The sequence below is a fragment of the Comamonas sp. MYb396 genome (genome assembly GCF_037479555.1).
Classification (GTDB): Bacteria; Pseudomonadota; Gammaproteobacteria; order Burkholderiales; family Burkholderiaceae_C; genus Comamonas.
In genome coordinates, this window is record NZ_JBBGYU010000005.1 from 359,993 (window position 1) to 408,826 (window position 48,834).

The 48,834-nt window shown below is 64.7% G+C and carries 38 protein-coding genes and 1 tRNA gene (1 of these 39 running past the window's edge); 18 read left to right on the top strand and 21 right to left on the bottom strand.

The window, feature by feature from the left end; genetic code table 11:
• Window positions 1–497: the 3' portion of a riboflavin synthase subunit alpha gene (locus WH265_RS14215; protein WP_339520462.1), read on the top strand. It extends 211 nt beyond the left edge of the window; 497 of the gene's 708 nt are visible here — the last part of the coding sequence; the start codon falls outside the window, past its left edge; it ends in the stop codon at window positions 495–497.
• Window positions 498–512: 15 nt separating this feature from the next.
• Here the strand turns inward: WH265_RS14215 and tam are convergent, their stop codons facing one another.
• A complete protein-coding gene (gene tam, locus WH265_RS14220) occupies window positions 513–1,274 on the bottom strand; it encodes a trans-aconitate 2-methyltransferase (RefSeq protein ID WP_339558693.1) in 762 nt (253 codons plus the stop codon).
• A 99-nt stretch (window positions 1,275–1,373) separates the two neighbouring features.
• On the opposite strand from tam, the gene WH265_RS14225 reads away from it, so the two are divergent.
• From WH265_RS14225 to WH265_RS14240, 4 genes are all read left to right on the top strand, one after another.
• Window positions 1,374–2,303, top strand: coding sequence for a LysR family transcriptional regulator (locus tag WH265_RS14225; protein ID WP_339537601.1), 930 nt, complete (start codon window positions 1,374–1,376; stop codon window positions 2,301–2,303).
• Window position 2,304: 1 nt separating this feature from the next.
• Window positions 2,305–3,210 (top strand): LysR substrate-binding domain-containing protein, encoded by a 906-nt coding sequence (locus WH265_RS14230; RefSeq protein WP_339537602.1) that lies wholly within the window; start codon window positions 2,305–2,307, stop codon window positions 3,208–3,210.
• 97 nt (window positions 3,211–3,307) lie between these two features.
• Window positions 3,308–4,495, top strand: coding sequence for an alpha-hydroxy acid oxidase (locus WH265_RS14235; protein ID WP_339558694.1), 1,188 nt, complete (start codon window positions 3,308–3,310; stop codon window positions 4,493–4,495).
• Window positions 4,496–4,530: 35 nt separating this feature from the next.
• The gene (locus tag WH265_RS14240; RefSeq protein ID WP_339558695.1) at window positions 4,531–5,514 is read left to right on the top strand and encodes a Bug family tripartite tricarboxylate transporter substrate binding protein; all 984 of its coding nucleotides are present in this window, start codon (window positions 4,531–4,533) and stop codon (window positions 5,512–5,514) included.
• Between the two features lie 13 nt (window positions 5,515–5,527).
• Here WH265_RS14240 and WH265_RS14245 read toward each other — a convergent pair whose 3' ends face one another.
• The 3 genes from WH265_RS14245 to WH265_RS14255 all read right to left on the bottom strand — a co-directional run bounded on the left by WH265_RS14245 (window position 5,528) and on the right by WH265_RS14255 (window position 9,286).
• A complete protein-coding gene (locus WH265_RS14245; protein ID WP_021026304.1) occupies window positions 5,528–6,811 on the bottom strand; it encodes an MFS transporter in 1,284 nt (427 codons plus the stop codon).
• Between the two features lie 140 nt (window positions 6,812–6,951).
• Window positions 6,952–8,223: a PQQ-dependent sugar dehydrogenase gene (locus WH265_RS14250; RefSeq protein WP_339558696.1), complete on the bottom strand. Its 1,272-nt coding sequence runs from the start codon at window positions 8,221–8,223 to the stop codon at window positions 6,952–6,954.
• Window positions 8,204–9,286 (bottom strand): tartrate dehydrogenase, encoded by a 1,083-nt coding sequence (locus WH265_RS14255; RefSeq protein ID WP_339558697.1) that lies wholly within the window; start codon window positions 9,284–9,286, stop codon window positions 8,204–8,206. The genes WH265_RS14250 and WH265_RS14255 overlap by 20 nt, the downstream gene beginning before the upstream one ends.
• Window positions 9,287–9,498: 212 nt before the next feature.
• Here WH265_RS14255 and WH265_RS14260 point away from each other — a divergent pair, with 212 nt between their 5' ends.
• The gene (locus WH265_RS14260) at window positions 9,499–10,410 is read left to right on the top strand and encodes a DMT family transporter (protein ID WP_339558698.1); all 912 of its coding nucleotides are present in this window, start codon (window positions 9,499–9,501) and stop codon (window positions 10,408–10,410) included.
• Window positions 10,411–10,433: 23 nt separating this feature from the next.
• On the opposite strand, the gene WH265_RS14265 is transcribed toward WH265_RS14260, so the two are convergent.
• The 3 genes from WH265_RS14265 to WH265_RS14275 all read right to left on the bottom strand — a co-directional run bounded on the left by WH265_RS14265 (window position 10,434) and on the right by WH265_RS14275 (window position 14,419).
• Window positions 10,434–11,981, bottom strand: a complete 1,548-nt coding sequence (locus tag WH265_RS14265; RefSeq protein ID WP_339558699.1) for a hypothetical protein — start codon at window positions 11,979–11,981, stop codon at window positions 10,434–10,436.
• Window positions 11,982–12,181: 200 nt separating this feature from the next.
• Window positions 12,182–12,916: an SIMPL domain-containing protein gene (locus tag WH265_RS14270; protein ID WP_339558700.1), complete on the bottom strand. Its 735-nt coding sequence runs from the start codon at window positions 12,914–12,916 to the stop codon at window positions 12,182–12,184.
• 273 nt (window positions 12,917–13,189) lie between these two features.
• Window positions 13,190–14,419: a CaiB/BaiF CoA transferase family protein gene (locus tag WH265_RS14275; protein ID WP_339558701.1), complete on the bottom strand. Its 1,230-nt coding sequence runs from the start codon at window positions 14,417–14,419 to the stop codon at window positions 13,190–13,192.
• A 618-nt stretch (window positions 14,420–15,037) separates the two neighbouring features.
• Here WH265_RS14275 and WH265_RS14280 point away from each other — a divergent pair.
• Window positions 15,038–18,289 (top strand): hypothetical protein, encoded by a 3,252-nt coding sequence (locus tag WH265_RS14280; protein ID WP_339558702.1) that lies wholly within the window; start codon window positions 15,038–15,040, stop codon window positions 18,287–18,289.
• A gap of 104 nt (window positions 18,290–18,393) precedes the next feature.
• Here WH265_RS14280 and WH265_RS14285 read toward each other — a convergent pair whose 3' ends face one another.
• The 4 genes from WH265_RS14285 to WH265_RS14300 form a co-directional block, all read right to left on the bottom strand.
• Window positions 18,394–18,840 carry a GatB/YqeY domain-containing protein gene (locus WH265_RS14285; protein ID WP_021027649.1) on the bottom strand — a complete coding sequence of 149 codons (447 nt, stop codon included), beginning with the start codon at window positions 18,838–18,840 and terminating at the stop codon, window positions 18,394–18,396.
• A 151-nt stretch (window positions 18,841–18,991) separates the two neighbouring features.
• Complete coding sequence (gene rpsU, locus WH265_RS14290) at window positions 18,992–19,204, bottom strand: 30S ribosomal protein S21 (protein ID WP_007833691.1); 213 nt, start codon at window positions 19,202–19,204, stop codon at window positions 18,992–18,994.
• Window positions 19,205–19,435: 231 nt separating this feature from the next.
• Window positions 19,436–20,683 (bottom strand): NAD(P)/FAD-dependent oxidoreductase, encoded by a 1,248-nt coding sequence (locus WH265_RS14295; protein ID WP_339558703.1) that lies wholly within the window; start codon window positions 20,681–20,683, stop codon window positions 19,436–19,438.
• 76 nt (window positions 20,684–20,759) lie between these two features.
• Window positions 20,760–21,653: a DUF3626 domain-containing protein gene (locus WH265_RS14300; RefSeq protein WP_339558704.1), complete on the bottom strand. Its 894-nt coding sequence runs from the start codon at window positions 21,651–21,653 to the stop codon at window positions 20,760–20,762.
• A 161-nt stretch (window positions 21,654–21,814) separates the two neighbouring features.
• Here WH265_RS14300 and tenA point away from each other — a divergent pair, with 161 nt between their 5' ends.
• The 6 genes from tenA (at window position 21,815) to WH265_RS14330 (ending at window position 33,111) form a co-directional block, all read left to right on the top strand.
• Entirely contained in the window at window positions 21,815–22,480 is a 666-nt protein-coding gene (tenA, locus tag WH265_RS14305) for a thiaminase II (RefSeq protein ID WP_339558705.1), read from the top strand.
• Between the two features lie 228 nt (window positions 22,481–22,708).
• Window positions 22,709–22,942, top strand: coding sequence for a hypothetical protein (locus WH265_RS14310; RefSeq protein ID WP_021027653.1), 234 nt, complete (start codon window positions 22,709–22,711; stop codon window positions 22,940–22,942).
• A 728-nt stretch (window positions 22,943–23,670) separates the two neighbouring features.
• Window positions 23,671–25,350: an MdtA/MuxA family multidrug efflux RND transporter periplasmic adaptor subunit gene (locus tag WH265_RS14315; RefSeq protein WP_339558706.1), complete on the top strand. Its 1,680-nt coding sequence runs from the start codon at window positions 23,671–23,673 to the stop codon at window positions 25,348–25,350.
• Window positions 25,351–25,363: 13 nt separating this feature from the next.
• Window positions 25,364–28,474, top strand: coding sequence for an efflux RND transporter permease subunit (locus tag WH265_RS14320; RefSeq protein WP_339558707.1), 3,111 nt, complete (start codon window positions 25,364–25,366; stop codon window positions 28,472–28,474).
• Window positions 28,471–31,662, top strand: coding sequence for an efflux RND transporter permease subunit (locus tag WH265_RS14325; protein ID WP_339558708.1), 3,192 nt, complete (start codon window positions 28,471–28,473; stop codon window positions 31,660–31,662). The genes WH265_RS14320 and WH265_RS14325 overlap by 4 nt, the downstream gene beginning before the upstream one ends.
• 6 nt (window positions 31,663–31,668) lie before the next feature.
• Window positions 31,669–33,111: an efflux transporter outer membrane subunit gene (locus tag WH265_RS14330; protein ID WP_339558709.1), complete on the top strand. Its 1,443-nt coding sequence runs from the start codon at window positions 31,669–31,671 to the stop codon at window positions 33,109–33,111.
• A gap of 16 nt (window positions 33,112–33,127) precedes the next feature.
• Here WH265_RS14330 and WH265_RS14335 read toward each other — a convergent pair whose 3' ends face one another.
• A complete protein-coding gene (locus tag WH265_RS14335; protein ID WP_021025764.1) occupies window positions 33,128–34,207 on the bottom strand; it encodes a DNA/RNA non-specific endonuclease in 1,080 nt (359 codons plus the stop codon).
• Between the two features lie 614 nt (window positions 34,208–34,821).
• On the opposite strand from WH265_RS14335, the gene WH265_RS14340 reads away from it, so the two are divergent.
• Together WH265_RS14340 and WH265_RS14345 are read left to right on the top strand one after the other, a co-directional pair.
• On the top strand, window positions 34,822–35,019 hold the full coding sequence (locus tag WH265_RS14340) for a hypothetical protein (RefSeq protein WP_148293073.1): 198 nt from the start codon (window positions 34,822–34,824) through the stop codon (window positions 35,017–35,019).
• 384 nt (window positions 35,020–35,403) lie between these two features.
• Window positions 35,404–37,047 carry a DUF11 domain-containing protein gene (locus WH265_RS14345; RefSeq protein WP_339558710.1) on the top strand — a complete coding sequence of 548 codons (1,644 nt, stop codon included), beginning with the start codon at window positions 35,404–35,406 and terminating at the stop codon, window positions 37,045–37,047.
• A 437-nt stretch (window positions 37,048–37,484) separates the two neighbouring features.
• Here the strand turns inward: WH265_RS14345 and WH265_RS14350 are convergent.
• A tRNA-Leu gene (locus WH265_RS14350) sits at window positions 37,485–37,569 on the bottom strand.
• 37 nt (window positions 37,570–37,606) lie between these two features.
• Here WH265_RS14350 and cysM point away from each other — a divergent pair.
• The 3 genes from cysM to WH265_RS14365 are packed head-to-tail and all read left to right on the top strand — an operon-like array spanning window position 37,607 to window position 39,449.
• Window positions 37,607–38,518 carry a cysteine synthase CysM gene (gene cysM / locus WH265_RS14355; RefSeq protein ID WP_260719907.1) on the top strand — a complete coding sequence of 304 codons (912 nt, stop codon included), beginning with the start codon at window positions 37,607–37,609 and terminating at the stop codon, window positions 38,516–38,518.
• A gap of 47 nt (window positions 38,519–38,565) precedes the next feature.
• On the top strand, window positions 38,566–39,189 hold the full coding sequence (locus WH265_RS14360) for an NUDIX hydrolase (protein ID WP_339558711.1): 624 nt from the start codon (window positions 38,566–38,568) through the stop codon (window positions 39,187–39,189).
• 32 nt (window positions 39,190–39,221) lie between these two features.
• The gene (locus WH265_RS14365) at window positions 39,222–39,449 is read left to right on the top strand and encodes a sulfurtransferase TusA family protein (protein WP_027010629.1); all 228 of its coding nucleotides are present in this window, start codon (window positions 39,222–39,224) and stop codon (window positions 39,447–39,449) included.
• A 74-nt stretch (window positions 39,450–39,523) separates the two neighbouring features.
• Here WH265_RS14365 and galU read toward each other — a convergent pair whose 3' ends face one another.
• The 8 genes from galU to WH265_RS14405 form a co-directional block, all read right to left on the bottom strand.
• Entirely contained in the window at window positions 39,524–40,411 is an 888-nt protein-coding gene (galU, locus tag WH265_RS14370) for a UTP--glucose-1-phosphate uridylyltransferase GalU (protein WP_021025769.1), read from the bottom strand.
• Window positions 40,412–40,519: 108 nt separating this feature from the next.
• Window positions 40,520–43,423, bottom strand: coding sequence for a valine--tRNA ligase (locus WH265_RS14375; protein ID WP_339558712.1), 2,904 nt, complete (start codon window positions 43,421–43,423; stop codon window positions 40,520–40,522).
• A 231-nt stretch (window positions 43,424–43,654) separates the two neighbouring features.
• The gene (locus WH265_RS14380; protein WP_312986944.1) at window positions 43,655–44,230 is read right to left on the bottom strand and encodes a YceI family protein; all 576 of its coding nucleotides are present in this window, start codon (window positions 44,228–44,230) and stop codon (window positions 43,655–43,657) included.
• Between the two features lie 53 nt (window positions 44,231–44,283).
• A complete protein-coding gene (locus tag WH265_RS14385; RefSeq protein WP_021027208.1) occupies window positions 44,284–44,859 on the bottom strand; it encodes a YceI family protein in 576 nt (191 codons plus the stop codon).
• A gap of 42 nt (window positions 44,860–44,901) precedes the next feature.
• A complete protein-coding gene (locus tag WH265_RS14390; protein WP_312986945.1) occupies window positions 44,902–45,465 on the bottom strand; it encodes a cytochrome b in 564 nt (187 codons plus the stop codon).
• Between the two features lie 294 nt (window positions 45,466–45,759).
• The gene (locus WH265_RS14395) at window positions 45,760–47,046 is read right to left on the bottom strand and encodes a heme biosynthesis HemY N-terminal domain-containing protein (protein ID WP_339520416.1); all 1,287 of its coding nucleotides are present in this window, start codon (window positions 47,044–47,046) and stop codon (window positions 45,760–45,762) included.
• A gap of 3 nt (window positions 47,047–47,049) precedes the next feature.
• Window positions 47,050–48,189, bottom strand: coding sequence for a uroporphyrinogen-III C-methyltransferase (locus WH265_RS14400; protein WP_339558713.1), 1,140 nt, complete (start codon window positions 48,187–48,189; stop codon window positions 47,050–47,052).
• A partial coding sequence (locus WH265_RS14405; RefSeq protein WP_339558714.1) for a uroporphyrinogen-III synthase occupies window positions 48,186–48,834 on the bottom strand: 649 nt, incomplete at its 5' end. The genes WH265_RS14405 and WH265_RS14400, both read right to left, overlap by 4 nt.

Sequence of the window (48,834 nt, forward strand, 5' to 3'; positions counted from 1 at the left end):
TCACCACCTTGGGCGCGCTGGAGCTGGGCTCGCCAGTGAATGTGGAGCGCGCTGCCAAGGATGGCGCCGAGATTGGCGGCCACCCGCTGTCGGGCCATGTGGACTTTACCGGCACCCTGGCGCAGGTGCGCCAGTTCGACAACAACCATGTGATGCGCGTGGCGGTACCCGAGGCCTTTCGCCGCTATGTGTTTGCCAAGGGCTATATCGCCATCAATGGCGCCAGCCTGACCGTCGCCGAGGTGAACCGCCAGGAAGGCTGGTTCGAGGTCTGGCTGATTCCCGAGACCTTGCGCATGACCGTCTTTGGCGACAAGCGCGCCGGCGACCGCCTGAACATCGAGATCGAGCGCAGCACCCAGGTCGTCGTCGACACCGTGCGCGAAGCGGTGGATGAGAGCCTGGGCCAACTCAAGCCCCTGCTCGAAGCGCTGCTGCGCGAGAAGGGCTTGAGCCTGGATGACCTGGTCACGCCGCCGCAGTTGCCCAAGGCTTGATGCCCAAGGTCTAGATCAACGAGTGGCCACGATAAAGATCCGGGGGAAGGGCAGCAATACTGTGCCGCTGGGCAGCGCCGGGTAGGACTGGCGGATGGCGGCCAGGTAGTCGGCCAGGAACTGCGTCTTCTCCTGTGCATCGAGCTGCGCCAAAAATGGCCGCAGTGCCGAGCCCTTGAACCATTCGACCACCGCCTCGTGGTTGGCCAGCGGGTGCATATAGGTGGTGCGCCAGGCATCGACCCGGCTGCACAGCGGCTGCAACAGTGCGTAGTACCAGTCCAGATTGTGGCGGTCCGGGTGGCGCACCGCGCCGATGCGCGAGGCCCAGGGGCCTTGTGCGGCCACTTCGCGCGCCAGCACATGGGCGGGTTCTTGCAGGTTGTCGGGCGTCTGCACCGCCAGGCTGCCGCCGACGCGCAGTTGCTGCAGCAATTGCGGGTAGAGGCGGGCATGGTCGGGCAGCCACTGTAGGCTGGCATTGGCCAGGATCACATCCACAGCCGGCGCTGCTTGCCAGTTGCCAATGTCGGCCAGCGCAAACGGCGTCTGCGGCAGGCGCTCGCGCGCGGCGCGCAGCATGTCCTCGTCATTGTCCAGGCCGGTCACAGTGGCACAGGGGTAGCGGGCTTGCAGCACCTCGGTGGAGTTGCCGGGGCCGCAGCCCAGGTCGATTGCGATCTGCACCTCGGTGTTCGGAATGGCGGCCACCAGATCGCGCACGGGACGGGTGCGTTCGGCTTCAAACTGGCTGTATTGCTGGGCGGACCAGGTCATGGGGTTTCTCCTTGTGTGGTGCTGGGCACTGTAGTGCGCTTTACCCATGCTGACAAATGCGCTATAAAAACCTTATCCATACTTTTGAGGTATTGCTGGATGGAGCTGAGACATTTGAAGGCCCTGGTCTGCATTGCCGAATGTGGCAACCTGACCCGGGCTGCGCAGCAGCTGGGCATGCAGCAGCCGCCGCTGACACGCTTGCTGCAGCAGCTGGAGGCGGAGATGGGCACACCGTTGATGGAGCGGCTGCCCCGAGGCATGCGGCCCACCGCGGCTGGCCTGGCGCTGGTGCAGGAGGCGCGCATGGTGCTGGCCCGGGTGGAGGCCATGGCCGGCCTGGTTCAGGATGCCGCCCAGGGCGGACGCGGCCATGTGGCCATTGGCTTTACCAGCTCGGCAGCGCTCCACCCCTTGGTGGCGCAGGTGCTGCGGGCCTTTCGGGCCCAGTGGCCGCGCGTGAAGGTCACCCTGGAGGAGGCGGGCTCGGGCGAGCTGCTCGAGGCCCTGCTGGCGCAGCGCCTGCATGCCGCGCTGGTGCGTTCGGCCTGGGAGGCGCAGCCCAGCCTCAGCAGCCGCCTTTTGCTCAGTGAGCCGATGGTGGTGGCCGGGCCGGCCGGGCATGCGCTGATGCAGTCCAAACGCGCCTTGCCGCTGGCGCAGTTGCGGGGCCAGCCGCTGGTGCTGTACAAGCGGCCTGCGGGCCCGGGCCTGCACGATGGCATTGTGGCCGCCTGTGTGGGTGCGGGCTTTCATCCGCAGGTGGTGCAAGAGGCCCCGCGCCTGACTGCGACCCTGAGCCTGGTGGCCGCAGGCCTGGGCCTGAGCATTGTGCCGGCCTCGCTGCAGCAGCTGCGCGGCGACGGGCTGGCCTATCGGCGGCTGAGTGCTGCGCCCGGTCTGGTGGCGCCGCTGATTCTGGTCAGCCAGCGCCGCCCAGAAGCCCAGGCCCGTGTGCTGCTCCAGCACCTGGGCAGCATTCTGGACCAGCAACTGGCCCAGCAGCGTGCACGCAAGGGAGTGGCCTGATATGCAAAAACGCGTCATGCCGTCGATGATGGCGCTGCAGTGCTTTGAGGCCGTGGCCCGCCACATGAGCTTTACCTTGGCGGCCCAGGATTTGTGTCTGACCCAGAGCGCGATCAGCAAGCAGATTGCGCAACTGGAAGCCACCGTCTGCCAGGCGCTGTTCCACCGCTCGGCGCGCGGGCTGGCGCTGACCCCTGCCGGCCGCATGTACCTGGGCGAGGTGCGCAGCATCTTGAACCAGGTCGATGCCTCGGCCCGCTATGTGATGGGCTATGGCGAGGCGGACGAAACCCTGACGATTGCCGTGCAGCCCACCTTTGGCATCACCTGGCTGATTCCGCGCCTGCGGCAATTCATGCAGGCCTACCCGCATATCCAGGTCGTCACCAAGGGCGATGCCCGCCCTTTTGACCTGATGCAGGCGCGCATCGACATCTCGCTGTTCTATGGCGAAGGCAGCCTGCCGGGTGCGGACTGCCACCGCCTGTTCGAGGCCGATGTGGCAGTCGTTTGTGCGCCAGAGATTCTGCCGGTTAATGGCCTGGCGTCGCTCGCTGAGCTGGAGCAGTTGCCGCTGGTCCAGTGCTCCTTTCGGCCCGAGATCTGGCGCGACTGGTTTGGTAGCCAGGGCTTTGTGCCGGTCGATGCCTACCGGGGCCCGCGCTTTGACACCTTCTCGATGTGCCTGCAGGCCGCGCAAGAAGGCATTGGCTTGGCCATCATGCCGCGCATGTTTGCCGAGCAGGCGCTGGCCCGGGGCAGCCTGGTGCAGCCCTGGCCCTTTGTGCAGCCCAGCGACGGCGCCTACTACGTAGCGCACGCCAGCCACTGCGCGGCCTTGCCCAAGATCCGCCATTTTGTCGACTGGGTGCTGGCGCAGGCGCATGCCAGCGCGCCCACTGCATGAAATTTTGGAATAGCCCGATCATTTAATTTCGTTTGCCCAGCAGCGCGGCCTTGCGAACAATGCGTAGTTCAACAAGAACAACGACGGAGACTGCGCCATGGCCGCGCTGCACCATTACCTCTCGATTGCCGATCTGGAACGCGCTGCCCGCCGGCGCTTGCCCGCCTGTGTACGCGGCTATGTCTGCGGCGGCACGGAAGACGGCGTATCGCTGCAGCAAAGCCTGCAGGCCTTCTCGCGCCTGGGCTTTGTGCCGCGTGGCCTGCGCCATGTGGCCCGGCGCAGCACGGCCACCACCTTGTGGGGCCAGACCTATTCGCTGCCGATGGGCTTTGCGCCCACCGGCTTTGCTGCCATTGTGATGAAGGACTGCGATGCGGCGCTGGCCAAGGTGGCGCAGGCGCAGGCACTGCCCTTCATCATCAGCGGCGCATCGACCGTGCCCTTGGAGCAGCTGCAAAGCGCCCATGGCCAGCGCTGCTGGTACCAGGCCTACCTGCCGGGCAATATGGCGCGCATCCTGCCGCTGCTGCAGCGCCTCGAAAAAGCCCAGATCCCCGTGCTGGTGGTCACCATCGACACCTGCGTGGGCGCCAACCGCGAGAACCTGCAGCGCCTGCGCTTTACCGTGCCGTTTCGCCCCAGCTGGACCTTGTTGCTCGACGGACTGCGCCACCCGCGCTGGAGCTGCGATGTGTTCCTGCGCACGGTCCTGAGCCAGGGCGTGCCCCGCTTTGCCAACCTGGCCCATGAGGCGGGGCCGGCCATCACCGCCGACCCGCCCAACGGCTTTCGGGGCGAGCGCGACCAGCTCGACTGGGACTGCATAGACCAGATACGCGCTGCCTGGAAGGGCAAGCTGGTGCTCAAGGGTGTCATGCACCCGGAGGACGCCAGGCTCGCCGTGGCCCATGGCGCCGATGCGGTCATCGTCTCGACCCATGGTGGGCGCCAGCTCGATGCCTGCATCTCCCCCTTGCAGGCGCTGCCCGAGATTCGGCAGGCCGTGCCTGCCGGCTATCCGGTCTTCATCGACGGCGGCTTTCGCCGGGGCAGCGATGTGCTCAAGGCCATCGCGCTGGGCGCTGACCTGGTCTTTACCGGCCGGCCCCAGCTGTTTGGTGCGGCAGTCGCTGGCGAGGCGGGTATTGCGCACGCGGTGCAGCTGTTCCGCCAGGAGCTGATGACCAACCTGGCGCTGCTGGGCGTCAACCACCCGCAGGAGCTGACAGCGGACTATTTGCGCATCCAGGGCGATTTTTCGCTGCCCCCCAGTCAGTGCTAACAGCGCTGCACCCATTTGCCATCAAGGAGACAAAAATGAAGAAACCAAGCAAGGCCGTACTGGCCCTGGCCGCTGCATGGGCCGTGGTGCCTGCAGCACATGCACAAACTGCTGGCTACCCCAGCAAGCCCGTCAAACTGGTCGTAGGTTATGCGCCCGGCGGCGCCACCGATATTGGCGCGCGGCTGATGGCTGACGCGCTGGGCAAGGACCTGGGCCAGTCCTTTATCGTCGAAAACCGCCCGGGCGCCAACAGCAATATCGGTGCCGAATATGTGGTGCGCGCGCCAGCCGATGGCTATACCTTGTTTGTGGGCTCCATCTCAACGGCGATCAACCAGGGCCTCTACACCAAGCTGGGCTTTGATGCCGGCAAGGACCTGGTGCCCGTGGCCCAGCTCAATGTGGTGCCCAATATTCTGGCCGTCAGCGCCAAGCTGCCGGTCAACTCGGTGGCCGAGTACATCGCCTATGGCAAGCAGCACCCGGACAAGCTGACCTGCGCGTCGCCCGGCAGCGGCTCGTCGGCCCATCTGGGCTGCGAGCTGTTCAAGCTCAAGACGGGGACCAGCATCCTGCATGTGCCCTACCGGGGCAGCGGCCCGGCCGTGTCGGACTTGCTGGGCGGGCAGGTGGATTCGATGATGGACAACCTGCCGCCGCTGCTGGCACAGATCCGCGCCGGCAAGCTCAAGGGCCTGGCGGTGACGACCGCTGAGCGCGTCGATTTCGCCTCGGATATCCCGACCGTCGCCGAGTCCGGTGTGCCCGGCTTTGAGGTTGCCGCCTGGTTTGGCGTGTTTGCGCCCGCCGGTACACCGGCCCAGGTGGTGGAGACCGTCAACAAGGCCATCAACCGCGCACTGAACGCCAACCCCGATGTGCGGGCCAAGTACCAGAGCAATGGCTTTATGCTGCCGCCCGCGCCCAATTCACCGGCCAGCTTTCAGCGCTTCTTCCACAGCGAGATCAAGCGCTGGGGTGACGTGGCGCAGGCCACCAAGCTGAAGATCGACTGAGGCCGATACAGCCCTAACGCGCGTTGGCTGCCAGCCGCGTGGGCAGCAGCAGCGACACGCCAGCGGCCAGCACCAGCAGCGCAGCAGCTGCGCCAAAGGCAATCCAGTGGGTGCCGAACTGCTCATAGGCCCAGCCGCCCAGCCAGCTGCTGATCATCGCGCCAATCTGGTGGCCCAGGTAGGCGCAGCCGTAGAGCATGCCCACCAGCTTGATGCCGTAGAGATCGCCCAGAATGGCCGAAGACGCGGCAATCGAGCCGGCCCAGACAATGCCGCCCAGCGCGGCCACGGCATAGAGCTGCCAGTGGTGGATGACGGCCACCAAGCCGACAAAGCCCAGGCCCCGCACCAGGTAGATGACGGCCAGGATATAGCGGCGCGGCACCATGTCCGACAGCTTGCCCAGGCCCAGGGTGCTGAAGATGGCGACCAGGCCAATGAGGCCAATGCCGCCGGCACTGCTGCCGGCATCAAAGCCATGGTCCATCAGCATGGGCACGCCATGCGTGCCCAGCAGGTTCATGCTGAAGCCGCAGGCAAACAGGCCCAGAAAGATCTGCCAGAAAGGTGCGGTGGCCACGGCCTGCGCAAAGCCCAAGGTGGGTGCGGCGGGCTGGCCGGCCATCGCGCGCAGGCGCTCCTGGCGTGCTGCCTGCTCGGCCGGGGTCAGGTCGGTGTGCTCGGGCGCGTCATCGCGCACAATCCATAGCGCCATCGCGCTGACGATCAGCGCAAACACCAGCGCAAAGCCCAGCAGGGTGTGCTGCCAGCCCCAGCGCGCAATCGTGAAGGTGAAGACCGGCGTCATCACCGCAATACCAGCCATCGAGCCGGTGGACAGAAAGAACAGCGCCATGCCGCGCTGGCGCGTGAACCAGCTGCTGATCATCGGTGTGACTGCGACCGGGCTGGTGAAGGCCAGGCCCAGCGACAGCGCCACGCCGTAGGACCAGAAGAACAGCCAGGGCGTGCGGGCGTTGACCGCCCAGATGCAGGACAGCACCACGATGACGGTGCCCAGCAGCAGCACCCGCCGCGTGCCCTGGCGCGCCACGAGCCAGCCGGCCAGTGGCATGCCCAGGCCGTAGCACAGCATGCCAAAGGCGACGATGGACGACAGCAGGCTGCGGCTGAACCCCAGGTCCTGCGACAGCGGCACGATAAAGGGGCCGATCCCCATGCGCATGCCCACGGTGAGCAAGGTGAGGATGGTGGAGGCTGCGACGATCACCCAGCCGAAATAGAGGCCGGACGGTGGGGTGGGGCCTGGAGGCAGGGAGGTATTGAGCGCTGTCATGTCGCGGGGGCCGCGAGGCGCTCGTCAAAAGGCCTGCGCAACAAGGATGTAGTAGGGCCGATGATAGGCCGGGGCGCAGGAGAGGCAAGCGGGGCGTGCGGCTGGATGTCGCGCTGGCGGCAGGCGGGCCAGCGCGCGGGTCAGCGCTGTGCGGCGGGGGCGCCTGCCGTATCGGGCAGCAGCATCAGCAAAGTGCGGTTGTAGTCTTCCACCACCATCAGCTGGCCGGCATGGTTCAGTGCCAGGCCCGTGGGGCGGCCCAGTGGCCGGGTCTTGCTATCGGCCGTCCAGGGGCCCAGCCATTCGATCGGCTTGCCGCTGGGTTTACCGTCCTTCTGGCGCGCAAAGCCCACGACGCGGTGGCCTTGCGGCCCATGCCAGGCGGCCAGCAACTGGCCTTGGAAGGGGCTGGCCTGCGTGGTGGCCAGCAGGTGCAGCGGGGCGGTATGGGCGGGCCAGCGCATATGTGGCGCCTGGGTGGCGGTGCAGCGCGCGCGTTGCTCGTAGCCGCGCGCCGGGCGCTGAGCGCCTATGCAGTAAGGCCAGCCATAGTCGGCGCCTTCCAGCAGCTCGTTGAGCTCTTCGGGCGGCTCGTTCCTGTCGCGGTAGTCGATATTGTTCTCAGCCTGCCAGAGGCTGCCTTGGGCGGGGCCATCGGGCAAGGTGGCCAGGGCCACGGAATTGCGCAGGCCCAGCGCAAAGGGGGCGAACTGCTGCACAGGCGCTTGTCCTGGCAGCGCAGGGCTGCGCAATACCGCACGCCATACCGCGCCCCGAAACTGCATCGCCCCGCGCTCGGGGCAGGGATGGGGCAGGGTGCCTTGCGCATCCTGGCAGCGGTCTGTGAGCGAGCCGATATTGACGTAAAGGCTGCCATCGGGCCCGAACGTGATTTCCTTGAGCGGGTGGGCGCCGTCATCGGGCAGCTGGTCCAGCACCGTTTGCGCCTGGATTGGTTGGCCGGCGGCCGGCACCGGCGTGCGCCAGATGCGGCCGGCCTCGCCGATATAGATCTGGGCATCGGGCCCGCGTACCAAGGCCAGGGGCCGGTCCAGCTTGTCGGCGAGGACCTGAACCTGGGGGCGCTGGGTGGCGGCGGCCGAAGGCGCAGGCAGGCGCAGCTCCAGCAGCCGGCCCTGGCGCGGCATCCAGCTGCCCATGTCGATGATCCACAGGCGCCCGGGGCTGATCTCCAGCACCCGGCGGGGCGCACGCAGGCCGTCGCGCTCATCAGCAACCAAGGCTACGCAGGTGCCCGCCGGGCTGCTGATGCTGACTTTTTCATAGCCGCCGCAGCGGCCCTGGGGTGTGTAGCCCCGGGCATGCGCCAGCGGCGCCCAGGCCAGCAGGGCGCTGGCCAGCGCAGCGAGCGCCGCCTGGGGTGCCCGGCGTTCAGGCCAGCACTTGTGCAATCGCCTTGCCCACGTCCGGGGTCTTGGCCTGGCCGCCCAGGTCGGGCGTGCGCGGGCCGCTCAGAATGGTCTGGCTGATGGCATCGACGATGGCGTCATGCGCGCTGCGCCAGGCACCCTGGCCGTTGCCCAGGAAGTCGAGCATCAGTGCCACCGACCAGATCATCGCAATGGGGTTGGCAATGTTCTGGCCGTAGATGTCGGGCGCCGAGCCATGCACCGGCTCGAACAGCGAGGGGAAGTTGCGCTCGGGGTTCAGGTTGGCCGACGGTGCCAGGCCGATGGTGCCGGTGGTGGCCGGGCCCAGGTCGCTCAGGATGTCGCCAAACAGGTTGGTGGCGGCGACCACATCGAAGCGGCCGGGCTGCAGCACAAAGCGGGCGGTCAGGATGTCGATGTGCTGCTTGTCCAGCACCACGTCAGGGTAGTTTTTGGCCATGGCTTCGGCACATTTGTCCCACCAGGGCATGCTGATTGCAATGCCGTTGGACTTGGTGGCCAGGGTCACATGCTTTTTGCTGCGGCTTTGGGCCAGGTCAAAGGCGAACTTGAGCAGGCGGTCAGCGCCCTTGCGGGTGAACACGGCCTCTTGCAGCACCATTTCGCGGTCCGTGCCTTCGAACATGATGCCGCCCAGCGCGGTGTACTCGCCCTCGGTGTTTTCGCGCACCACGTAGTAGTCGATATCGCCCGGCTTGCGGCCGGCCAGCGGGCAGGGCACGCCGTCAAACAGGCGCACCGGGCGCAGGTTGATGTACTGGTCGAACTCGCGGCGGAACTTGAGCAGCGAGCCCCAGAGCGAGACATGGTCGGGCACGGTGGCGGGCCAGCCGACAGCGCCGAACAGGATCGCGTCAAAGCCTTGCAGCTGCGCTTTCCAGTCATCGGGCATCATCTGGCCGTGGGCGGTAAAGTAGTCGCAATGCGCCCAGTCAAAATGCTGCATCTCCAGCGGCAGGTCAAAGCGCTTGGCGGCGGCCTCCAGCACGCGGATGCCTTCGGGCATCACTTCCTTGCCAATGCCGTCGCCCGCCAATACCGCGATACGTAGTTTCTTGCTCATGCTGGTCCTGAATGTCTGGTCAAAAGGTGGTGGTGGCCGCCCGGGCGACTGGCCGCGCTCGCAAAGGCCATTGCTGGGCTCTACAATCGCTCGTCCTTGCACCTGGGTGCCGGGGCTGGGGTGTCTGGATGGGCATCCTAGCGCTGTTGGAGCAGCTGCGCAGCATGGTGCGAGACAGCTTGCACCGCCGGCGCCCCATTTTGCCGCCTGCCGTGTCGCCTTTTCCTTTTCCCCCTGAATCCCTGGCCGTCCTGGCCGCCGCCTGCTGGGCGCTGGCCGCGCTGTTCTCCGCCCCGGTGGCGCGCAAGATGGGCGCCTTTGCCTTTACCCGATGGCGCATGGTGTTCGCCACCGTGATGCTGGGCGGCTGGGCCACCTTGGCGGGCACCTGGGGCAGCCTGAACCTGGCACTGGTGAGCGTGCTGGTGCTGTCGGGCTTTATCGGTATCTTCATTGGCGACACGGTGCTGTTTGCCTGCATGAACCGGCTGGGCCCGCGCCGATCGGGCATTTTGTTTGCCACCCATTCGATGATGTCGGCCGTGCTGGCGGCGCTCTTTTTAGGCGAGCGCATGGGCGCAGTGGCCATGCTGGGCTGCGCACTGGTGCTGAGTGGCGTGATGTGCGCCATTGCCTTTGGCAAGCGCGCGGGCAGCGAATCGAGCCTGGAGGCCACACGCGGCCGGCTGGCCGTGGGCGTGGGTCTGGGGCTGGTAGCCGCCTTGGGCCAGGCGCTGGGCACCTTGGTGGTCAAGCCGGTGATGGGCCCCGATGTGGACCCGGTGGCTGCATCGGCCGTGCGCATGGCGGCCGGCTTTGGCTTTCATGCGCTGCTGCTGCTGGTGGGCTGGAAGCCGGCGCGCCTGACCGCCGTGATGGCGCCGCGCGATTGGCAATTGCTGGCGGGCAGCGCCTTTTTGTCGATGGCCATGGGCATGACCTTGATCCTCGCCGCCCTCAAGTACGGCAGCGCCGGGCTGGTGGGCATGCTGTCCTCTGTCTCGCCCATCCTGCTGCTGCCGCTATTGTGGTGGAAGACCAGGGTGCCGCCCACCTTGGGCGCCATGGCCGGCGCGCTGCTGACCGTGGCCGGCGTGGTGCTGATCCTGGCGCGGCTGCACTGACCAAGGCGCCACGCGCGCCCGCGTTAGAAGGACGCACCCAGACCCAGCTTCATGCCCCGGCGGTCCATCGTGCGCAGCGCCAGCAAGGAGTTTTTCTGCGTGCTGCTGTCATCGGGCAGCACATCGCTGCGCGCCAGCTCACCGGCCTGCAAGGCCTTGCCCGATCCCGTATCGGTCTGCAGCACAAAGCGGTAGTCCTTGAGGTAGACACTGCCCCGGCCGGAGATCGTGAAGGTTTCCACACAGCGCACCTGGGCAGTGGCAGGGTTCAGAAAACTGCAGCGCACGCCGCCGCCAGCGGTGGTGGCGGCAGTGCCATCGACCTGGGTCAGCGCCACATGGGCGGTTTCCTTGTTCGTCGTGTCGTGGAAAGTCCAGTTGCCCAGCAGGCTGGCAGGGTCTGGCGCGACCGGCGCGAACTGGAAGCGCTCGATGGCCACCGCTCCTTCGCCCGGAAAGCGGATATGGCCGCGTGTGGGCGAGCTGAAATCCAGAAACACATCCCCGGCCGTGGAGGCCTCCGTGCCACTGAGCGCGCCGCTGCCAAAGTAGCGGCCGCCCTGGTAGCTCTTGAGCGAGGCGCTGGCCTGGCCGCTGGCAAAGGCGCCGACACCCAGGTGAAAGGTGGCACTGCCATCCGCCTGGTAGTTGTAGACCTGCATGACCAGGGTGCCGGTTTGCACATCGATGGCCATGCCACGCCCGGGCTGGCCATTTTTCTCGCCCGTCACGATCCAGGTGCCGCTGGCGGGGACGGGCGTGGTTTCGCTGAACACCAGCGAGTCATAGCCATCCGGGCTGAGCATGCGCTGGCCCACCAACTGGAAGCTGCTGCCGTTCAGCTGCGCCGTGCCGCTCAGCTGCTGCAGCGCCGTCTGGAACTGCAACCTGACGCTGGGCGTGGCACTGCCATTGCTGCAGTTAAAGCCTTGCAAGGTGGCGCTGTAGCTGCAGGAGATCGGGAGCTGGGTGCCATTGGGCAGCGCCATCACCATCGCGGGGCCGGTGCTGGTGTCTACGCCGCTGAGTGCAATGGCCGAGTACACCGCCTTGCCGCTGCTGTCTTGCATGGACATGAGCCAGTATGCGGAGGGCAGCGCAGAAGCCGGGGTGTTGTCAAACCGAAAGCGCTGTATGGCTACCGTGGGCTCGCCGGGAAAGCGCAGCTGCGCCTGCGTGGCGCTGGTGAATTCGATGCGCACTTCGCCCGCATCGCCATCCTCCACGCCCGACAGCGGCCCGCTGCCGAAATAGCGCCCGCCCCGGTAGCTTTTGAGCGGGGCTGCGACCTGGTTGCCATCGATATTGCCGACGGCCAGGTGGAAGGTGGCCGTGCCATTGGCCCGGTAGTTGTAGACCTGCATGACCAGCACGCCATCTTGCACATCGATGGCCATGCCCCGGCCGGGCCTTCCATCTTGCTCGGCGCTGACGATCCAGGTGCCCGGTAGTGGCGTGAAATCGCTGGCAGCCTGCGCTGGCGGGTTGGCCGCCAAGGCGATCGTGCCGGCCAGCACCGCAGATCGAAACAGGGGGCTGCGCTGCAGCCAAGGGCGAACAGTACGGGACATGCTTCACTCCTGCTAGCCGGGATGGCTATGGCGCCCATATTGCTACAAATGTTTACGCCTGGTGGGAGAGGTTGATGGTGGTAAGTGGTTAATCACTTTTTGTGAGGGGATGCAAAAAAGCCAGGTGATGCGCGGCATTACCTGGCTCCGGGGGGGCTAAGCGCTGATGGGCGGGCCCCACCAAGCTCAGCCAGCGCGGCTTACTTGATCAAACGCACCGCACCCGACATGCTGACCGACACCGTGGTGTAGCCTGGCTCCAGGCCCACGGGGGCGCTGCTGTCTTCCATCTTGCTCATCATGGCCACACCCCGGCCCATGCGAGGCATCGGCTGGCTGGTGCCACTTTGGTTCAGGTGGATGGTGTCGTACTCGTACTGCGCATAGCCCATGGCATTGGCGGTGACCTTGGCCTTGGCGTTGAAGTTCTTGACCGCCTCGGCGATCAGCTGGTCCTGCGCCTTGTTGCGTGCAGCATCGGACAGGCGAAAGCCCGAGCCGGTCAGGCGGGCCTTGTCCATCAGCGCAGCCATCGTCTGGCCCAGCACGGCCGTGTCGGTGGACTCGAGCTGCACATTGAACTGGGTGCGCCAGCTGGTGACCTTGCCATCCTTGTTGTAGACGGGGCTGGTGAACAGGTTCTCGGTCGTGACCTGCAAGACCTGGGACTTCTTGGCGGTGGCCAGCACATCGGCCAGCGCGGTCTTGCCCAGCTGCTGGGCCTGGGCCTGGTCCTTGGATTCCTTCTCGACGCTGAACTGGGCCCAGGCCGTGTCTTCCGGCACGCGGGTGGTCGCTTCGGCATCCAGGTTCAGGCTGGGGCGTTTGTCTGCGTTGGCAGCGGCGGGAGCGGGGTTCTGGGCCATGGCGGTGGAAGCTACAAAAGGGGTGGCGGCGATCAAGGCGGCGGTTGCCAGCATGCGCATTTTTTTCATCGGATTCTCCTTCTTCAAAACAGTCGCGGAGGACATGCCGCCAATAAGGCGGGGGCCCAGGTCACCGGGCTTGGAGTGCGAGCTGGACTGCAAGTTTCAACAGCGCCCACAAGCCGCATCGGATGGCCTAGCTTATCCCCAAGTGCCCCAGGTGCCCCGAGTGCCGCGACAAAGAGCCACAGCGTAGGCGGCGGCAGGCCAGAGCCTTGTAGGACAGGCTGCCGCAATCGTCCGGGTTCATCGATATTCACATTTGGCGGGAGGCGCTGGCGCCTAGCCGGCAATCGCCTGGCTGTCCCGCAACGCGGCAATGCTGTCATCGCCATAGCCCAGGCTGCGCAGCAGCTCCTGCGTGTGCTGGCCCAGCTGCGGCGGGTCCATGCGCACGCCCAGGCGCTCACCGGCCATGCGCAGCGGCAGCAAGGTGGTGGGGGCCGTCTGCCCCGCGCGTTCGCCATCGCTCAGGCGCAGGGGGGCGAGGCCGCCGCTGGCCAGCAGGTGTGGGTCGTCCAGCAGCTCTTCGGGCTTGCTGATCGGGGCATAGGGCAGGCCGTTGGCCTCGAAGACCTGGCCAATGTGCGCGGCGCTCATTGCGGCAAAGCGCTGGCGCAGCTCGGGCAGCAGCTGGGGGCGCAGGCGCACCCGGTCGTTATTGCTGCAGTAGCTGGGGTTGGCCAGCAGATCGCCCCAGCCAAAGGCACTGCACATGGTGGTCCACTGCGCATCGCTCACGGCGGCCAGAAAGATCTGGGCGCCATCCTGCACGGTGAACACGTCATACACCGACCAGGCCGAGATGCGGTTGGGCATGGGCTCGGCCGCCTCGCCCGTCACGGCAAACTGCATCATGTGCTGGCCGACCAGGAACACATTGTTCTCGAACAGCGCCGAGTCGATCTCCTGGCCCTGGCCTGTTTGTGCGCGCTGCATCAGCGCGGCTATCGCGCCAATGGCTCCGAACATGCCGCCCATGATGTCGTTGACGCTGGTGCCCGCGCGCAGCGGGTCGCCGGGGCGCCCGGTCATATAGGCCAGGCCGCCCATCATCTGCACCACCTCGTCGAGCGCGGTGCGGTGCTCGTAGGGCCCGGGCAGAAAGCCGCTGTGGTTCACATAGATGAGGCGCGGGTTGAGTTGCGACAGCGCGCGGTAATCAAGCCCATACTTGCGCATCACGCCGGGCTTGAAGTTCTGCACCACGATGTCGGCCGTGCTGGCCAGGCGGATTGCGGCCTCCAGCCCCGAGGCCTGGCGCAGGTCGATGGCCACGCTTTTCTTGTTGCGGTTGAACATCGGGAAAAAGCCCGCTCCCGCGCCCAGCAGGTGGCGGGTGCGGTCCCCCTCGACCGGCTCCACCTTGATGACCTCGGCCCCCAGATCGGCGAGCACCAGGCCACAGGTCGGGCCCATCACCATATGGCTGAACTCGACCACACGCAGGCCGGCAAGTGGCAAGGGGGTGGGGGAGGTCGGCGTGTCGGGGGGGGCGTCGGTGTGGTGCATGGCTCAGGAAACAGAAAGCGTTGGCAGGCTGGGCGGGCGCAGGGCTTGGCGCAAATCGCAGCGGGTGCCGCGCTGGCTGCCAGCCGGGTAGGTCAAACAGAACTACGCCGTATGTACCACATCCGCTTAGCTGCATGCGCCATTGGCTGTCCCTGCGGTGCATGCAGGGGTGACAAAGCCGCTGCGAGTGGGTCGCCAAAGATGCGCAAAAAACGGCGCGGTATGCCTGCCCGATAGACGCTATATACCGGCCTTCGGGTAAGAAATTTCTGTAATGTTAAGATACAAATATAACGAATTGAAATTTCTTGATGTGTATCAAGATCTGGCGTGGGCCCTTTTTCAGTCTTTGTTAACCAAAGTGAATACATGGAATCGAAGGCTAGGTTTTGATAATTGATTAAGTTAATATATTTTTCTCAATTTCAACTGATGGACACAGGCCCTGATGCTGCACAGGCTTCAGGGTCTTGGCATTTCGGTGCCGGTGTTTTCAACAAGAACGGTCAAGGTGTGATGGGTTCAGTGATGAGGTGGGCGCTGGGTGCGCGAGGGCTGCGTAGCCTGCTGGGGCTTTGCTTGGTGGCGGGGCAGGGCTTGGCGCATGCGGCTGACAATGTGACTGCCGTCTGGGGCAGCTTCAACGGCAACAGCTGGACAGCCAATACCAGCAATGCCGCCACAGCGCCTGCAGCCAATGGGAACAACGATCTGCTGGCGTTCACGGCCGGTGGCGTGCGCTACTCGACCGGGGTCAATGACGCGGTGCTGACCGGGGCTTTTCAGCCGGCAGTCTTCCAGGCCTTTACGCCCAATCCCAGCTCGCTGCCCGCTGCGGGTGGCCTCAATGCGATTGCCCAAAGCGCCAGCTACGACATCTCCAAGACCCGGGCCTCCTACCTGTCGGATGGCGGGCATGGGCTCGATCTCAGCACGGCCTTGTTCAATATCCCGGCGAGCTCGCTGCGCTTCAGTGCAAGTGTAGGCAATCCCGAGTCCACGACGGATGCGGTGCCCGATGTGCTGGTGACCCAGGTGGGCCAGCCATCGAGCAAGACCGACACCTTTTATTTCATCGACGACACGGGTGCGGTCGTGGGGAACAGCATCAGCATCGCGCTCAGCAGCGTGCCGGTCGTCGCCCGGCAGAACTGGCAGTTCTGGAACCCCAACCACACCAAGTCCACGGTGGGCGATGGCAGCCGTGACCTGCGCATACGTGCTTACTATTTCGCCGACTTTGGCATCACGCCGCAGAACATGGGCCGGGTGGCTGGCTTTGTGCAGGCCTTGAGCGGCGACTCCGACATTGCCTTTGTCGCCTACAACCAGGAGGCCGTGAGCACCCCGGCGGCCTTGAGCGTGCAAAAGACCAATGAGGCCGCTGCCGTGACCGCAGGCGGCCGCACGGTCTACACCGTGACGATCAGCAACACCGGCGGCTCGCTGGCCAGCGATGTCTCCTGGCAGGATCTGCCCCAAGGCCTGCGCGTGCTGGGGATTGAGGCCGGTGTCGTGGGCGCGGGCAGCGATGCCGGTGTCTGCAATAGCAGCGGCTGCACGGGCCTGCGCCTGGCGCCCGGTGCATCGATCGCTTACCGGGTGGAGGCGGAGGTGACCGGCTTGGTGGGCGCGATGGCATCGAACACCGCCGTTGTGAACGGCGCCAACTGCAGCAGCGGCAGCCCCGCCAGTTGCAGCAGCAGCGATGCGGATCTGATCGTGGCAGCCGACTCGGTCAGTGTGGTCAAGACCAATGGGGTGGACCGCCTGACCGTGGGCGCCGAGACCACCTACAGCGTGACCCTGAGCAACAGCGCAGCGACCGCGTTCTCGGGCCTGAGCTGGAGCGATGTGCCCAGCGGCCTGGCGGTCAGTGGCATCCGCGCGGGCAGCGTGGGGGGCGGTAGTGTGGCGGGCACCTGCAGCACCACGGGCTGCACCGGCATCACCTTGGCAGCGGGCCAATCCATCGTCTACATCGTCAGCGCAAAAGTGAATGCTGCCGTAGCGGCAGGCGCATCGGTCAGCAACAAGGCCGTGGTGCAAGGCGGCACCTGCACCAGCGAGCGGGTGAGCGGCTGCGCCAGCACCGATACCGACCTGGTGGTGACGGCGGCCAATATGGGCATCAGCAAGAGCAATGGCGTGGATGTACTGGCCCAGGGTGCCAGCACGGTCTACCAGGTGGTGGTGCGCAACACCGGCGGCAGTGCAGCTGCGGGCCTGCGTTGGGCAGAGAGCCCGGTGGGCCTCAATATTGAGCGCATCAGCGCCACGACGGTTGGCGCCAACAGCGAGGCGGGCTTGTGCACTGTCAGCGGCTGCTCGGATATCGCCGTCGCAGCTGGTGAATCGATTGTCTATGCGGTGCAGGCGACCGTCACCGGCGAGGTGGGCGTGGACAGCGCCCGCAACGTGGTGACCTTGAATGGCACGACCTGCAGCAGCGGCAACAGCTGCAGTGCCGAGGACCGCGATGCCATCGTGCTGCCCGCCACTGTCAGCATCCGCAAGAGCAATGGTGTCGATACGCTGACCGAGGGTGCCGGCAGCAGCTATACCGTCACCATTACCAACAGCGGCGGCATGCCCGCTGCCGGCCTCGCCTGGCTGGACAGCCCCCAGGGCATGGAGATCGAGGCCATCACGCCGCTGGCGGCCGCAGCGCCCAGTGATGCCGGCAGCTGCAGCCTGCAGGCACCGATGGGCTGCAGCGGCATCACGGTTGCCGCCAACGCCAGCGTCAGCTACCAGGTGCGGGCGCGGGTCACGGCGCTGGTGGAGGGCCGTGCCGATGCCACGGTCAGCAATACGGCCACGCTGACGGGGGCGAACTGCACGGCAGCATCCCCCTGCACCGTGACGGATACCGACGCGCTGCGCAGCCCCGTGCATCTGACGCTGAGCAAGACGGCTGCGGCAACGGTGGAAGCGGGCCAGGCGCTGGACTACCAGTTCCGCATTGGCAACAGCGGCCAGACAGCCGTTGCCGCCGGGCAAACGCTGGTGGTCGCTGAGGCCCTGCCCGATGGCATGCGCCTGACGGGTGCCTCGCCCGGTGCCGGTGTGACATCGGTGGTCTGCAGTGGCGAGCCGCTGGTGTGCGAGGTGGTGCTGGATGCCGCGCTGGAGCAAGGCGGCCATGCTGCCTTTGGCTTGCATGCCATCGCGCCAGCACAGGCCGGCAGCATCACCAACCATGCCGCCATCGATCCGCTGGGGGGCAGTGAGCCGCCGGTGCCGGGCGCTGCCTGCCTGCCTGCCGACAGCTGTGCCCAGGCGCGCACTGATGTGCTGGCCCCCGCCCATATCACCGTGCTCAAAAGCAATGGCGTGAGCCAGGTGCTGGAAGGCAGCAGCACCCGCTATGTGGTGACGCTGAGCAATGAAGGCGGCATGCCCGTAGAGCTGCAGTGGGACGATGTGCCCAGCGGCATGGTGGTGACCGAGATTGTTGCGACCGAGGTCGGGGCCCACAGCGCCGCTGGTGTCTGCAGCCCGTCGGGTTGCAGCGGCGTGACGCTGGCAGGTGGCGAAACCGTGCGCTATGCGGTACAGGCCCGGATCACGGCCGCCGCACCTGCACATGTTCGCAATCTGGCCCGGGTGAGCGATGCGGCCCAGTGCAGCAGCAGCGCGCCTTGCAGCAGTGAGGACGAGGATGCGGTCTACAGCAACACCATCGATGTGGACCCACCTGCGCCCGATCCCACACCTGACCCGACTCCGGATCCAGACCCGACACTCTTGCCCGCGCCAGTAGCGGTACCCACGGTATCGCTGGCGGGGCAGCTGCTGATGTCGCTGCTGCTGGGCGGGGCCGCTGCGCTGGGCCTGCGCCGCATGCGCCAGCGCGGCCGCCACTGAGCGGCAAAGCGCCCACAAAAAAACCACTGCCGCTCGGTGCTGCAGTGGTTTTTTTGATGTTTGGCTTCCGGGCAGCCCTGTGCCCGGGGCGTGCCTCCCGGCGATCAGGGAGCCAGTGCGGCCTTCACGGCGGCAGAGACCTGGCCCATGTCCGCCTTGCCAGCCAGCTGGGTCTTGACGGCGCCCATGACCTTGCCCATGTCGCCAGGGCCCGAGGCACCCAGTTCCGCCACGATGGCCTGGACCGCAGCGGTCACTTCTTCGGCGGACATGCGCTCTGGCAGGTAGGCCTTGATGACCTCGATTTCCGACTTTTCCTTGTCGGCCAGGTCCTGGCGGCCGGCAGTTTCAAACGCGGCGATGCTGTCCTTGCGCTGCTTGATCATCTTGTCGACGATGGCGATCACCATCGCGTCATCGAGCTCGACGCGCTCATCGACTTCCTTCTGCTTCATCGCAGCTTGCAGCAAGCGGATGGTGCCCAGGCGTTCCGTGTCCTTGGCGCGCATCGCGTTCTTCATGTCTTCGGTGATTTGTGCTTTCAAGCTCATAACAGGCTCCTGTTGGCAGGCCGTCGACGCAAGCAGCGGTCTGCCTGAAAAATCTGGCGATGGCCAGAAAACAAAAAACCCGCGCCTGGCGTCCCGAGCGCGGGTGGTGTCACAGCCTGGGCAAATTGCGTCAGGCCTGTGAGAGCTGCGATCAGTACAGCTTCTTGGGCAGTTGCATGCTGCGAACGCGCTTGTAGTGGCGCTTGACGGCAGCAGCCTTCTTGCGCTTGCGCTCAGCGGTTGGCTTTTCGTAGAACTCGCGAGCGCGCAGGTCGGTCAGCAGGCCCAGCTTTTCGATGGTGCGCTTGAAGCGGCGCAGCGCAACGTCAAAGGGTTCGTTTTCTTTTACACGGATAGTCGTCATTAGCTAATGTTTCCATTGGTGCCAACAGCGGGTTTTGGGGAAGATCGCGCCCCAAAGCCTTGAATGGCGGTTTTGCCCTGTCATATTGACTAGTATTGGCAGACAGGGCTTTGCCAGCAAAGAGGGGCGATTATATCCGGCTTTTGATAGGAAAGCAAGAGGGTCGCGGTTTGCACGCGGGGAGCCAGACCTGCGCTGTTGCTCTCCTGCATCTCGCCCAGCGTCCTGCTGCTATTGGCTTTCTGCCATGCCCGCTGCGCAGGCAGCGGCACTCGCCCAGGCCCATTGAAAGTTGTAGCCGCCCAGCCAGCCGGTGATATCCACCACCTCGCCAATGCAGTAGAGGCCCGGCACCTTCTTGGCCTCCATTGTTTGCTGCGACAGCTCGCGCGTGTCCACACCGCCCACGGTGACCTCGGCCTTTTTATAGCCTTCGGTGCCGGTGGGGGTCAGCTCCCAGCGCGTCAGGCGCTCGGCCAGGCGCAGCAGCGCCTTGTCGCTGGCCTCGGCAATCGGGCGCTGCCAATCGGCATCCTGCGCCACCCAGGCATCGGCCAGGCGCGCGGGCACCAGGCTGGCCAGCTCATTGGCAATCAGCTTGCGCGAGCGTTGCTTGGCCTGCAGCAGCTGCTCGGCCACATCCACCTCGGGCACCAGGTTGATGTCGATGGAGGTGCCCGGTGTCCAGTAGCTCGAGATCTGCAGGATGGCCGGCCCCGACAGGCCCCGGTGCGTGAACAGCAGGTCCTCGTTGAACGTCATGCGGGTTTTCTTGCTGCCGGTGCCGATCACCACCGGCAGGGCCAGGCCCGCCAGCTGTGCATAGGGCGCCCAGGCGCTGCCATCAAAGGTCATCGGCACCAGGCCCGGTACGCGCGGCACGAGTGCCAGCCCAAACTGCTGGGCCAGGCGGTAGCCCAGGTCGGTGGCGCCAATCTTGGGGATGGACAGGCCGCCGGTGGCGATCACCAGGTGGCGGCAGTGCACCATGCCCTGGGCGGTATTGACCTGAAAGCGCTGGCCTTGCGCATCGGCATCCAGCGCCGCAACGGCGCTGACAGGGCAGGGCTGCCAGTGGGTCACCTGGCCTGCGCGGCACTCGGCCAGCAGCATCGCGATGATGTCTTCGGCCGAATGGTCGGCAAACAGCTGGCCCTTGTGCTTTTCGTGGTGGGCAATGCCGTGCTTGTCGACCAGCGCGACAAAATCGGCCGGACCAAAGCGCGACAGTGCCGAGCGGCAGAACTGCGGGTTCTGGCCGACAAAGTGCCTATGGGGCTGGCGCACATCCAGATCGCGGTTGGTGAAGTTGCTGCGCCCGCCGCCCGAGATGCGGATCTTCTCTGCGACCTTGGCCGCATGGTCAATCAGCAGCACCTTGAGCCCGCGCTGGCCCGCCTGCGCCGCACAAAACAGGCCGGCAGCGCCTGCGCCAATGATGACGGTATCAAACAGGTGGGTGGGAGCGGGAGAAGACATGCGGATCCGGAAGATGGCCAGGCCTCTGCATGGAGTGCCCGCGCCGACAAAAGCAGCGATTATCGGTGATGCGGCCCTAACCCGACTGCCTGCCCAGGTGGGCGATGCAATGCCAGGCTTTTTTCAGCAGCGGCGCCGGGTAGCGATGGCGGGCCTGGGCCTGGCCCAGATCGGCTGGGGTGAGTCCACCCGGCGCATGCTGCAGCAGTTCGGCCAGCACCTCGGCCACGTCGGCGCCCCGGTACTGGCTGGCTTGCGCCAGCTGCCCGGCCTGCAGCCGGTAACCGGGGTGAAAGCGCAAGGGCAGACCGGATGTCTGCACGGCCTGCGCCAGCGGCGTATCGCGGTAGCAGGGGTCGAGCCAGATGGCGGCCACATCGCGCGCCAGAACCAGGCCGCCATGCAGCTGGGCTTCGACATAGTGGTCCAGCGGGTCGGCCAGTTGCAGGCATTGCAGCTGCTGCCAGTCCATCTGCTGCCACAGCCCGACATGGCGGGGCTGCCAGTAGCTGTCGGGGTCGCAAAAGCTGCTGCGTGCGGTGGCGGCGCGGTGCAGCTGCAGATACGCCGATCCAAAGCGGGGTGCAGCGCCATAGCCCTGGTGGCTGGGGCGGCCCAAGGGCGCTAGATCGACGGCGCCGTACACCGGCCGCTCGGCGGGATCGGCGTGGTTGTAAGCGCCCGCAAACTGCTGGTCCTCCCACTGCCAGCGCTCGCCCTGGGGCTGGGGGCTGTAGCTGCCATTGCTGCGGCCGCTCTCAAACTGCGACAGGTAGCGGCCTTGCTGGCACAGCAGCGCCAGCAGCGGCTGGCCTTGCACGATCCAGTCCGGGACCATCCAGTCGGGATGAAAGTGGACATGGATCGAAGCGGGTGCAAGTGCGTGCTCGCGCACCGGGCCGCCACGGCGCTGCACGGCCTGCAGTGCTTGCTGCTGGGCAGTGGTCAACAAAGGCGCGGGGCTGGGCATGGGCAGGGCAGGTTCGGTTGAAGGTCCAGGGACTGCAGTGGATGGATCGTAGCCGGTTCTGCGCTGCATGCATGCCCTGGCTGTTCTGGGGTTGGATACTGCCCAGCTGCCCGGCGCTGGCCGACAATCAGCGCTTGTCCCCGATCTCTTGAGGAGTTTGCATGTCGTTTTGCCAGGCCTTGTGGCAAGCCAACCAGGCGCTGTACCAGCGCACCTTGGACCATCCCTTCAACCGCGAGCTGGCGGCAGGCAGCTTGTCGGTCGAGCGCTTTCGCCATTACATGATCCAGGATGCGCATTACCTGGTGGCCTATGGCCGTGCGCTGGCCGTCGCTGCCGCCAAGGCCGACCAGGCCGAGGGCGTGGTGCAGTTTGCCAATGCCGCCAATGAGGCGGTGGTCGAGGAGCGCAAGCTGCACGATGGCTTTATGCGCGACTTCGGCATCAGCGCGCAGGACTTTGCCGCCACGCCACTGACACCGGCCTGCCACCACTACACCAGCTTTTTGCTGGCCAACAGCTGGTCGGAGAGCTACCCGGTGGCGCTCGCCGGGCTCTTGCCCTGCTTTTGGATCTATGCCGAAGTGGGGCGGGACATCCATGCTCGCTCCCAGCCCGGTAACCCCTACCAGGCCTGGGTGGACACCTATGCCAGTGAAGAATTCCACGCCGCTGTGCGCGCCGTCATCGCCACCATCGACCGTGTGGCGGACGCCGCTGACAGCGCCACCCGCACGCGCATGGCCGAGGCCTACCGCTACAGTGCTGAGCTCGAATGGATGTTCTGGGACAGCGCCTACCAAGGGGGGCGCTGGCCGACGCGCTGAGCGGCACCCAAACTGCGTTGCGCTGCTGCGCTGTAAAGCTCCGGCAGCGCCGTCGTAAAGTTATGCAATGCGGCTCCACAGCGCGATAGGCTAGCGGTATTCGCCTACAGGCGCTTTCGAAAAACGGTCTTACGCTTCGTGGCATTCATTGACCAGATGCGCCAACGCGCAGACCCCGAGCAAGTCCGAGGCCTACACGCACGTATCGCAACCATATAAGGAGTTGCCATGTTGTCTACCAACACCACCCATACCGCTTACCACGCTCCCGTGTTCGAACCCACGGTCGATGAGTTGGCCGCTTTGAAGAAATTGGAACTGGGAGAAAAGATTTCTCTGCAGGATGCTGTGCATGCACATGTCTCCAAGCGCCTGCTGGAACGCGGCATGGTGGTGGAGCGTGAGGGCTACATGGTCATCACCTCAGAAGGCCTGCAACAGATCAAGCGCCGCGATGCCTGATCCTCAGCCCGCTGTTCTCCACAGCACCCAGGCAGCCCAAGCAGGCTGCCTTTTTTTTCATCATGGTTAACTTTTTGTCTTAGTTTCAACGATTTGGGTGGCTTATCTACAGCTGTGCACAGAGCTTTCCACAGCATTGTGCCCACGGACTGGGGACAACGCTGCGCTGCGCCAAAACAGCGGTGCTCCAGTGCCAGAAGAGGCCAGGGCCAGCAGTGTAGTGGCGTTGAAACTGCGCGAATGACGCGCCCAGGCCCCATATGCCTCAATTTTGAGCAAGGCTGGCATTTGGCTTAGGAATCAGCGGCTTGCCCTGCTTATCTACAAGCTTCTTCACAGCTTTCCACAGCATTGTGCCCGTGCAATGGGGACAAAGCGGGACCGCTGCGCGATGCGCAGGCTAGGGGTGATCTGCAAGCTGCTGGGCCGCTGCAGCCGTGTTGGCTGGCTTGCGCTTTGCTGCGCCAGGAATGGCGATGGGTGGCTGCAGGCAGCCAAGAAACTGCGCCGCAAAAAACCTGCGTGTCCAACAGCCTTGCCAGCGGCGTGCTGCCACGGAATCTCAGTAGACTCGGGGCTGGCGGCGGTGGCGTTTACTTATCTTCGCAGTCGGTACAGGGCAGGTGCAACATGGCTGCACTAGGATGCGGTCATTCTTTACATGCCGGTGCTGATGGTGGAGCTTTGCCACAGGCCGCTGCTGTAACTCACCTCTACCGATTGCTGCCATGGACCATAACTCCAATAATTCCACCCGTCCCACCCCAACCTCCGGCGCGGCAGACGCCGGGCTGAACCCCGGTGCTGCAGCAGCACCCAAGCGGCGCAGCCGCTGGCTGGGCTCGACGATCGCCATCGTGCTGGTGGCGGGGCTGGCAGGCGGGGCCTGGTACCTGGTGCAGAGCAAGAAGAACCCGAGCGGCATGGCAGCCGGTGCACCTGGCATGGGCGGCCCACCGGGCGCCGGTGGCCCTCCCGGCATGGGCCCGGGCGCGATGCGGGCGATGGCCGTCACCGTGGGCAGTGCCGCTGCCAAACGCCAAACCCTGCCGGTGACCCTGACGGCAATGGGCACGGTGGTGCCCACCACCACGGTGACCCTGACCACCCAGGTCTCGGGCATTCTGCGCGATGTGCTGTTCACCGAAGGCCAGATGGTCAAGAAAGGCCAGAAGCTGGCCCAGATCGACCCCCGCCCGTTTGAGCAAGCGCTGCAGCAGGCCAAGGGCCAGTTGGCGCGCGACCAGGCGCAGCTCGATGCCGCGCGCGTGACGCTCAAGCGCTACCAGACCTTGTGGGACCAGGATTCGATTGCCCGCCAGGATCTGGACACGCAGGCCGCGCTGGCCAAGCAGCTCGAAGGCACGGTGCTCACCGACCAGGCCCAGGTGCAGACCGCCCAGCTCAACCTGGGTTATGCCAGCATCACCTCACCCATCGATGGCCGCATCGGTCTGCGCACGATGGACCCGGGCAACTACATCAGCGCCGGCGGCACCACCGGCATCGCCGTCATCACCAAGATTGCGCCGATCGATGTGAGCTTTACCGTGCCGCAGGACCATATCCCCTCGGTGCTGGGCGCGCAAAAGGCCGATGCCCGGCTGCCGGTGGCAGCGCTCGATCGCGCAGGCAACAAGACCCTGGCCCAGGGCGTGTTCCTGACCTTGGACAACCTGGTTGACACCGCGACGGGCACCGTCAAGGCCAAGGCCCGGTTCGACAACAGCGATGGCTCGCTCTTTCCCAACCAGTTTGTCAACACCCGTTTGACCTTGAAGGACGAGAGCGCGCTGGTGGTGCCGGTCACCGCCATCCGCACCGGTGGGAATGGCGATTTTGTCTACGTGATCAACGCCGACCGCACCGTGACCCAGCGCACCGTCATCCGGGGCATGAGCACGGTCGAATGGGTGGCCATCAACACGGGCCTCAAGGAGGGCGAGCTGGTGGTGACCGAGGGCGCCGACCGTTTGAAGGATGGCGCCGTGGTGGCCCTGCAGGGCGATACGCCCACCCAGGCTCATGGCGCCAGCAGTGGCCGGCGCGGCCCACGTGAGGGCGGCCCGCGCGAGGGTGGTGGACGCCGAGGCAATGGCGAAGGCCGTGGCGCCAATGGTGCGGCACCCGGCGGTGCGGCGGGCAATGGCGCGCCCGCCGGCGGTGGTGGTGGTGGCGGTGCAGCCGTTGAGCCCAATGCTGGCCAGCCCAGTGCCGCAGCCCCTGCGGTGAACCCGGACCAACCCGCCGCTGGCGCCAGTGGTTCTGGCGGTTCGGGTGGCTCGGGCGGAGCAACCCCTGCGACCGGCTCCGGCCAGACCGCACCCGCGATCAAACCGGAGGAGGTGCCCAAGGGCATGGCGCCAGCGGCCAGCACCGTGCAACCCGCCCAGCGCGCCAACCCATAAGGCGGGCTGAGCGATGAGTCCTTCCCGTCCCTTTATCCAGCGGCCGGTAGCGACGGCCTTGCTGATGCTGGCCATCGTGCTGACCGGTCTGGTGGGCTTTCGGCTGCTGCCCTTGTCGGCGCTGCCCGAGGTGGATTACCCGACGATCCAGGTGCAGACCTTGTACCCGGGGGCCAGCCCCGAGGTGATGAGCCGCACGGTGAGCGCGCCGCTCGAGCGCCAGCTCGGCCAGATGTCCGGCCTGGACCGCATGGCATCGACCAGCGCAGCGGGCGTGTCGATTGTGACCTTGCAGTTCCAGCTGGGCTTGTCGCTGGATGTGGCCGAGCAAGAGGTGCAGGCGGCGATCAACGCCAGCAGTGCATTGCTGCCGGCCGATCTGCCCGCACCCCCGATCTATGCCAAGGTCAACCCGGCCGACACGCCGGTGATGAGCCTGGCCATCACCTCCAAGGAGCTGCCGCTCACCGAGGTGCAGAACATCGTCAACACCCGCCTGGCGCAGAAGATCAGCCAAGTCACCGGCGTGGGACTGGTCAGCCTGGAAGGCGGGCAAAAGCCTGCGATGCGCATCCAGGCCAACACCCAGGCGCTGGCGGCCAATGGCATCACCTTGAGCAGCCTGCGCACTGCCATCAGCAATGCCAACTCCAACACCGCCAAGGGCAGTTTTGATGGCCCCAAGCGCTCCTACTCGATCAACAGCAATGACCAGCTGCTGACTGCTGCCGACTACATGAACCTGGTGGTGTCCTGGAAGGACGGCGCCCCGGTGCTGATGAAGGATGTGGCGCGCGTGGTGGCGAGCGCCGAGAACGACCGGCTCGCCGCCTGGGTCGATGAGACACCCGCGATCATCTTGAACGTGCAGCGCCAGCCCGGCGCCAATGTGATTGCCACGGTAGACGCGATCAAGCAGCGCCTGCCCGAGCTCACCGCCTCCTTGCCCGCCTCGGTCGAGGTCAAGGTGCTGACCGACCGCACCACCGGCATCCGCGCCTCGGTCGAGCATGTGCAGATGGAGCTGGCGCTGGCCGTGGTGATGGTGGTGCTGGTGATCTTCTTCTTCCTGCACAGCCTGCGTGCCACTGTCATTGCAAGCCTGGCCGTACCCATCTCGCTGATCGGCAGCTGCGGGGCCATGTACCTGCTGGGCTACAGCCTGAACAACCTGAGCCTGATGGCGCTCACCATTGCCACCGGCTTTGTCGTCGACGATGCGATTGTGATGATCGAGAACATTGCGCGCTACATCGAAGAGGGCGAGACGCCGATGGCCGCTGCCTTGAAGGGCGCGGCGCAGATCGGCTTCACCATCATCTCGCTGACGGTGTCGCTGATCGCGGTGCTGATTCCGCTGCTCTTCATGGGCGATATCGTCGGGCGCCTGTTCCGCGAGTTTGCGGTGACCTTGGCCATCACCATCCTGATCTCGGCAGTGGTCTCGCTCACCCTGGTGCCGATGATGTCGGCGCGCTGGCTCAAGCAAGAAGACACCAGCGCGCACACGCGCGGCTGGGCCAGATCGGTGCAGCGCGGTTTTGACAAGGTGATCCACCACTACGACCGGGGCCTGCACTGGGTGTTTCGCCACCAGGCGCTGACCCTGGTCGTGGCCGTGGCCACCGTGGTGCTGACGGGCCTGCTCTACCTGGCCATTCCCAAGGGCCTGTTCCCGACGCAGGACACCGGCCAGCTCCAAGCGCAGATCGAGGCGGCGCAAGAAGTGTCCTTTGCCCGCATGAGCAACCTGCAGCAGCAGGCCGTGAGCGCCATTCTGCAGGACAAGGATGTCGCCTCGGTCAGCTCGGTGGTGGGGGTGGATGCCGCCAACAACACCATGCTCAACACCGGCAGCCTGTCGATCAACCTGACCCGGCCGCATGATGCGCAGGACGAGGTGATGCAGCGCCTGCGCGAGCGGGTGAGCCAGGTGGCAGGGGTGCGCATTTTTCTGCAGCCCTCGCAGGACCTGACCATCGACTCGCAAACCGGTCCCACCGAATACCGCCTCTCGATTGGCGGCGTGAACACCGACCAGGTCAATGACTGGACGCAAAAGCTCGTCAGCCAGTTGCAGAATGTGGCTCAGGTGCGCAATGCCACCAGCGACGCCGGGCGCAAGGGCCTGTCGGCTTATGTGAATGTGGACCGCGATACCGCATCGCGCCTGGGCATCAGCGCCAGCAGCATTGATGACAGCCTCTACAGTGCCTTTGGCCAACGCATTGTCTCGACCATCTTTACCGAGACCAATCAGTACCGCGTGATTCTGGAGGCGCAGCAAGAGCAGCTCAACAGCGTGCAGACCTTGGGCAACCTGGCGATCAATGCCAGCAGCACGGGCGCGACGCCGCTGTCGGCGATTGCCAAGATCGAGGAGCAGATGGCACCGCTGCAGGTGACGCGCGTGTCGCAGTACCCGGCCGCCACCCTGGGCTTTGACACCGCGCCCGGCGTGTCGCTGGGCCATGCGGTCGATGCCATCAAGCAGGCGGCCAAGGATATTGGCATGCCCGCGTCGCTGACCATGGAGTTCCTCGGCGCTGCGGCCGCCTACCAGAACTCGCTCACCAGCCAGCTGGTCTTGATTCTGGCAGCGCTCATCTGCGTCTACATCGTGCTGGGCGTGCTGTACGAGAGCTATGTGCACCCGATGACCATTTTGTCCACCTTGCCGTCTGCTGGCGTGGGCGCCTTGCTGGCGCTGATGATCAGCGGCAACGACCTGGGCGTGATCGGCATCATCGGCATCATCTTGCTCATTGGCATCGTCAAGAAGAACGCGATCATGATGATCGACTTTGCGATCGATGCCGAGCGCAACCAGGGCATGGGCCCGCAAGAGGCCATCCACCAGGCCGCGCTGCTGCGCTTTCGGCCCATCTTGATGACGACCCTGGCCGCCTTGTTTGCCGCGCTGCCGCTGATGTTTGGCTGGGGCGAGGGCGCCGAGCTGCGCCGCCCGCTGGGCCTGGCCATTTTTGGCGGGCTGATGCTCAGCCAGTTGCTGACCTTGTTCACCACGCCGGTGATCTACCTGGTGTTTGACCGCCTGGGTGCCCGCTTTGGCCGCCGCCAAGCCGGTACGGCGGATGGAAGCCATGCCGAGGTGCAGGCATGAACCTGTCCCAGCCCTTTGTCAAACGCCCGGTCGCAACGGTCCTGCTGACCATTGGCATGGCACTGGCGGGCATTGCCGCGTTCTTTGCGCTGCCGGTGGCGCCGCTGCCGCAGGTGGACTACCCGGTGATCTCGGTCACGGCCAGCCTCTCGGGTGCGAGCCCGGAGAACATGGCCTCGAGCGTGGCCACGCCGCTGGAGCGCCACCTGGGTGTGATTGCCGGGGTCAACGAGATGACCTCGCGCAGCTCGACTGGCTCGGCCAATGTGACCTTGCAGTTTGACCTCAACCGCGACATCAATGGCGCCGCGCGCGAGGTGCAGGCGGCCATCAATGCCGCGCGCACCGATCTGCCGTCTGACCTGCGCAGCAACCCCACCTACCGCAAGATGAACCCCTCGGATTCGCCGATCATCATCTTGGCGATGACCTCGCCCACGCGCACGCCCGGCGAGCTGTATGACGAGGTCTCCAACGTGGTGAGCCAGCGCATCTCGCAGGTCGATGGCGTGGGTGATGTGGAAATCGGCGGCGGCTCCTTGCCGGCGGTGCGGGTCGAGCTGCTGCCCCAGGCGCTGAGCCACTACGGTATTGCGACCGAGGATGTGCGTGCGGCCATCCAGGCCGCCAATGCCAACCGGCCCAAGGGCGCCATCGAGAGTGGCGGCAATCGCCTGCAGATCTACACCCCCGCGCCCGAGCGCAAGGCCAGCTGGTACCAGGGCCTGGTGGTGGGCTGGCGCGACAATGCGGCCGTCCGGCTGGGTGATGTGGCGCGGGTCATCGACGGGCCAGCCAATGTCTACACCATGGGCCTGTTCAACGGCCAGCCCGCCATCCTGGTGCTGATCACGCGCCAGCCCGGTGCCAATATCATCAACACCGTGGACAACGTGCGCAAGCTCCTGCCCGAGCTGCAGGCCCAGCTGCCCAAGGATGTGAAGATCCAGGTGGCCAGCGACAGCACCAACTCGATCCGCTCGTCGCTGCGCGAGATCGAGACCACCTTGATGGTCTCGGTGATCCTGGTGGTGCTGGTGGTGGGCGCCTTTATCCGCAAGGCGCGCGCCACGGTGATTCCGGCGGTAGCTACCGTCGTTTCGCTGCTGGGCACCTTTGGCGTGATGTACCTGCTGGGCTATAGCCTCAACAACCTCAGCCTGATGGCGCTGACGGTCGCCACCGGTTTTGTCGTGGATGACGCGATTGTGGTGCTGGAGAACACCAGCCGCCATATCGAGCAGGGCATGGACAAGATGGCCGCCGCGCTGCAGGGCGCGCGCGAAGTGGGCTTTACCGTGCTGTCGATCAGCCTGTCCCTGGTGGCGGTGTTCATTCCGCTGCTGTTCATGGAAGGGCAGATCGGCCGTTTGTTCAAGGAGTTCGCCGTGACCTTGTCGGTCGCGGTGATGATCTCGCTGGTCATCTCGCTGACCACGACGCCGATGATGTGCGCCTGGTTTCTGCGCAATGAGGATGCCATCGAGACGGCACCGCGCGGCCGCTTTGCCCGCGCGCTGGAAAGCGGCTATGACTGGATGCTGCGCGTCTACGAACGCTGCCTCGACTGGGCCTTGCATGCCAAGGCGGTGGTGATGCTGATCCTGGTGATCGTCATCGGCATGAATGGTTATCTGTTCCTGCATGTGCAAAAGGGCTTTTTCCCGCAGCAGGACAACGGCCAGCTCGCCGGCGGCCTGCGCGCAGACCAGAGCATCTCGTCGACCGCGATGGCCGGCAAGCTCAAGGAGGCGCTGGCCATCATCCAGCAGGACCCGGCCATCGACACGGTGGTGGGCTTTGCCGGCGGCAGCCGCTCGGGCGGCGGCTTTGTGTTCATCAACCTCAAGCCGGTCAGCGAGCGCGATGTGACCAGCCTGCAGGTGGTGGCAAGGCTGCGTCCGCAGCTGTCGCAGATCACCGGTCTGCGCGTGTTTCTGAACCCGGTGCAGGACTTGCGCATGGGCGGGCGCTCGTCGAACTCGACCTACCAGTACACCCTCAAGAGCGACAACACCGCCGACATGAAGAAATGGGCCACGCGCTTGGCCGAGCGGCTCAAGCAAGAGCCCTTGCTGCAGGATGTGGACACCGACCAGTCCGACAGCGGCGTGGAAGTCTATGTGGAGGTGGACAAACAGGCTGCAGCACGCCTGGGGGTGAATGCCAAGTCCATCAACAATGCGCTCTACAACGCCTTTGGCCAGCGCTCGGTGGCCACCATCTACAGCGATCTGAACCAGTACTCGGTGATCATGGAATGGGCGCCCGAATACACGCGCGGGCCACCAGCGTTGCAGGATATCTATGTGCCATCGAACCTGAGCGGCACCGAGGGCACCGCGGCCAACCCGGCGCTGCGCAGTGCATCGACCGGCAGCGTGATCAGCACCAGCGTGGCCACCATGGTGCCGCTGTCGAGCTTTGCCAAGGTGCTAGAGCGCCCCGCGCCCACCAGCGTGAACCACCAGGACGGCGAGCTGTCGACAACGATATCGTTCAACCTGGACGCAGGCGTGGCGCTGAGCGAGGCCCAGCAGGTGATTGCCCAGGCCGAGGCCGATATCGCCATGCCGATCAATGTGCGCGGCAGCTTCCAGGGCACGGCGCTGAGCTTTCAGAAGTCGCAGAACCAGCAGCTCTACCTGATCCTGGCCGCGATTGTCGTGATCTACATTGTGCTGGGCATGCTCTATGAAAGCCTGGTGCACCCGATCACGGTGCTGTCCACCCTGCCATCGGCGGGGGTGGGCGCGGTGATTGCGCTGATGCTGTTTGACATGCAGTTCACGGTGATTGCGCTCATCGGGGTGTTCTTGCTCATTGGCATCGTGAAGAAAAACGCCATCTTGATCATCGATTTTGCGCTGGAGGCCGAGCGGTCGCGGGGGCTGTCCGCGATTGACGCGGTGCGCGAAGCCTGCCTGCTGCGCTTTCGCCCCATCCTGATGACCACCTTGGCTGCCGCGCTGGGTGCCTTGCCGCTGGCCATTGGCTTTGGCCAGGGCTCGGAGCTGCGCCAACCGCTGGGCATCGCCATCATTGGCGGCCTGCTGGCCAGCCAATTGCTGACCCTGGTCACCACCCCCGTGGTCTATGTGCTGATGGACAAGCTGCGCCGCCGCGCACCCAACGAGCGTGACCTGGGCCGTGCCTCGAGCGACGGCATGCCCACTCTGGAACACTGATACGCCATGACGCCTTCTCTTGATCTTTCCAAGCCTTCTCGCCTCCCCCTGTTGCGCAGCCTGGCGCTGGCGCTGTGCTGCGCCGGGCTCTTGAGCGCCTGCTCGGTGGCCCCCGTCTACCAGGTGCGCGCCACCCCAGCACCTGCCAGCTTCAAGGAAGCGGGCGCGCTGTGGCAAAGCGCCCAGCCCAACGATGCGGTGGACCGGGGCGACTGGTGGACGCTGTTCGCAGACGAGCCGCTCAACCAGCTCGCCGCGCAGGTGCAGGTGCACAACCAGAACATTGCCGCGGCCGCAGCTGCCGTGCAGCAAGCCCAGGCCGCGTTGCGCGTGGAGCAGGCCGGCTTGCTGCCGACCGTCAGTGGCAGCCTGGGCCAGACACGCCAGGGCGGCAGCCAGTCCAGCAGCAATGGCAGTGCCTCGCTGGGCCTCAGCGCCGCCTGGGATGCAGACCTGTGGGGCCGCCTGCGCGAATCGGTGAGCGCTGCCCAAAGCAGCGCCCAGGCGAGCGAAGCCGATCTGGCCGCTGCGCGCCTGTCGGCCGTGGGCAGCCTGGTGCAGAATTATTTCCGCTTGCGTGAGGCCGATGCCGAGATGCAGATCCTGCTGCAATCGATCGAGGGTTACCAGCGCAGCCTGCTGATTGCCCAGAACCGCTACGACGTGGGGGTGGAGGCGCGCACCGCGGTGCTGCAGGCGCAGACCACCTTGACGACGACCCAGGCCAGTGTGGAATCCCTGCGCCAGTCGCGCCAGACCTATGAGCATGCGATTGCCGTGCTGACGGGCCAGGTGCCGGCGCAGTTTGACCTGCCGCCGGCCGCCTGGAACGTGACTGTGCCCGAGATTCCGGGCGTGGTGCCCTCGACCCTGCTGGAGCGCCGGCCCGATATTGCCGCTGCCGAGCGTGCAGTGGCTGCGGCCAATGCCCAGATCGGCGTGGCCCAGGCGGCTTATTACCCGAGCCTGGGCCTGAGCGGCTCGCTCAACCGTTCGGGTTCCAACCTGGGCAACCTGTTCAGCGCCTCGGGCCTGCTGTGGTCGCTGGGTGCATCGCTGAGCCAGAGCATCTTCAACGCCGGCGCCACCACCGCGCAGGTCGATTCGGCCCGCGCCGCGCATGCGGCCCGCACTGCCAGCTACCGCCAGTCGGTGCTGGCGGCGTTCCAGGCGGTCGAGGATGTGCTGAGCAATGTGGCGGCGCTCAATGCCCAAAAGCCACTGCTGCAGCAAAGCCTGGATTCGGCGGAGAAGGTCGAGCAGCAGATGCTCAACCGCTACAAGGAAGGCCAGGTGCCTTACACCGATGTGGTCACCGCCCAGGCGACTGCGCTGTCGGCGCGCCGGTCCTTGATCCAGCTGCAGCTGAACCAGCAGCTGGCAGCGGCCCAACTCATCCAGGAGCTGGGGGGCGGCTGGCATGCCGATTGGATGAAGCCGGGCGCCTAAAGCTCAGCCAAAGGGTTCAGTGCAGATGGGGCAGAAAATTGCGCCCCGTCCGCTGCACAAATTGCGCATAGCTCATCGGCGCGCCCAGCTGCGCATCGCCCCGGTTGGGCAGCACCCAGGCCCAGGCGCGCTGCTGCTGCTCATCAAACACCAGCTTGTACAAATGGCTGGGCACCCAGACCTGGTTGCGGCCAATGGTGGGGGTCTGGCCCTCAAACAAGGGCCCGGTATAGACAAAGACATTGCCGCTGGCGCGCTTGGCGTACTTGCGCACATCCGCTTCGAGCTTGGACCAGACCTGGCGGTTGTGCGTCGGGTCCTGCGGCACCATGTTGGACAGCGCAAAGGACTGCGCCATGCCGGTGGTGGTGCTCTGGTCCGCTGCTGGCGCCATATGGCCTCGGTCATAGCCGCTGGCCTGGTAATCGGACAGCTCGGCCTTGTAGGCCGCGCGCAGGCGTGCATCGGCATAAAAGTGGTCGGTGCGCTGCAAGCCCGCTGCGCCTTGCAGCCGCTGGCGGCTCAAGCGCTCTACCGTGACGATCGGCGTTTTGGACAGCCCCGAATACAGCACCGCAAAGCCGGTCGAGCACAGGGTGACGGGCATCCAGTTGCGCCCCACACTGGCAGCACTGAGCGGCGCGCTGGCGGGCAACTGCTCGGCACAGTCGGCAAAGCCCTGGCTGCCCCTTTCGCTGCCCGCCTGGCTGGAGGGGGGCGGGGTGGTGGCGGCTGAGGAAGGCGCGTTGGCGTGCCCGGCATCTGACGCAGCGCCCCGGCTTTGCCGGGCAATTTCTAGAAAGCGGCTTTGCCAGTCTGCAGCGGTGGACTGGACCTCTTCCACCCAGTGCTGCACCGTTTGCACCGGTGGCAGCTGCTGCAGCCACTGGGTGCTATGGCTGACAGCCCATTGGCGGATATGGTCGAGTTGCGGCACATAGGCGGCCGACGCGATGGCCGCGACCGCGCTGTAGGCGGCAATCGCCCCTTTGCCCACCATGCCGCGCAAAAAACCGCGCAGCAGGCCGGCGGCGGACTTGGATGCTTTCTTCTTTTTGGCGGGGCGCTTGGCGGAACGGGGAGGAGGGCAGGCCATGAACTACGACAACCGGGGCATGCCGACCTTCAGCCAGCACAGCAAGACAACTGCCGTATTGTGGCTCAAATTGCTACCTGTTGCCTGAAATTGCTATGAATTTTTAAGCTAACTATCTAGTGTAATGAATGCGTTGTGGCTATATGGTGCTGAAGGCCGCCAAGCATAGGGCTGTATAAAAATATGGCAAATATTGCGCTGTAGAAGCGCAACTGGCACAGCTGCCCCTGCGCCACCGGGGCTGGTGCGCCAACCAAGTGGTCTGCGGCGGCTGCTGCATCCCCCTTAAAACAGATTTCACACGAATGGCAAACAACTGCAAACTGATAGTTGTTGTTAACCACAAATAGATTTAATCGAATATCATATAGCTATCAATTATAGCTAAGTGTTAGCGCAGAGTTAATCGCTGTAGCCGTTTCATCATTTATCGTCCGCGCTGGGGGAGAACCCAGTGCGGAATTTTTGATGGTGGCGCAGGTAATGGGTGGTAATGGTATTTGCTGCCCCTAATTCGCAAAGACAATATTTACTCAATGTACACCCCTGTCTACGTGTATTTGTCGTCAGAGCCGTTTTCGAAGATAAAACTCAAGCCCACCAGCCATTTTGGCGTGTACCGAACGGATCCCATCAAGCTGGTGGTCAATGAAACCACGGTGGCGACCTACCAGTATGTGCGGCTGGACCGGGTATTCAACAAGATTTTTATCTACGATATCCATTTGCGCCGCGATGTGGGCAGCCTGGGCCTGGGCCAGTTTTATGACGAGCAAATGGGCGGGCGTGGTAAATCGGGTGGGGATGAATAATCGCCATGGTATTGGATGATTGTGGGGGACGATCCCAATAATCGCATGGTCAACTGCCATGGGGCTCCATCTGGTTTTCCGCCTCTGGAGATGGTTTGCGCGGTCGGTCAATGCCATCTTGGCTATCTGGCTTCGTGGGGTTCGACAATGGACATGCGCTGGTCATCAGCGGCGCTGGATGCAAGCGTCTTGCGACCAAATAGGCATCCCCTCTCGGAGGCACAACGGTCGTTCGTTGTGCGGCAACGGCTTGAACACTTTGAGCGACCGTCCGCGTCCCCGCCTTCCTGAGGGGGAGCAGGCACCCTTATAAGCAAATAGCTTAGAAATATTCAATCGTAAAAGAAACTTTATATAACACTTTTTGACTACAAGTGTGACAATGTGTTTCTTTCATGGCTGGTCCAAGTGCCTGCGATGTGGTGGTTGTTCTGTCCCGTTGCGAAATCCCCCGAATCCCATTCTTCTATCTCACCCACGGCAATGAAAAAGCAACTTTTGGCCTTTGCGGCTGCGGCCTGCGCGCTGTCTTCTTTTGCGCAAACGACGGTGCCGACGCTATCGTGCTCCAGCCTTGTCTCCGAACTCAACACCGGCGCTCTGAATGGAGCGAAGCTGGGTACTTTCCAGCAGGATCCCATTTGGAGCCAGTTTCAGGAGCTCACCAATTCGCCACAAACGCCCCCGCCTAACGGCGCCAATTGGGTGCAGGGCCGGACGACGGGGACGGTAGACGGAAGCTGGGCTATTTTTGGTGATGCACAGTGGCTCAGTCCCGGCTTCACGGGCGTGGGTGGAGCAAACAATCAGTCGTCGCCGGGCAACTGGTGGCCGCGTCCCAATCCTAGTTCGACGCCATTCAACAACCACTACCGGGTCCAGTTCAACCTGTCGCCCGAAGTGCCGCCGTCTGCCCTGCGCATCGAGATGGAATACATGGGCGATGACGTGGTCAAGGCGGCCTATGTCAATGGCGTTGCGGTTGCTCCGTTTTCAGGGGGCGGGTTTGGCGGCGGGGTTTACACCACGCTGAACAGTGGCTGGGTCGCTGGCCTCAATACCCTCGTATTTACGACGGCAGATACCGGATGGGCCGCAGGCTTTCTGGCGCGTGCCCGCACTGCCGGGGAGTCGGTCTGTTCAGTATCACCGATCAGTGTGACTAAGACGGCAGACAAGGCCAGCTATGTGCCGGGCGAAACCATCAACTACAGCGTAACGGTAACAAGCCAAGGCTTGGTAGCTGCTACTGGCCTGAGCTTGGCAGATGCAGTGCCTGCCGGTGTGGCCAACCCGGTGTGGACCTGCTCGGCAGGCGCGGGCACGGCAGTGTGTCCTAGCCCTGTCACCTCCAATGTGGTGTTTGACTTGCCTGCGCAATCCAGCCTGGTGTTCAGCTTGTCAGGCACGGTCATGGGCCGTGCCAGTCTGGACAACACCGCAACGATCAGCCCTGGCACCGGTGGCGTGTGTTCTGCCACGACGGGCTGCTCAGCGACGGTCACTCCGCCCTATACCGCCTCGTCGACTTCTCCCATCAGCATCACCAAAACAGCGGATCAAGCAAGCTACCAGCCGGGGCAGACGGTGCAGTACGCCATCACGGTTACGAACGAATGGACTGCCAATGCGACAGGCTTGATGTTGGCGGATCCGCTGCCTGCTGGTATCTCGACTCCGGTGTGGAGCTGTGCTGCCGCCGCTGGTGCTGCGGTCTGTCCTGTGCCAGCAGCGCCAGGCACTAGCTTTGATTTGCCAGGCAACTCCAGCCTGGTGTTTACGTTGAAGGGCACCGTAACAGGCCTGGCTTCTCTGGACAACACGGCTACGGTCAACCCTGGCATCGGTGGGGAGTGCGCGGCCAGCACCGGATGCTCTGCCAGCGTGAGCCCCAGCTACACTGCTGCACCCCCGGTGGCGCAGGCCGTGCCTGGCCTGGGTGCGGGCGCGCTGGCGGCCCTGACGGCGTCCTTGGGTTTGCTGGCCTGGCGACGCAAGAGGGATCAGCGCATGAGGGTTGAGAAATAAGCCGCCTCCCGCGCCATCTCATTTGGTTCCAGCCCTCCTTGTGAGGGCTTTTTGCTGCGTTGGTGGTGCAGAGTGGGAACTTTGGCAATGCAGCCTTTTTTCTCGCTCGTGCTGGAGTGGCTAGCTGGTCAATGCCAACGTATGCACACCGCAATTTTTATGGCTGCAGGGTGCTCTGATGGTGATAGCCGCAATTTTGCGGGTGGTGATGGCGAAAGCCTGAAGACGTATGTGATATGCATCGATGCTTTAATCAGATGCATGCCAAGCACCCCCAACACCAACCCAACAAGGGGCTTGCCCTCTGGTTAGAATGTCGGCTGCTATCGTTTTTAAACAAACGCAATCGGTTTCAACCGCGAACGCCTAGACATGCAGCATCCCACGCCAGACAAAGAAAAAGCCGCTAAGTTGTTTAAACTTAACGGCTTTGAATGTGGTGCCCGGGGCCGGAATCGAACCGGCACGCCTTGCGGCGGGGGATTTTGAGTCCCCTGCGTCTACCAATTTCACCACCCGGGCTGTGTCTGTATCGCAGCTCGCAATTATGGCACAAATAATGAGCTCCAAAAAATACCCAACGATTGAGGATGCGATTGGCAAGACCCCCCTGGTGGCCCTGCAGCGCATCGGTGCCGACTACAACGAAGCCCATGGCAATGTGGTGCTGGGCAAGCTCGAGGGCAACAACCCGGCCGGCTCGGTCAAGGACCGGCCGGCGGTGTCGATGATCCAGCGCGCGCAGGAGCGCGGCGAGATCAAGCCCGGTGATACCTTGATCGAGGCGACCTCGGGCAACACCGGTATTGCGTTGGCGATGGCCGCGGCCATCAAGGGCTACCGCATGGTGCTGATCATGCCCGAGGACCTGTCCATCGAGCGCGCGCAGACGATGAAGGCCTATGGCGCGCAGCTGATCCTGACGCCCAAGAGCGGCGGCATGGAATATGCCCGCGATCTGGCCGACAAGATGGTCGCCGAGGGCAAGGGCATTGTTCTGGACCAGTTTGCCAACCCGGACAATCCGCGCGCGCATTACGAGACCACCGGCCCCGAGATCTGGGAGCAGACCGGCGGCCAGATCACCCACTTTGTCAGTGCGATGGGCACGACCGGCACCATCACCGGCGTCTCGCGCTACTTGAAGGAAAAGAACCCGGCCGTGCGCATCATCGGCGCCCAGCCGACCGAGGGCTCGCGCATCCCCGGCATCCGCAAGTGGCCCGAAGAGTACCTGCCCAAGATCTATGATCCGAGCGCGGTCGACGAGATGGTCTATGTAACCCAGAACGATGCCGAGGACATGGCCCGCAGCCTCGCCCGTGACGAAGGCATCTTTGCCGGTATTTCTGCGGCAGGCGCCTGCCATGTCGCTCAGGAAATTGCGCGCCGCGAACGCAACGCTACCATTGTGTTTGTCGTCTGCGACCGGGGGGACCGCTATCTGTCCACCGGCGTGTTTCCCGCCTGAGCTCGCGCGCCGAGCGATGAGCGCTCGGTTGCCGGCATGAAAGCCCTATGCAATACGAAACGAAATTTTGCGTGAACTGCGCCACGGCGCTGCAATGGAAGGTGATGGCCGAGGACAGCGGCGATGTCAGCCGACTGCGCTGCCCCGCCTGCGGCTGGACGCACTGGGGCAACCCCACGCCCGTGCTGGCCGCTGTCGTCGAGAACGACCAGGGCCAGGTGCTGCTGGCGCGCAATGCGCTGTGGCAGCCGGGCATGTTTGGCCTGATCACCGGCTTCATGGAAGCCGGTGAATCGCCCGAGGCCGGCATTGCCCGCGAGGTGCTGGAAGAGACCGGCCTGCAGACCCAGGCCCTGCGCCTGATTGGCTGCTGGGAGTTTTTGCGCATGAACCAGGTGCTGATCGCCTACCATGTGCGCGTGGCGGGCCAGCCCGATGACGTGCGCCTGTCGCCCGAGCTGGTGGAATACCAGTGGAAGACGGCGCAGGATGTGCTGTGCTGGCCTTCCGGCACCGGCTACGCGATGGCCGAGTGGGTCAAAAGCAAGGGCGAGTCGGTGCGCTTTGGCGCCTTCCGCCCCAACCAGAACCCTGAGCCCGATCCGGCCAAATGGCCGGTGAATTATTGGCAAGAGGATGCCCGCTTTGTGGTGGCACCCCGCCTGGGCTAGGCCCTGCTTGGCATCAACGACGAATGAACACGATGGATATTGACCAGGAAGTGGATACGCGGGGGCTGAACTGCCCGCTGCCGATTTTGAAGGCCAAGAAGGCCTTGGCCACCATGCAAAGCGGCCAGCTGCTCAAGGTGGTGGCGACGGATACCGGCTCGATCCGGGATTTTCAGGCCTTTGCCAAGCAGACCGGCAATGAGCTGGTGGAGCAGCAGACGGTGGGTGAGGAGTTCATCCATATTCTGCGCCGCCGCTAGGCGCTCCCCACGCTGCTCAAACACCAAAGGCCTGCATCTGCAGGCCTTTGTTTTGTGCGAGTTTCAGCGCAGATTCAGATCTGCAGGTTCTTCAAAAAGGCGCGGAAATCATCGCCCACATCGGGGTGCTGCAGCGCCAGCTCCACGGTGGCCTGCAAAAAGCCTTCCTTGCTGCCGCAGTCATAGCGCTTGCCGCTGTACTGGTAGGCGTACACCGTCTCGCTGTGCATCAGGCGCTCGATCGCATCGGTCAGCTGGATCTCGCCGCCCACGCCCTTGGGCTGGTTGCGGATCTCGTCAAAGATGCCGGGGGTGAGCACATAGCGGCCGGCTACACCCATGCGGGAGGGAGCTTTTTCCGGGGCGGGCTTTTCGACGATCTCGTCAATGCGCATCAGCGGGCCGCCTGCGGGCTCGCCCTTGACGATGCCGTAGCGCTTGGTGTGCTCCAGCGGCACCTCCTGCACGGCCAGCAGCGAGCGGCCTTGCTTGGAGAAGGCGGCCGTCATCTGCGCCATCACGCCCGGGCCGCCTGGCGCGCCGGTCATCAAGTCATCGGCCAGCAGTACGGCAAAAGGCTCGTTGCCTACCAGTGGCTCGGCGCAGAGCACCGCATGGCCCAGGCCCAGCGAGCGGGGCTGGCGCACAAACAGGCAATTCATGTCATCGGGGCTCACACTGCGCACCAGGTCCAGCATGGCTTGCTTGCCGGCGTTTTCCAGCTCGTTTTCCAGCTCATAGGCGGTGTCGAAGTGGTCTTCGATGGCGCGCTTGCTGCGGCCGGTAACAAAGATCATGTCCCGGATACCGGCTTCGTAGGCCTCTTCCACCGCGTACTGGATCAGGGGCTTGTCCACGACGGGCAGCATTTCCTTGGGCGATGCCTTGGTGGCAGGCAAAAAGCGGGTGCCCAGGCCAGCGACTGGGAAAACGGCTTTGCGGACACGGGTCGGTGTAGTCATAAATACTCGGGTTCTAGGACTTGGATGTGACAAAGGCGCAGCAAGCTGCGCCTTTGTGTGCAGGGCCAAGGGGCATTATGTGCTGATTTTTGCACCGCCCCGGCCGATTCAGCCCAGGCGCTGGAGCTGCTCTTGCAGCTTGCTCAGCGATGCGCCAAAGTCCGCCATGCGCTTTTTCTCCTGGTCCAGCACGGCAGCGGGGGCCTTGGCGCAGAAGGCTTCGTTGGACAGCTTGGCGTTGGCCTTGGTGATCTCGCCTTCGAGGCGCTTGATCTCCTTGCCCAGGCGCAGCTTCTCGGCCTCCACATCCACTTCGACAAACAGCGCCAGGCGCGCATCGCCCACCACCGACACGGGGGCATGCTGGGCCTCGGCCGCCCAGGTGGTTTCGTCGTCGAACACCTTGACCTCGCTCAGCTTGGCCAGGTTCTTGAGCACATCGGCGTTGGCGCGCAGGAAGGCGGCGCCATCGGCAGAGCCGGCCACCGTCAGCAGCGGCAGGCGCTGGGCGGGCGAGACGGCCATCTCACCGCGCAGCGCACGGCAGGCGTCCACCATCTGCTTGATGCGTTCCACATAGGCGATGGCCGCGTTGTCGATCTTCTCGGGCTGGGCTTGCGGATAGGCGGCAATCGCAATCGATGCGCCTTCGCGGCCGGCCACAGGCGCCACCTTCTGCCACAGCGCTTCGGTCACGAACGGGATGATCGGGTGGGCCAGGCGCAGGATGGTCTCCAAGGTGCGGATCAGCGTGCGGCGGGTGCCGCGCTGCTGGGCTGGGTTGCCGGTCTGGATCTGCACCTTGGCGATTTCCAGGTACCAGTCGCAGAACTCGTTCCAGACAAAGTCGTAGAGGGTGTTGGCGACGTTGTCCAGGCGGAATTCGGCAAAGCCCTTGGCCACCTCGGCCTCGACCTTTTGCAGCTGCGAGACGATCCAGCGGTCGGGCTGGCTGAATTGCAGGTAGTCGCCCGTGGCGCACTGGTCCTTGCTGTGCTCGAGCAGGCCGCAGTCATGGCCTTCGCAGTTCATCAGCACAAAGCGCGAGGCGTTCCACAGCTTGTTGCAGAAGTTGCGGTAGCCTTCGCAGCGCTTGCTATCAAAGTTGATCGAGCGGCCCAGCGACGCGAGCGCGGCAAAGGTAAAGCGCAGCGCATCGGCGCCATAGGCGGGAATGCCTTCGGGGAATTCCTTTTGCGTGTTCTTGCGCACCTGGGGCGCGGTCTCCGGCTTGCGCAGGCCCACGGTGCGCTTGTCCAGCAGCGGCTCCAGTGCAATGCCATCGATCAGGTCGACGGGGTCGAGCACATTGCCTTCGGACTTGGACATCTTCTTGCCCTGCGCATCGCGCACCAGGCCGTGGATGTAGACATGCTTGAACGGCACGCGCCCGGTGAAGTGCGTGGTCATCATGATCATCCGGGCGACCCAGAAGAAGATGATGTCGTAGCCGGTCACCAGCACCGACGAGGGCAGGTAGAGGTTGAAGTCGTCATCGGCGGCGTCGCCTTGCTCGGGCCAGCCCATGGTGCTGAAGGGCACCATCGCCGAGGAGTACCAGGTGTCGAGCACATCGGCGTCGCGGCGCAGTACCTTGCCCGGCGCCTGTGCCTGGGCTTCGGCCTCGTTCTTAGCGACATAGATGTTGCCTTCTTCGTCGTACCAGGCCGGAATCTGGTGGCCCCACCACAGCTGGCGCGAAATGCACCAGTCCTGGATGTTGTTCATCCACTGGTTGTAGGTGTTGACCCAGTTCTCAGGCACAAACTGCACCTGGCCCGAGGCCACGGCGTCGATGGCCTTTTGTGCAATGCTCTTGCCGGTAGGATCCTGGTCGCTGACCTTGCTCATTGCGATGAACCATTGGTCGGTCAGCATGGGCTCGATCACCTGGCCGGTACGGTCGCAGATGGGCACCATCAGCTTGTGCTTCTTGGTCTCGACCAGCAGGCCCTGGGCTTCGAGGTCGGCCACGATGGCCTTGCGTGCGACAAAGCGGTCCATGCCGCGGTATTTCTCGGGCGCCTCGTCGTTGATCTTGGCCTCCAGGGTCAGCACCACAATCATTGGCAGCTTGTGGCGCTGGCCCACCTGGTAGTCGTTCTGGTCATGCGCGGGCGTGACCTTGACCACGCCGGTGCCGAACTCGCGGTCCACATAGTCGTCGGCAATGATCGGGATCTGGCGGCCCACCAGCGGCAGGGTCACGGTCTGGCCAATCAGGTGTTGGTAGCGCGTGTCCTCGGGGTGGACCATCACGGCGACGTCGCCCAGCATGGTCTCGGGGCGGGTGGTGGCCACCACCAGCTGGCCTTCGCCGCTGGTCAGCGGGTAGGCAATGTGCCACAGCGACCCGTCCTTTTCCTGGTTTTCCACTTCCAGGTCGGACACGGCCGATTGCAGCACCGGGTCCCAGTTGACCAGGCGCTTGCCACGGTAGATCAGGCCTTGCTGGTAGAGCTTGACGAAGGTCTCGGTCACCACCTTGGAGAGCTTGTCGTCCATCGTGAAGTACTCGCGGCTCCAGTCCACCGTATCGCCCATGCGGCGCATCTGCGTGGTGATGGTGTTGCCCGATTGCTCCTTCCACTCCCAGACCTTGGCGACAAAGTTCTCGCGGCCCAGGTCATAGCGGCTTTGGCCGGCGGCTTGCAGCTGGCGCTCCACGACGATCTGGGTGGCGATGCCAGCGTGGTCGGTGCCCGGAATCCAGGCCGTGTTGTAGCCCTTCATGCGGTGGTAGCGGGTGAGCGAGTCCATGATCGTCTGGTTGAACGCATGGCCCATGTGCAAGGTGCCGGTCACATTGGGGGGCGGCAGCTGGATGGAGAAGTTGTGCTGCGCCGCAACCGATTCCACATTGGGCGCACCGGTGCCGCGATAACCGGCGTTGCCGTAGCCGCGCTTTTCCCATTCCGGGCCCCAATGGGCCTCGATGGCCGCAGGCTCAAAAGACTTGGACAGGCTATCGAGACCTGGTTGGGAGATCGGTTGGCTGTTGGTGTCGCTCATGGTGTGATCAATGGAAAACGGCACCACAGATCGAGATGCCGTTGGATAGCTTGGAAAGAATAGGCTGATTTTAGCCCGCCTGCGGCCATGACCGGCCCGCGTGGGCTTGTGCGGCCGTTGGCCGCCGCCTTGCCCTGGGGGAAGGCCATAAAAAAACTGCCAGGGGCCGTCAATCGGCCACTGGCAGTCTGCACTCCTGTGCGGAGGATTTCAGCGTGGGTATCGGCTGGGTTACTGCTTCACAGCTTCGATCTGCACGACCAGGCGCACGTTCTTGGCAGCGCCATAGTTCACACCGTAGTCCAGGCCGAAGGCGGTGCGGTCAAAGGTGGTTTCGAAATCGCCACCGCAGACTTCGCGGTCCTGCAGCATCTTGTTGGGGTAGCAGCTGAACTTGCTGGCCTTGAAGGTCACGGGCTGGGTCTTGCCCAGCAAGGTCAGGTTGCCTTCGACGGAGGCGAGCTTGTCGCCGTCAAATACGAACTTGGTGGACTGGAAACGGGCCTTGGGGTGCTCGGCCACGTTGAAGATGTCCTTGCTTTGCAGGTGCTTGTCAAAAGCGGGCGTGCCGGAGTTGACCGAGGCGGTGTCGATGCTGATGTCCACCGAGCCGGTCTTGCCAGCGCGGTCCAGGGTCAGGGTGCCTTCTTTTTTGTCAAAGCGTGCACGGTTGGTGCTGGCGCCGTTGTGGTCGATCTCGAAGGTCGCAAAGGTATGCGTCGGGTCGATCGCGTAGGTGGCTGGAGCCGCGTGCACGGCACCGGCGAACAGGGAAGCAGCGGCCAGGGCCAACAGGGAAGTGCGCATCAGGAATCTCCTAAAAAAGGGGTTAAAGAGCTGAGAACAGGGAAAAACGTGGCTTAAATCTTGCCCACACCGGTCAGGGCCAGCTTGAACTGCACCTGCACTTCGTCGGCCACCATCGAGGTGTCCTTCCAGTCGCCATCACCGATGGCATAGGTCAGGCGCTTCAAGGGCAGCGTGCCCGCTGCGGTGGTGGTCGTGCCCGACTGGGTCAGGGTGACAGGCAGGCTGACCTTCTGGACATTGCCCTTGATCGTCAAGGTGCCATCGACCTGGTACTTGCCGCCGCCCAGCGCCTTGACGGCGGTGGAGTCAAACGTGGCTTGTGGGAACTTGGCGACGTTGAACCATTCTGCCTTGGGCAGCTCGGCATCGGTTTCCTTGACGCCCATCGTGGCGCTGCCGGTATCGACCGAGAAATGGATCTTGCTGGCCTCGGGCTTGGCCGTGTCGAAGGCGATCTTGGCATCGAACTTCTGGAAGTGGCCCTTGATCGGCACGCCCATCTGCTTGGCTTCGAAGTTGACGGCGCTTTGCGCGGGCACCAGCGCTTGCTGGGCCATCACGGGGGTGGCAAAGGCAGCTGCGGTCAGGGCGGCAGCGAACAGGGCGGAGGGGGAGAGCTTGGACATCAGATCAGACTCCAGTAAAAAAACAGTGCAAAACAGTACGAATCAAGAGGCGCGGCCGGGCAGCATGCGCGAGAGCAGGCCATCGCGGTCGATCAGCTGATGCTTGAGCAGTGCGGCCACATGCATGACCACCAGCGCAGCCAAGGTGTAGGCGAGGTAGGCATGCCAGGGCTTGAGGGCTTCCGCCAGCTCGGGGCTCTTGCTCACCAGATCGGGCAGCGGCATCACGCCAAACAGCACGATGGGAAAGCCCGCTGCCGAGCTGTAGATCCAGCCCACCAGCGGCACCGCGAAGAACAGTGCATACATCAGGTGGTGCACGCCGTGGTGGGCCACATGCTGCCAGGCGGGCATCGCGCGGGCGGTGGCCTCGGGCAGCGCCGGCGGGCGGTGGGTGAAGCGCCACAGGATACGCACGGCCGACAAAATCAAGATCGTCATACCGGCCCATTTGTGCCAGTTGAAGTACTTGAGGCGGGTGGGGGAGAAGGGCAGGCTGGTCATGTACAGGCCGAAGGCAAAGATGCCAATCAGGGCCAGGGCCAAAATCCAGTGCAGTGCGATCGCCGTGCCGGTGTAGCGGGTGTTATTCGTCGTGGTAGCCATAAAAAACGCTGCAGCGGTAGGCCCAGCGGTATTGTTTGAAGCGAGTGTAGGAGCGGATCAACCGGTAGAAGTTCAGCCTGATTGATGGCGAAGTTCAAATTAATTGAATTGATCGATCGTCTGGTGGCGAGTTCCAGAACCAATGCACATAAGCATATGCCGAGCAGGCGCAAACCCGCGCTGCGCACTGGTACGCATACAACAGCGGGGGGCCGGGACTTTGTATCGCCTTGTATACCGTGCTGGGGCAGCGGCGCCCCATACGGGGCGCAACGGGGCCTGACCGGGTCTGCCTCAGGCTTGCTCGCCGGCGAGGGCTGCCTGCTTCCAGGCCTGGGCGGCCGCAGCGGCATCGCCCTGGTACTCGGCCTGCCGGGCCAGGTGCTGCCAGGCGCGGCGGCGCAGCGATTCCTCTTGCAGCGAAGGGGCAGCCTGCTGCAGCCACTGCTGGGCCTTGCCCCAGAGCTGGCGCTGGAGGCAGGCGCAGCCGGCCAGGTACTGCAGGTAGGGGTCATGGGGGCGGCGCTGCTGGGCCGCTTCGATGCGGGCCAGCCAGCTGGCGTCGAGCGCGCCCATGCTGTCTTCGAGCACACGCACCAGCCGTTCGGCCTGCAGGCTGGGCAGGCCGTTGTTGCTGGTGGTGTAGCGCTCCCAGGCGGGCAGCAGCCACTCGCGCATCTGCTGCGGGTTGCCGCCCAGCTGCTGGAGGCGCCGCGCCGCATGGATGCCCACTTCGGGCAGGTTGCGCTCGGCCGCATCCAGGTTGCGCCAGGCCTGCATCAGCTGCTCGGGGTCGTGGGCGTCGTTGATCAGCTCGGTCGCCAGGCCCTTGATGATGCTCTGCGCCGCAGCGGCCGAAAACGCACGGTGCTTGGCCAGCAGGCGGGCGGTATCCAGCGCGGTCAAGGCCTGGCGCAGCTGGCGCGCGGCCTTGAGCTTGAGGCGCAGCGCCAGGGTGCGGCGCGCCGCACCCTGGGGCAGGCGCGCGAGTTGCTCGATCGCGCTGTGGGCATTGTGGTCATCGAGCGCCCATTGGGCCGCGCGCAGCTGGGTGCCTTCAGCCAGTTCGGGCAGGTTCTTGGCCTGGGGCGTGGCCGCTTCCTGCATCGCCAGCTCCCAGTGCTGGTCGCGCTGGGCCTGGTCCTGCAGCGCATGCGAGCTCTCGGCGGCCAGCACATGGCCCAGCACGCGCAGCTGCAGGCCGTTGGGGATGGCGGCGCCGCTGTCCTGCAAGGCCTGCTCCTGGGCCAGCGCCGACAGCGCAGCCTTGCGGGCGCGCACAAAGCGGCCGGCCTGCAACTGGGTCACGGCATCCAGTGCTGCGCCATGCATGGCGCGCTCTTTTTGCTGGATGCGCCAGCGCTTGGCCTGGCGCGGCAGCTCGAACATGGCGCTGACGCCGCGCAGTGCGCCGTAGACCAGCACAAAGGCCAGCAGCAGCAGCACGACGACCATGTTCAGCGAGAAATCGATGCGGTAGGGCGGCCAGTGCAGGGTCACGCTGCCCTGGTTGCTGCCGGCAAACAGCGCGGCGGCCACGGCCACGGCAAACAGACCGATCAACCAAAGTGCGGCTCTCATCGCTTAACGTCCTGCCGCCGCCGTGGCCAATGCGGCCAGGGTGTCATTGGCGCGTGGCACTTCCACATCCTGCATGGCCTGCTGGAGCTGGTTGAGCTGCTGGGCGGCCTGCTGGCCTCGGCGCGAGGAGATATCGAAATACTTGTGCACGGCGTCAGCCGCAGCGGCCAGGTCATTGCGCGAGGCATTCATCTGGCGGCCCAGCAAGGCCATGCGGGCGTTCAGGATGCGCAGCTTGAGGTTCTCGCGCACAAAAAATGCCTGCGTGGGCGAGAGCAGCACTGCATCGGGGTAGTCGATGCGGCGCACGCGCACGAGGCTGCGGGCTTCCTCATGCACCACGCCCCAGGCGGTGGACAGCGCCGACAGCCACCAGCTGGGGCTGGCACTGTCGTCCGTTGCGGCCTCGGCAGGGGTGCTCGCTGCAGCCGGTGCGGCGGACTGGTTGCCCCGGTTGCGGGCGGGTGCCGTGCGGCGGGCGTTTTTGTCGAGCACATCGTTTTGCAGCGGCAGATCATCGATCTGGCGCAGCAGGTCATCCATGCGGGCCAGCAGGCCGGCGGTGTCCAGCGATTTGCTGGCGGCGATGCGGTCCAGATCGCGGGCAATGGCGCGTTGCAGCGGCGCCAGGCGCGGCTGGGCCGAGACGGTCACGCGCTGCTGTGCAATCTTGAGGGCGCTGACCAGCGGGTCGGGGCTGCCGCTCAGCTGGCTTTGCTGCATCGCAAAGCGCACGGCGCTTTCGATATCGCCGACCATGGTGTCATCGCGGTTGCGCGAGAGGCTTTGCACCAGCTCTTCGAGCTGGCCGCGTTGCAGCGCGACTTCGCCCACGCGGGCCTCCATCACCGACATGCGCGAGGCGGTGTCGCGCGAGACATCTTCGGCCTGGCGGGCGAGGGTGCGCGCTTCCACGGCCTGGCCGCGCGAGTCGGCGCTTTGCAGCGCCAGCTGCTGCTGGATGTTGTTGAGCCGCTGCCAGAGCATGGCCGCGCTGATGATCGCAATGGTGGCGGCAATGCCCAGCGCCAGCGACGTCCAGACCCAGGCTTGCGGCATGCGGCTGCCCGCAGGGTGGGCCTGGTGGGAGGCGGTGGCCGGGTGGGGGGACGTGGGGTTCGGTGCGTGCTCGGGCAGCGTCATAGGGCAGATTCTAACGACGCCACCACGTCTTCCAGCGAAGGCCGGCACTGCTGAATGTGGACAAATCCTGCCGCGCGGGTCGCCTGCGCGATGCGTGCATGGGTGCTGAGCGCCTGGGCAGGCGCCAATGCGGAGGCACTGAATCTGTTGCTTAAATGCATCACCGCCTCGGAGCTGCTGAACAGCCAGATGCTGCCGTCCGTCAGCGCTTGTGCTGCCAACGCCCGTTGCGCTGGCGTCCAGGCGGGCGCGCGGCGCTCGTAGACACCGACAAAATCCACGCCCACGCCAGCCGCTTGCAACTGGCGCGCCAGCCATTCGCGGCCAGAGCCGGATACCAGCTGGTCGATCGCGCTGCCGGCGCTGGCGCCGCGCACCACCAGCACGCGCTGGCCCGATGCCGCCATCGCTGCGGCCTGGGGGCCGACCTCGGTCCACAGCGATTCGGAGTCGAACTGCGGGGCATCGGTGGCGGGTTGGTCGATCAAATCGATGGGCACGCCCAGCGCCTGGGCCGCGCGTGCCGTGGCCCGGCCCCGGCCCCCCCCCCCGGGTTGGGGGGCCCAGCGCGGCGGGGGGGGCCGCGCCCGCCCCCCGGGCGGGGGCAGGAAAAAGCGGGGCCCCGTGGTGCGGGCCCCGCACACC

Bases quoted from the DNA above. Each gene is read 5' to 3' on its own strand.
- WH265_RS14285 (WP_021027649.1), bottom strand. From the start codon at position 18,840: ATGAGCTTGAAAGCACAAATCACCGAAGACATGAAGAACGCGATGCGC.
- WH265_RS14300 (WP_339558704.1), bottom strand. From the start codon at position 21,653: ATGCCCAGCCCCGCGCCTTTGTTGACCACTGCCCAGCAGCAAGCACTG.
- WH265_RS14330 (WP_339558709.1), top strand. From the start codon at position 31,669: ATGACGCCTTCTCTTGATCTTTCCAAGCCTTCTCGCCTCCCCCTGTTG.
- tenA (WP_339558705.1), top strand. From the start codon at position 21,815: ATGTCGTTTTGCCAGGCCTTGTGGCAAGCCAACCAGGCGCTGTACCAG.
- cysM (WP_260719907.1), top strand. From the start codon at position 37,607: ATGAGCTCCAAAAAATACCCAACGATTGAGGATGCGATTGGCAAGACC.
- WH265_RS14360 (WP_339558711.1), top strand. From the start codon at position 38,566: ATGCAATACGAAACGAAATTTTGCGTGAACTGCGCCACGGCGCTGCAA.
- WH265_RS14235 (WP_339558694.1), top strand. From the start codon at position 3,308: ATGGCCGCGCTGCACCATTACCTCTCGATTGCCGATCTGGAACGCGCT.
- galU (WP_021025769.1), bottom strand. From the start codon at position 40,411: ATGACTACACCGACCCGTGTCCGCAAAGCCGTTTTCCCAGTCGCTGGC.
- WH265_RS14245 (WP_021026304.1), bottom strand. From the start codon at position 6,811: ATGACAGCGCTCAATACCTCCCTGCCTCCAGGCCCCACCCCACCGTCC.
- WH265_RS14365 (WP_027010629.1), top strand. From the start codon at position 39,222: ATGGATATTGACCAGGAAGTGGATACGCGGGGGCTGAACTGCCCGCTG.
- WH265_RS14265 (WP_339558699.1), bottom strand. From the start codon at position 11,981: ATGTCCCGTACTGTTCGCCCTTGGCTGCAGCGCAGCCCCCTGTTTCGA.
- WH265_RS14230 (WP_339537602.1), top strand. From the start codon at position 2,305: ATGCAAAAACGCGTCATGCCGTCGATGATGGCGCTGCAGTGCTTTGAG.
- WH265_RS14380 (WP_312986944.1), bottom strand. From the start codon at position 44,230: ATGCGCACTTCCCTGTTGGCCCTGGCCGCTGCTTCCCTGTTCGCCGGT.
- WH265_RS14310 (WP_021027653.1), top strand. From the start codon at position 22,709: ATGTTGTCTACCAACACCACCCATACCGCTTACCACGCTCCCGTGTTC.
- rpsU (WP_007833691.1), bottom strand. From the start codon at position 19,204: ATGACGACTATCCGTGTAAAAGAAAACGAACCCTTTGACGTTGCGCTG.
- WH265_RS14385 (WP_021027208.1), bottom strand. From the start codon at position 44,859: ATGTCCAAGCTCTCCCCCTCCGCCCTGTTCGCTGCCGCCCTGACCGCA.
- WH265_RS14400 (WP_339558713.1), bottom strand. From the start codon at position 48,189: ATGACGCTGCCCGAGCACGCACCGAACCCCACGTCCCCCCACCCGGCC.
- WH265_RS14295 (WP_339558703.1), bottom strand. From the start codon at position 20,683: ATGTCTTCTCCCGCTCCCACCCACCTGTTTGATACCGTCATCATTGGC.
- WH265_RS14395 (WP_339520416.1), bottom strand. From the start codon at position 47,046: ATGAGAGCCGCACTTTGGTTGATCGGTCTGTTTGCCGTGGCCGTGGCC.
- tam (WP_339558693.1), bottom strand. From the start codon at position 1,274: ATGACCTGGTCCGCCCAGCAATACAGCCAGTTTGAAGCCGAACGCACC.
- WH265_RS14255 (WP_339558697.1), bottom strand. From the start codon at position 9,286: ATGAGCAAGAAACTACGTATCGCGGTATTGGCGGGCGACGGCATTGGC.
- WH265_RS14225 (WP_339537601.1), top strand. From the start codon at position 1,374: ATGGAGCTGAGACATTTGAAGGCCCTGGTCTGCATTGCCGAATGTGGC.
- WH265_RS14375 (WP_339558712.1), bottom strand. From the start codon at position 43,423: ATGAGCGACACCAACAGCCAACCGATCTCCCAACCAGGTCTCGATAGC.
- WH265_RS14325 (WP_339558708.1), top strand. From the start codon at position 28,471: ATGAACCTGTCCCAGCCCTTTGTCAAACGCCCGGTCGCAACGGTCCTG.
- WH265_RS14320 (WP_339558707.1), top strand. From the start codon at position 25,364: ATGAGTCCTTCCCGTCCCTTTATCCAGCGGCCGGTAGCGACGGCCTTG.
- WH265_RS14240 (WP_339558695.1), top strand. From the start codon at position 4,531: ATGAAGAAACCAAGCAAGGCCGTACTGGCCCTGGCCGCTGCATGGGCC.
- WH265_RS14275 (WP_339558701.1), bottom strand. From the start codon at position 14,419: ATGCACCACACCGACGCCCCCCCCGACACGCCGACCTCCCCCACCCCC.
- WH265_RS14390 (WP_312986945.1), bottom strand. From the start codon at position 45,465: ATGGCTACCACGACGAATAACACCCGCTACACCGGCACGGCGATCGCA.
- WH265_RS14335 (WP_021025764.1), bottom strand. From the start codon at position 34,207: ATGGCCTGCCCTCCTCCCCGTTCCGCCAAGCGCCCCGCCAAAAAGAAG.
- WH265_RS14315 (WP_339558706.1), top strand. From the start codon at position 23,671: ATGGACCATAACTCCAATAATTCCACCCGTCCCACCCCAACCTCCGGC.
- WH265_RS14270 (WP_339558700.1), bottom strand. From the start codon at position 12,916: ATGAAAAAAATGCGCATGCTGGCAACCGCCGCCTTGATCGCCGCCACC.